The organism is Rossellomorea sp. NRS-1567 (assembly GCF_050467885.1).
Taxonomy (GTDB): domain Bacteria; phylum Bacillota; class Bacilli; order Bacillales; family Bacillaceae_B; genus Rossellomorea; species Rossellomorea aquimaris_C.
In genome coordinates, this window is sequence record NZ_JBITPL010000005.1 from 57,406 (window position 1) to 115,076 (window position 57,671).

Here is a 57,671-nt window from a genome sequence, read left to right on the forward strand (position 1 = left end):
ATGAAGGGCGCAAAGTTTGATATTGCTCTCCAAACGCGCGGCTTGATTCACCTTCCCACATACCTTCCAATTCTGAAATCATATTATCGAGTCGTGAGATTTGTTCTCCAACCTGGCTGCTTTCACTTGTGTAACGGTTAGACATACTAATCAATTCAGCTGGGGTAACACGAATAATTCCTGACATGTAATTCCTCTCCCTTAAATGAAATTGTTGGTGGTAATCATCTATATCAAATCAGAGTACCCAAATATGAAACATGAAACCTACTAAACTATGTAACCCGTTTTCTTTCATCAAAATCCTTTTTATTACAATTGTTTCCACACTTCCAATATCATACTATTATAAACATACATATAAACACAATTTTTACAGGTAAAAGGAAACTTTGTAACTACAGGAATAATTGTTTTCAGGTCATTTGATATAAAATTCATAGTTATTTATTAGGTAAAAAGTATGAAAACAGATACTATAGACTCCCTGTAAGGACGCAAAAGGTGCATACAGATTGTAAAAACATATAATTTAGTTACAAGTACTTACTATATATCCTTATTTTTACTTTTATAAACCGTTTTTTTAAAAAATTACTTATTCATTAATTTTATAATAAGGTGGATTTATTAACATAAAGGAACTGACTCCACTTATTCAGGAGTCAGTTCCTTTATGTAGTAAACGATAGTAAAAGAATTTATTATTTCTTATAATTCTTCTACATTTTGTTTCGGTTCATTCAGGTCATACGTCACACCATACTCTTCTGCAAGAACTTTCATGTCCGAATGGTAAGCCTCCACCAGTTTGTAGTACTCCTCGATTTTGGCGTTGGATTGATTAATCAAGTCTTCATCCTGATCTTCAATCGCCTTTTTTTCGAGAATGAGTGCATCGTAAAAGGTCTGAGTCGCTGTCACGATCCGGTCCGTCATTACCTCAAGCTCAGGAATCTCCGCCTCAATGTCCTTCGCTTCTTTCAGGGCTTTCTCGTAGGCTGGAATGGTGTTTCGGGTCAGCTCCTTGTAGACGGTTGGATCATCTGTAAAGTTGACGCCAGAAACCGAAGCCAGTGACTGGAAGGCGACGACTTCATATTCTGCCACCTTATAAATATCCTCGTTGATGAATTGAAGGATTGCCTTTTGCTTATCGGCATCCGTCATCTCTTCACTTTCCACCCCATCATTCAACAGTTCCACTTTCTCATTATCTTTCTTATTGCTGCCAGTCTCACCGGACTTCACTTCCTGGTCCTTATTAATTGAAATCTGCACTTCGCCACATCCACTTAACAAAACCGCTGTTATCACTGATAACCCTAGAAGTTTCTTCATGGTTTAATTCCTTTCCTATGCAATTTGGTGAATTGCTTTTAGGAGTTAAATACCCATATTTTATCAAAATAACCTAAATACTTCTAAATAAAACAGTTCCATTCTTCAGTCATATGGCAAACCAATACAATTTCCTATACAATTTATGTAAACAGAAAAATTGTGTGGTGACTAAATTGAAATTATTACTAATCGAAGATGACACAACCCTATTTAATGAAATCAAGGAGCGGCTTTCCCAGTGGTCCTATGATGTATATGGAATCACTGATTTCAATCACGTGATGCAGGAGTTTTCAGAGGTGAAACCGGACCTTGTGATCATTGATATTCAACTCCCTAAGTTCGATGGCTTCCACTGGTGCCGGATGATCCGCACACACTCCAATGTGCCGATCCTGTTCCTGTCCTCCCGTGATCATCCGACTGATATGGTCATGTCCATGCAGCTTGGGGCAGATGACTTCATCCAGAAGCCCTTTCATTTTGATGTCCTGATCGCAAAGGTACAGGCCACACTTCGGAGGGTGTATAACTATAACACGGAGCAGGTAAGCATCAAGACCTGGTGCGGGGCAACCGTCGATTTCGAGCGTAACACAGTATCCAATGAACGAGGTTCCATCGAATTGACAAAGAATGAAATGTACATTTTAAAGCTTCTAATTGATCAAAAAAATAAGATCGTCAGCAGGGATAACTTAATAAACAGCCTGTGGGATGATAAACGATTCATCAGCGATAACACGTTGACCGTCAATGTAAACCGTCTCAGGAAGCGGCTTTACGAAATTGAATTGGGCCGCTTCATTGAAACCAAAGTCGGCCAGGGGTATCTGGCCAATGAAGAGGATTCGCCATGATCCGTACATATTTATGGGAACGAAAAAGCTGGATATTGTTCTTTATCGTTTCTCACCTGTTAATGATCTTTATCGCCTATATCGATACGGCCATACCCTTACAACCGATCCTTTATATGGTGTTTGTATCGCTGCTCTTTTTCATCGTCTTCGTTTTCATTCGATACCAGAAGGAAACACGTTTCTTTAAACGACTGAAAGAATGGGATCATAATCTCAACATCACCGGGGTGGATGCTCCCGATACTCCATTTGAAGAGATTATTTCAGAAAGTTTATCAGAGCAAGCAAACCTTCTAAGGAAGGCAGCATCTGAAAATCGGATGGTACTCGAACAGGAAAAGGATGAACTCCTGTCCTGGATTCATGAAGTGAAAACCCCACTGACTGCCATGCATTTGATGATTGAGCGTTTAGAGAACGAACCATTAAAGGCTCCAATGAAGTACGAATGGCTACGGATCCACCTTCTGTTGGATCAACAGCTTCATCAGAAACGGATGGCGTTCATGGAGAATGATTTATACATTGAGAACACGGATCTCGAGAGCCTTATTTTTCAGGAAATAAAAACACTGCAATCCTGGTGCATTCAAAAAGGTATCGGATTTGACATTCAACTGGATGTTACTGAAGTGCTGAGCGATGCAAAATGGCTGGCTTTTATGATCAGGCAGCTTTTAACCAATGCCGTAAAATACAGTACGTCATCCGATATAATTATTAAAAGTGAAGAGCATGGAGGGAAAGCGGTCCTCACCATCCAGGATTTCGGGAGGGGCATAGATCCCAGGGACCTGCCGAGGATCTTTGACAAAGGCTTCACCTCGACCATTGACCACAATGATCACGCTTCTACCGGAATGGGATTATATTTAACCAAGAGAGTTTCAGAACCTTTACTGATTTCTATAAAGGTTACGTCTAAACGAGGCGAAGGGACCCGGGTCACCCTCACCTTTCCCCAGAAGAATGATTTCGTCCAACTTACAGGCGTGTGACAAAAATGTCACATGCTTTTATGTTTTGTTCGAACAATAAAAGGAAAAGAAACTTCCTGCTTTTTATAATAAGGGTATCAAATCAAAGGAGTTTTCACGATGACGATATTAGAAGCAACAAAACTTCATAAAAGCTACGGCAATAAATTCAATAAGCAGGAAGTCTTAAAGGGAATCGACCTGTCGATCCAAAAAGGAGAATTCGTCAGTATCATGGGGGCATCGGGTTCCGGTAAAACCACTCTCTTAAATGTCCTTTCCTCCATCGACAAAGTGAGTGAGGGTTCGATAAAGATCGAGAGCAATGAAATGACGATGATGAAAGAAAAGCAGCTCGCAGAGTTCCGAAAGAATCACCTCGGCTTTATCTTTCAAGATTACAATCTGCTGGACACATTGACGGTGAAAGAGAACATTCTTCTGCCATTGTCCATCACAAAGACACCCAAAAAGGAAGCCGATCAGAAATTCAACGACCTTGCTTCGGAGCTTGGGATTCTTGAATTAAAAGATAAGTACCCGAACGAAATTTCAGGCGGACAAAAACAACGTACATCAGCCGCCCGGGCATTCATCCATGAACCAAGCATCATTTTCGCCGACGAGCCAACAGGTGCTCTCGACTCAAAGTCGGCCTCTGATCTCTTAAATAAGCTTAGTGAGTTAAATCAAAAGCTGAAAGCGACGATCGTCATGGTGACTCATGATCCCGTGGCAGCAAGCTACTGCAGTCGGGTGATTTTCATCAAGGACGGGCAAATTTATACTCAATTAAATAAAGGCGAACAGGAAAGACAGCACTTCTTCAAGGACATCATGAAAACCCAAGGGGTGCTCGGCGGGGTGCAGAATGAACATTAATACCCTTATTTTCAGAAATCTCAAGAAAAACCTCAAGAATTATTACCTTTATGTATTTGCTCTGGTCTTTAGTGTCGCGCTTTACTTCGCCTTTGTGACCCTGCAGTATGATCCATCCATGGACGCAACAAAGGGATCCATCAAAGGCGGCGCAGCGGTTCGTGCGGCTTCCGTTTTACTTGTCGCAATCGTCTCTATTTTTCTTTTATATGCGAATACGCTCTTTATTAAAAGAAGAAGTAAAGAAATCGGGTTATTTCAGTTAATCGGCATGACAAAAAATAAAATCTTTCGTATTTTGACCGTGGAGAATTTCATCCTTTATTTCGGGTCATTGATACTCGGCATCTTGATCGGATTCTCTTTCTCAAAATTGATCATCATGATCTTATTCAAAATAACCGGAGTCGAGGCAATCGCCACACTCCACTTCTCAACCCATGCTCTTATCCAGACCATCCTTGTTTTCTGCGCGATCTACCTGCTGATCATGCTAATGAATTTTGTATTTATTAAAAGGCAAAGTATATTATCACTGTTCAGGGTCCGTTCATCGACGGAAACCAAAGTGAAAAAAATGTCCAGGTTTGAGATCATCATCGGCATCTTCGGGATGATCTTGATTGCCTCGGGGTACTACGTTTCTTCTAAATTGTTTGGCGGGGACTTCACGACCATGCCACAGCTGTATGGGGCTATGCTTTTTATCCTTGGCTCGGTGATTCTTGGTACCTATCTGTTTTATAAGGGATCCGTGAGCTTCATTTTTAATGTCATTCGCAAGAAGAAAGATGGCTATCTGAATATTAACGAAGTCCTATCCCTTTCATCCATCATGTTCCGGATGAAATCGAACGCTTTATTGCTGACGATCATCACGACGGTATCAGCACTGGCGATAGCGTTATTGTCCCTGAGCTATATAGGCTATTACTCTGCTGAAAAAACAGCTCAAAATAATGTTCCGACCGATTTTTCATTTACAAATACACAAGACTTCCAACACTTTAAAGATGCCCTACTGGACAATGGCATTGAATACAAGAAGGAAGAGATCGAAGTCATTGAAGTGTTAGTCAACCTAAAAGGCATTACGGACTCTGATTTTGCCGAACTGAACGGCTCAATGGATGCCATGCCGAACTCGGTCATCAGCGAGAAAAACGTTGAAGGCGTCGATGTAAAAGAAGACGAAACGGTCTTTACAGGCTATAGCGACTTACTTCAAAAGGTCATTCCGTTACATGATTCAGGGGTGACGGAACTGAAAGGGAAAACGGAGGTCACCAAGCTCAAGTACTTGGGAATGCGGGATGAATACCCGATTTCATGGTATTTTACAGCAGGGGGATCACCTGTTGTGATCGTGGATGACAATGTATTCAAACGCCTGAAGAATGACTTGGATCCTGCTATACAGAAGGAATCTTCTCTCTACATCGGGGTCACGATTGAACAAGAAAGAGATATCTTGAAAGCAAACGACCTCTTTCATGAGTTAAGCCTGGACGAAGGATGGGCAAACGATTCCCAGTACGATATGAAGGCAGAACAGAAACAAAATATCGGACTCATCATGTTCATCGTCGGGTTCCTGGGTCTCACTTTCCTGATCACATCCGGATGCATCCTGTACTTCAAGCAAATGGACGAAAGTGAAGATGAGAAACCGAACTATACGATTTTAAGAAAACTGGGCTTCACTCAGGGTGACTTGTTGAGAGGCATTCAAGCCAAGCAGCTTTTCAGCTTCGGGATCCCTCTCCTCATCGGTCTGCTGCACAGTTACTTCGCCGTTCAATCAGGATGGTTCCTGTTCGGTGCCGAGGTTTGGACGCCGATGATCATTGTAATGGGGTTATATACGATTCTGTATTCAATCTTTGGTGTATTATCGGTACTTTATTATAAAAAAGTGATCAAAGTATCGCTCTAATGGAAAGAGCCATCCCGTCAATATCCGGGATGGCTCTTTTATGTAGACCGATTTTACTTCCTTTTTTGGCTTTTCATCTTGTTCATTTCAAGCTCGGCCGCGTATTTGGTTATTATGGACATGTCTTTGTTATTTATTCTTTTTGACAGAATTTTAGAGGTGTCTCTATGCACTTTCACTATTACTAAAAGCAGAATTTATTCTTAAACCCTGGGACGTAAACAGGCAATGAATGATAGGATCATCAGAAGTGCTTCCAACTGGATACCAAATACCCAAACATAACTATCCCCATCCTTAGCCCAACTGTTTTTATTCAATAAGAATAAAAGAATAGAAAAGAGAAGGAAAACATTACTCTTCCAGTAAAAAATGAAGCCACGTTTAAATGAGAAGAATTTCTCATCCTTCTTTTCGACTTTTTTATCCACTTTTGATGTCAGATAGTCCACTACACTTAGTTGAACCACTTCAAAGAACTTTTTGAAAGGACTGCTGGTGGCAATGATTTGATTATTATTTACATTTCTATAATTAATCGACCATATATATTCTTCTGCAGGAATGAACAGGAATGCATCCTCCATTTTGTCAGTCTTCCCATTCGAATAAGTGATCTGATCGATTTTTTGATCGTTCGCTTTAAAAGCTTTTAAGAATAAGCTTATTTGAAAGGGCTCATTATCAATCATTCTATCGAGTTCGTTTTCATTAATAGCAAGGATCTTATCATATGTTTCCGGGTTCATGTCCAGATTGATCTTAGCGGGATCTTCATCAACTTGTATATCCAAACCATAAAATTCACCGAGTCTATTCGAAAAATCCACCTGTAATGGTAGATAATGAAATGTGTGTTCAGATTGATGTATCTTTTCAAATAGAGCTGTTTGAGTATCTATAGAATGTATCCTCAACTCTTCTCCCCTAAATTTAAAGAGGACATAGTGTGAAGACGTTCCGATATCATGAATGATTCTGTTAAGTTCTTTAGAGTTAGTCTCCCTTAAACTTTTCTCCAGTTCCCTACTTATATCAATGATTCTCTTTTTCAGCAGTTTCGCTTTTTTGCTATATCCCGCTTCCTTCAAACTTTCAACGAGTTCCTCTGTTGAAAGTTGAGCAATTTCTTCCTCTGTCATGCTATATCCCCCTAGCCATCACTTAATATACATTAATCAAAGATTCCAACAATCCCAAAACCAATCCAAACAAGAGATAGGAAAAAACATAAGGCAAGAAGCTTATTTACTAGAAATGGGAGGCGGATTAATACGTTTTGAATATAGTAATTAATACCCGATGTAAAGATAGCTGTGTACTTATTGAAATATCCGATTAAACTATCATTTTCTTCATAAACATTCACTTCGTATAAAACAACAACCAATCGCTGAGCAAAAATAGAACAAAAAGCAAACACTCCATTTGCAGCAATCATTAATGGGATATAGGAACTAGGTAAAGGTATATTAATCGCGTACAAAGAACAAGCAATCAAGGTAAACACCACGAACATTAGTATGAAACCCGCTATTTTCTTTTTTGACATGTGCCTCCCCCCGAATTATTCCCTTTAAATTTCCCCTCTCCCTTTTAGGTAAACCAAACTGAGGATATATCTTTTTAACTGTCTCTTCATGTTTCCGTATAAAATAGTATCGGTGGACAGACGTGATAAAAAGAGATTCCGTCATGAAGGAAGAAAGCAGAATATGAGCAATGACATACCCAATACTTGATGCGGTCAAAACAGGTGATAACTTGAACTTATGATTATACCTCTGCAGCCTTACATACGCTCCGGAATACAACAATCTGTGATTAAATAGCTGGAAGAACACCAATAACCCAATTAGTAACAATACCCCTATAGTAAATGGGAAATTTCCAGCCAATCCGGCATGTACATACAAAAATTTTTGTATCACCCAAAAATACAAATATGTATTCACGATGCCGTATATGCCGAAAAACAAGTAGTACGATTTTTCAAATGTATACGGGGCCGCCAAATAAAGGATTGCCCATATATGTAATCATGCCACCGGTACAACAGCTGGCCAGAAATAAGCATAGGAGAAAGGCTCTCCCAAAATGGGAAGGAGGCCAATGATGTCTAAAAAAATGATAAAAACAGGTAATGATATTTCTTCTATTCTCTTCCGGTGTTTGCAAATTTAAATAGGATCATGTGATTGGGTCTTTATCCCGATGCTGTTTCATACCTTCCCCCTAATCTCTAATGCCTCAATCAGGTCCTTAATTTCTTCGGTAACCCAAATTGAGGATATACCTGCTTCACCTTTTCGATGTTTCTTCTAATATAAAAATATTTATGGATGCTAGTAGAAAAGTAGGCTGTCGCCACAGAGAGTATAGAGAACACCCCTATGATAATAAGAATTTTCACTGACTCTACAAAGAAGGATGAAAGGATCAACTGTGCCAATAAGTAGCCAATGCCTGAGGCTGAAGCAATAGGAGAAAGGTTTACAGTCTTTTCTCCTTTTTGAAGCCGTGAGTACGTGCCGGAATATAAGAAGCGGATGTGCATCCAATTCATGATGAGAAGGAGGGAGGCAAATAGAACCGATCCTAAAACCAAAGGGACTACTCCGATTATTTGAAAATGAGAATATATCAATTTTTGTATTACTAAAAAGTACACGAAGGTATTAATAACCCCATACACTCCGAAAAACAGATAATATGATCTTTCGAACGTATATGGGGCAATCACATACTGAATCGCCCATAGATGTATAAACACCAGAGGAATTATACCAGACCAATAAAACAAAGGGACCATTGGCTCTCCTAAAAGAAAAAGAACACCAATGGTATCCAGAAAAATCAAAAAGAACACGAGTATATTTCCCCTGTTCTCCCGGGGGGATTGAAACCTTAAATAAGACAGAGTAATGTCATCTAACCTATCTTTCTTCAACTAATCATCCCCCTTTTGCAATGCCATTCAACTTATTTTTTTTTGATTTTCCAGAAAGGTAACTACTTCCTGAGCGTCCTTAGTAAAAAGAAGGGCATATTGAAAATCAAACATGGTTTTAGTTTCAACAATAAGATATTCATCATTAGGGATTGAATTAAAAATCTTTTTCCACTTATATTTTTGCTCCATTTTCTTTGTTTCTTCTTTGATCCGATCCATATCCAACTTAAGTACTGCAAAGCCAGGAGAAGAAATATCTGTTTCTGGGAATCTTTTTGAGAGAATCTCTCTATTTTTTTCTGACAGATTCACCTCAGAAACCACCTCAATGTGCCCAGCCTCTTCAAACCTTTCGCTATACTCGTCTAGCTCTTCAAACGTTAATTCTTTTTCTGAGAAAACAGCTATACAAAAGATATCCTTTTTATCCTTCTTTTTAAAAAACATGGTGATCCACCCTTCTAATTCACTCCTAGTTTCCCTTTTACTCTTTCAAAAACTCCTGCTATTTCTTGCACTAATAATCCTCCTGTTGTCTGACGGGCATTCAACCATTCAATACCATCTTCACTGACCATTTTTAAAGTCCAATTATACGATGGTGATGAAAGGACATGTATACCTTCAATATTCCAATCATGTTCACCTTTGTAAAACAACATTAATCGTGTGTTATGAATTTTCCTTTGTATTGATCTATTAAACTGTTTAATTATTAAACTATCTTGGTCTACTCCGTTATTTAAAGATAATTCATCAAGATTCGATATTGCTTGTTTTTTACAGTAGAGAAGATAGTCACTTGGAAGTATGTATAAGGGATCTTTTAAACGTCTAGATCGATTTTCAACACCAATAAGCATTCTAGGAAAAATAACTTCGTTCAAGGTCCATTCGGGAGCCGGGTGTGTATAGATTTTATAACTTGTTTCAGTCTCCTTCATGCACTCGACGACCTGATCGTCACTGAAATAGAAAATACTTTGTTCCAACTGATCTGTTACAATTTCTGCAACCAAATTGCTTTTTGAAATAACCCACATGGCTCTAATGAACAGATCCTCGAATTTAAGTTCACCCTCAATATAATGAACCAGTTCAAACTTATGCAGTTTTTTAAACATCATTTCCCATTCTTTTTCTAATTCATCATCCCCGTAATCTTGAAAAGGGTTAGATATACCTATCAGAACTTTTCCACCTAACATTTTTACAAGTAAATATAAATCTTTGTTAGTCAATGTCCAATTAACCATTATAATCTCCCTTAACCAAATTTTCTCATTGACTTAGGTTTCCCAAAATCAGGATACATTTTTAACACCATTTCATCATTTTTTTGTATGTATATATATCTATGGATAAAAGTTGCTAAATAAGCAGTTACTATAGATACAATCGAGTATGCGATAATTAAAGCAATCATAAAAACTGAGTCCGTTACCAGATAGGACATAAGAAATTGTGCAACCACGTACCCAAAACTTGAAGATGCGATTATAGGTGTAATATTAAACTTAGAGTTTCCATTTAGAAGCTTGGCATAGGTCCCCGAATACAGCATTTTTACATTGAAAACCTGGAAGAAAATCAATAATAATAACATTAGAAGTAACCCTATATAGAAGGAGCTGCTTCCTTCTACTCCAATATGTTTATACAAAAACTTCTGAATGACAAGGAAATAAACATACGTATTCACTACACCAAAAACACCAATGAATAAATAGTAAGACCTTTCAAATTTATAGGGTGCAAATATATATAGAATAGCCCATAGATGGACTCCGATGATGGGAATCAGAGCGGCCCAGAAAAAGGGAGCAAAAAATGGGATGCTCAGTAACGGCAGGAGCCCAATAAAGTCCAAGAGTATTAATAAAAACCCTATGACATTTCTTCTGTTTTCTTTAGGAAATTGCATATTATTTAAATAAGATACTGTAATATCATCAATATCTCTGTGTCTTTTCAAATTCTTTCACCTCTGTAATTGGAATCTGTAAGATTAACTAAACCAAGACCCAACCTTATTGATAATACCAGTAGTACCTTTTTTTATTGCGTCCCCGATAGAGTCTCCTTTACCATCACTATCTACATCCATGAATTTAAGATCACTTAGTAATGATGTTGTAATCATACCAACAGCAGCACCTGCCACAGCCCCAACAGCTAACCCGATCGGACCTCCGATAGCTCCACCTGCAAGTGCACCGACATATGCGGATGAGGCGATAGATGCACCAGCTACGGCAACATCTCCTGTAACGTTCCCCGCAATCTCACTTGCTGATTGATCATGCTGAACGCCGTGTACAATATCACCGGCCACTGTAGTTCCAATTCCAATATAACCAATTTTATTTCCAGCCCATTTAAAGGACTCTTTTACCCCTGTTATAGGGTCAACCAATTTATTAAGTTTAGGGTAATTCGTAGCGTTGGTTCCGCTATATCTATTTTTCTTGAAGTCCATTAGTTCAGGTTTAGTTAATGTAACACGGACACGTCTCTTTCCTTGACCAGTTGTATACATACTTTTAGTTACCCCTGCTCCTTTTCGGGCTTTGTTCACGTTTTTTGCTGCTCCATAACCCGTAGCTGCCGTAATCCCCAAATTTGTCGCAGCATTAATCGGCTGATCTCGCCACTGATCAAAATTGATCCCCAGTGTCGGTGTGGGGTCCCATTCCGGTTGCAATCCATTCACAGTATCAGCCGCTTCGACCCCATTCTCGACAAATCGGGGATTGTTGGTCAGCTCGAAATAAGGGTTTGTCGAGCCGCTATCGGACTCATATTGAGGGTGGTAACAGCTATTGGGCTGATACGTATCAATTGAGATTTTCCCGTTGGAGAAGAGACCCTGGATTTGGTGAATGTATTGGTTCATGGTGTGGACGTCCTGTTGAATCGGCTCCAGGTTGGCGGATTGACTTTGATCAAACTGGTGAAGTTTTTCGACGGTTTGATCTTTTTGCTGCCTCGCAACGTGCACCTGCTGAAGGAAAGAACCGTCTTGTAATCTTGGTAATGAGACGATATCTTGAACGCTTTGAATTGTTTCATTGGACTCACTTGTTAAGTCCATCACCACATCTCTTCCCCTATTTAATCCATTTTCCAAGTCATTCTGCAAAAAGCTTTCCTGAATATATCCATTCTGGGCCGGCTCCAACCCCTGTAATTCATTTTTAATGGCTTTCAGGGTAGATTCATATGTTGTTACCATTTGCTGATAGAATTCCAGAAAGGATTGATGTGAATCCTGGTAAAAAGACCGTATCGATTGACCTCCTTTTCCTTTAAAAGAGGCATCTTGAGAAATAAAGGAATTTATGGCTGATTCAATTTCGATCATCTGTTCTTTTTGCTTGTTTAACTTTCCAAGTACTTGTTCTAATCCTGACTCAAGAGACATGACATCCAGTGTTTTCATCCCTATTTCTCTCCTTACCTGGCTTTGATATGTGACGACAGTTCCTTATCGGCATCCGACATATCCTGGACCGCCAGTCGTGTCAATTCTTCATTTCTGATAAGCAGTTCTTTATAACTCTGGAGCATCTGTACCATGCTTTGATTCAATTCGTTCAATTTTGTTACCACTTCCAGGCGATTTTCCTGACCAATGTTTTGAGGTACATCCGGTTGAAGAGATTCTGCAGAGGATTTCATTTTGGAAAGATCATGATCTATTTCTCCTTGTACTACTCTGATTTCATTGCCCATAACAGCTACCCCCCACTAGTGTAAATACATTTCTTTCTACTCAGCTATTGTTTCAGCTTCAGATTCCAACCTGTGAATAGTCTGTTCTATTGCCTGGATTTCACTGCTTATGGTTTGCATCTTGCTGCTCAGCATAGAGAACACTTCACTGAACTGGTTATTTTCAATATCTGTAAAGTAATGAAGCATTCCTTCATACCTTATTTCATCAAATTTATTTGCAAGCGTCCCTTGCCAGGTGAATCCAGATAATTCAGGATTTGTAATGGATTCCCGATAACTTGAAAATTCCTGTTTGTTTCCTTGAAGTTTGCTCTGACATGTCTGAAGCCTTTGAAGTTGCTCACGTTTTTCACTTAACAACCCGTAGTAAAAATATAAAGACAAGAACCTTCACCTCAATTGATTACTCTAATTCATAAAATTTTCCAATCTTTTTAACTATAACATGGATGAAATTTTGTCAGAATGATAGAATCTGTTTATTTTTAGTATGTGCAAGTAATCCTTTTTACCTATTCGATATATTATTTATCAATGAATAATACGAACTATTAATTAAGTATCACAATTTTTGTAAAATGAAACCCTTTTTACACCATTATTTTCCAGTATCTGAAACTTTTATTATATTAAACACGTATTTTAAGTCAGAGGTGAAAAAATGTACATAAACATACCTGAACCAACACAAACCATATCAATAAAAGCCACTAAAGTCTGGCGAATATCCAACACGATCGGACATACAACAGCACTGCTCATCATAGGAGCCCTAATGATATGCAGTGACCGATTCGATTGGTACGACTGGATCGGGATCGTTCTTTACATTCTGGGAGGGTTGTTCATTGTCTCTTCCATTTTCTCTATCTTCATAGAACCGATTTACCTGCAAAGAACCTGGCGATATCAGGTCGATCAGGAATTCGTTCAGTTGAAATTCGGGAAGTTTCAGCAGCAGCATATCCTGATACCGATGGAGAAAGTGGAATACGTCCGCACAGAGCAGGGACCCATCATGCGTAGCTATGACCTTTATGACCTTGAAATCGGGACAACGACCTCCAGTCACAAAATACCTGCCATACCGGCAAATGTAGCGAAGACATTGAAAGCAGAAATTGCTACCTTCGCAAAGATTCGGGATAAAGATTCAAAAGAAGGAGAAATGGGAGCATGACCCAAACTGCCAAACGATATCACCTAGCCTATATCATCGTGGAATTAGTATCGACCGCGAAAGGCCTATTTGGGTTCTATATCCTCCTGTTCCTACTGAAGGCGAATTCAACAGCCGGATGGGTGATATGGAGCCGCTACGCCCTGTTGGTTGCCACAGTGGGGGCAATACTGTCCATCTTTGCTAAGTGGGCTTATAACCGCTATGAATTAGGAAATAAAACCATCCTCTTCAGAGAAGGGATGTTCGTTAAAAAGCAAAAAACGGTCTCCTGGGATCGGATCCACAGCCACAGGTCCAATACGACGTTCATTCATCGCTGGTTTGGATTAACTTCTTTAACCATGGAAACAGGGACGAGTGGAGAAAATGCCCAATTTCAATTTCCCGTCATCACACAAGGAGAGAAGGATCGCATTTTATCTTATCTCGAACAGAAGCAAAACAGAGATGAATCGGAAGAAGATATAAAGCCGGAACGCAAAGTACACTTTCAAGCGACCAGGAAAGATCTGATTAAAGCATCCTTCACGTCACTCAGTTTCCTGGCCATCTTCCCATTAGTAAGCGCCATCTATTTCAATCTGGCCGATTTCTTTGCCATCGAAGAATCAGCAGAAAGTGCCTGGCACTACTTGTTGAATCATGTGTGGATCCTGATCATTCTTTTCCTCATTGCCATGATCCTGTCCATCTCCATTGGTTTTGTAAAAACGTATATGAAGTATGGAAATTATGTCATTAGCGATGACCAGGAACGGATTTATATTGAAAAAGGGATTGGGAATGAGGTCAGCTACTCGATTCCAAAGAATAAAGTACAAGCTGTCAGAGTGGAACAATCCATTGTGAAAAGGATACTCGGGCTTGTTTCGATCAAATTGATCAGTGCCGGCTCCTCTGAAGGCGAAAAAGAGGAAATAAGTTCTTTATATCCCTTTATGCCAAAACGTGAAGCTTATGATATGCTGCACACCATCCTTCCCCACTACCCGGTCAAAGAGGAGATGGAACGCTTCCCACTGAAGGTCCTTTGGCTGAAGCTTTTCCAACCTTATTATTTAACGATTGCTGCTGTAGTGGGCCTATGGATCTTTAAGCTGGAATGGATTTGGATCGCAGGGATTGTCTTTGGAGTATCCATCCTTCTGCGAATCCTTGATTACTGGTTTACAAGGTACACTCGTCACGATCAAACCGTCCAAATTCGAAAGGGAGGCTGGTTGAACGAAACCTTCGTCACCCATCGGGACCGGATCCAGCAGGTGACTGTGAAGCACTCATGGCTTGATCGTAAGTTCCGAGTGGCTACCATCATGTTCTCCAATCGAGCGAATCCGAGTCATGAGAGTTTGTTGTTTGGGGTTTCGAAAGAGGAAGCTGGTATTTTTTATGAATGGTATCATAAGAAATCCGTCTCTGGGTGAGACGGATTTCTTTTATACAGACCTGGGCACAGTCGTATCACCTAGACTATCAAGAATTTAATAATCCACCCCGAGATGAGGTGAAGCTTTACACATAGTTTATATGCATTCGTTCCATAAAGGATTCATCACTCACCAATAAAAAATCAGTATGAATATAATCCGTTCCAAACAAATTTTTCAGGTCCATGTAGTTGTAATGTGCAGCTTTTACCAGACTATGGTCTTCCTTATATACGTAAATCGTAAAGTACGTTTGTAGAAACAGGAGAAACTCATCTACACTGATACCCAGCTTTTCAAGGTATTCACTATTGAATTCAATGAATCCAAGGATTGACTTACTTGTTTTGAAAAGGTTAGTCATCCCTTTTAAGACAAACGCTTCATATCCCTCAACATCCACTTTAAAAAGGACTGTTTCATAGGTTTGATCATGACAAAGGGTATCGATGGTGATGGACTGGACAGGTACCTTATCTATTAACTTATGAGAAGGTTCATAAGTGGCTGAAGAGGTACCAGACCAATGCCTATCAACAAAGAAAACCGTTTCTTCATTGTCTTTATCCGAGGCGATCGCATTGTAGATTGCTATTTGTGACCGGTTAGGATGTGCTTCTTTAGATTGTTCAATAAAAGGTACTAAACGGCTGTTCGCCTCCACGCCTATTACCCTGGTCTCGGGTGAATACTGAGTAGAGAAGATACACTCCCCGTAATTCACGCCTACATCGATGACCAGGTCGGGATTCATTTTCTTCACAGCCATGGACCAGAATCGATCGAGCCTTTTTTGGGTAACCCCATTGCTAATCAGTAGTGCCCTTCCCCGATTTTCCTCAGAATCTATATAGAGAACCGTGGCACTGGGCAATGTTAATGTTTTAGGCAGCTTTTTTATATTCAATGTTTTGTACTTTACCAAAATGCCTACATCGATCATAAATTTCCAAGTCTTCGGATAGTTCTCCCAGACTCTCATTAGAAAAGGCTTTCGAATAGCAGCATTCCACTTCATGTTTGACCCCCCTTTAAAGAAACCTGTTTAGAGGTATACATTCTTAGATGCCACCGGAAAATCCTCTATAACAGGGCTTTCTTCATGAAACCTTTACAAAAGAAGAAAGAAAATTTTTTCACTTTGTGTGATAATCTCTTTATCATAAAACTATATTGTGTTGAGGGTTGTATGTTTTTCATCGGGTTATTCGTAGATTTGCAGGGAAAGCATAACTTCAATACCGGACCATTCAATTCAAAAATGAATGGAGGATTCGTATGGTAAATTTCATGTCTTTTTATGGTACCATCACCATGATCAGTGGTTTTATGACAGGACAAAACGGGGAAGGGGAAGGGTGTTATAAATTAATATCTGTAGAAGACGGATCAGGTGGCTCGGTGAATTTCGTCGTGTCGCCAACCACATACTTTGTGGACCATAGAATGGTGGCAGTCGGGGATAGGATAACCGGATATTATGATGGGAACGCACCTGTTCCCCTTATTTATCCACCACAATATCGTGCACTTGTCATGGTAAAAGAAAGTTCATCTCAAAATGTAAAAGTAGACTATTTCAACTCACAGTTGGAGAGCAGCGATGGCACGCTAAGATTAAATCTCTCCCCCTATACTCAGATGGTATTAACCAACGGACAATCCTTTTCAAAGTACCCTGTCAATCGGAATCTGATTGTGATCTATGGACCCGCCACAATGAGTATACCTGCTCAAACCACACCTTATAGAATCATTGTTTGGTGTTAGACTTTTCGCACTTTGTTCATATACAGGACTTTCTCTCTCCAGTAACCTTGTGTAGATACACCAGAATAGAATTCTGATAGATTAAATAAATAAACCCAAGCTTAAGCTTGGGTTTATTTCGACCATAATTGCAGGACATTAACTGTAAGCTAACTCTTTCCCATTTAGACCAAGCGTCTTTGCTGTTGAAGTATGGATTTCTTTAAACATCTCCGGGTTTTCCACTAGTGACAAACCATAAGAAGGAATCATTTCTCTAAGTTTCGGTTCCCACTCATTCATATGCTGCGGGAAACATTTTTCAAATAACTCAAGCATAACGTGAACGGCAGTAGAAGCTCCTGGGGAAGCACCCAGTAATGCAGCTACCGAACCATCAGCGGCACTAACCACTTCCGTACCGAATTGAAGTGTTCCTTTCCCGCCTGCCTCAGTATCTTTGATTACCTGCACACGTTGGCCGGCCACTACGATATCCCAATCCTCGAGTTTAGCATTAGGGATAAACTCCCGTAGTTCTTCCATACGCTTTTCGTTCGACAATAACACTTGCTGGATCAGGTACTTGGTCAATGACATCTCTTTGACACCTGCAGCGAGCATCGTGAGGACATTATTCGGTTTGACGGAACTGATCAGATCCAAATTCGAACCCGTTTTTAAGAACTTGGGTGAAAATCCGGCAAACGGTCCAAACAGTAACGATTTCTTGTTGTCGATAAATCTTGTATCAAGATGGGGAACGGACATTGGAGGAGCCCCCACCTTGGCTTTACCATATACTTTGGCATGATGCTGTGCTACTACTTCCGGATTGTTACATACCATAAATAGTCCGCTTACCGGGAATCCTCCAATATGTTTTGATTCTGGTATACCTGTCTTTTGCAGTAAAGGCAGACTTCCGCCCCCACCGCCGATAAAGACAAACTTTGCCGTGTGATGTTCGATCTTACCGCTGTCGATATTATGCACCTTGACTTCCCACGAACCGTCGCTGGTACGTTTAATATCCTTCACACTATGTTTGTAGTTCATCTCGACATTTTGCCTTTTTAAATGGTCAAACATCATACGTGTTAAAGCCCCGAAGTTGACGTCCGTCCCAGAGTCGATTTTGGTTGCCGCTATCGGTTCATTCGATGTACGGCCTTCCATGATGAGCGGAATCCACTCCTTCAGTTTTTCAGGGTCATCGGAAAATTCCATCCCTTGAAACAAAGGGTTGTTTGTTAGCGCTTCCAATCGTTTTTTCAAAAACGCTACATTTTTTTCCCCTTGTACCATACTCATATGAGGTAAAGGCATGATAAAGTCTTTCGGATCACCAATTAAATCACGTCTTACTAGATACGACCAAAACTGTCTTGAAAGCTGGAACTGTTCATTGATTTTAATTGCTTTACTTATATCTACCGATCCGTCAGATTTCTCTGAAGTATAGTTAAGTTCGCACAATGCCGCATGCCCCGTACCCGCATTATTCCATTCGTTCGAACTTTCTTCTCCTGCATCTGCCAGTTTCTCAAACACTTTTATTTCCCAATCCGGTGCTAACTCTTTCAGTAATGATCCCAAAGTCGCGCTCATGACCCCGGCACCAATTAAGATAACGTCTGTTTTTTTCTGTATGCTGCTCATGAAAACCTTCCTTACTCTTTATATTTTCAGAAAAGAGTAAGCGCTCATGCTCAGGTCTCACTTAAAGCAAGGCGCCACCCTGGAACTCACCTGTTCTGTTATAAACATACCACTATCTATTATAATGATTTAGGAATCAAAATATCTACCGTTATCTGATAATTATATACTATTTAGAGCATTTAAAAAAGTGAAAAGTCCGTTTTCACAGACTTGGTAACCTATTAAACAAAAAATAAGGACATAGGAATCTCTTCCCACGCAAATGCACCCTCTTTAACATTAAAGGGCAATACTGTCATCAGTACTGCCCGCATCATTAATCTCTTTCTCTAGCTTGCTGTGTATCCCGGATATTTTTCTGAATGGTAATTGAAGCAAATAGACTGAGAACAAATGACATACCATAAAATCCTTTTTCACTTAAGATAATACTACCGGCATTATAAAGTCCTATCGCCATCAAGGAAATGGCTACAATCACTGCAAACCAACTGAGCCCGTAATAGATGCCCGAAACGGGGATATCCTCTTCCTTGTCCCGTACCGCTTTTTGCAGTGATACAGCTGCATACAATCCGAATATCAATACAGCAAAGTAATACCCTTTCTCATTCAGTTCCATTCCTGCATTGAACAGGCCAATCAGATAAGCGGAAACACCTAGTACCAATGCTGCCCAGCTCGCCCCTTTAAAAGCGGCAGTCGGTTCCCCTTCTTTTCTTTCCACCTTGATCTTTGGTTTCTTTTCATCGCTTTTCATTAACGGGTTTTCATTCAACTCAGACATTAACCGCTCCCCTTTACTGTCATTCTATAGGCAGGTTTCACCCTGCTACCCTAAGAATCATTATAGCAATTTTTTACAGATTTTGTTTACTATTATGGAGTGAAAATTTCATTTTTAGGTATGGTTTTTTAAGCGAAAGGGCCCATTCCCCTGTGTTCATAGCGTTGGTTTACTGGCGGACCGATCATTTTCACTTTATCTTGTATCGTTTTTCTTTTATTGAAGAGGAAACAAGGCGACTCGCCCCCTTGCACTTTTTGTTTATTACTATTAAAGTATATACTGGTTGAAATCCTGCCTAACTGGGAATGGATAAGACTAATTCAATTTACTTTTTAATTTTGGGAACAGGTTTCCCTAAAGGAAAGGGTTTAAATATACTATGAAAAATAATTTTTGGCATGAGTTGCCACGGCCGTTTTTTGTTCTGGCACCGATGGAAGCCGTGACCGATGTCGTTTTTCGTCATGTCGTGAGTGAAGCGGCGCGTCCTGACGTGTTCTTTACAGAGTTTACGAATACGGAAAGCTACTGTCATCCGAAAGGAAAAGACAGCGTCCGCGGGCGTCTGACGTTCACGGAAGATGAACAGCCGATCGTCGCTCATATTTGGGGGGATAAGCCCGAATACTTCCGTGAAACAAGTATAGGTGTAGCTAAAATGGGCTTTCGCGGAATCGATATCAATATGGGCTGCCCTGTGCACAATGTCGCAGCGAACGGGAAAGGATCGGGCCTGATCCGCCGACCGGATGTCGCGGCGGAAATCATCGAGGCAGCCAAAGCTGGAGGACTTCCCGTCAGTGTGAAGACCCGTCTAGGTTATACCAAGGTGGAGGAGTGGCACGACTGGCTGAAGCATTTATTAGAACAGGACATTGTCAATCTTTCCATCCATCTCCGTACGAAAAAGGAAATGAGCGACGTCGATGCTCACTGGGAGCTGATCCCTGAGATTATGAAACTGCGTGACGAAATAGCTCCTCATACGCTTCTGACCATCAACGGAGACATTCCTGACCGCGAGAAGGGACTCGAACTTGCGGAGAAATACGGCGTGGACGGCATTATGATCGGACGGGGGATCTTCCACAATCCTTTCGCTTTCGAAACAGAGAAGAAAGAGCATACCAGTCAAGAACTGCTCGATCTCCTACGACTGCAGCTAGAACTTCATGATAAGTACTCAGAAGAACTTGAGCCGCGCCAATTCAAACCGCTTCGCCGCTTCTTTAAGATTTACGTCCGCGGATTCCGGGGAGCAAGTGAGCTGAGAAATCGTCTGATGGAATCAGAATCCACCGATGAAGTTCGTGCTCTGCTTGATGAGTACGCTGATAGAGTGAAAGAGGAGGAAGGCTTTTCTGTGTCTAAGTAAAGCACATTTCATTTTTGAATAGAGTAAAAAAGGGTCAGACCCCCAGTGAGCGTTAGCTTACTTGGGGGTCTGACCCTTTTTTTGCCTCTACTTATGATACGGTTCACCCCGATTAATCCGAAACGCACGATAAATCTGCTCCACCAGGATCAGCCGCATCAACTGATGGGGGAAAGTCATCTTCGAAAACGAAAGGGTCTCATTGGATCTCTTGATCACATCATCACTCAATCCAAGTGATCCACCGATAACAAACGCGACTTTGCTTTTCCCGTACGTAGCAAGCTTGTCCAGATTATCGGCAAGTTCTTCCGATGAACGCATTTTCCCTTGGATGGCCAGGGCAATGACATGATGATCAGGAGAGATCTTAGCTAAGATCCGTTCTCCTTCTTTATTTTTCACTTGCTCCATTTCAGATTCACTCAACACTTCCGGTGCTTTTTCGTCGGCAAGCTCGACGATTTCTATTTTTGCATAAGCACCTAAGCGCTTTACATATTCACCTATTCCTTGCTTTAAATATTTCTCTTTTAATTTACCAACCGTTACAATGGTGATATTCACTATCCACACTCACTTTACAAACAATTTACAAACACGTTATCCACAGACTTTATCCACATATCCACAGAGTCAATCCACATATCGTATGGGAATATTAGTTCGCCACTATATATATTGCGTTATTCCCACAATATTCACAAGTTGTGGATAACTTATTTTCTTCAGAAAGCTCTGTCAGTTGAGGCGCTACCTCATGCTCATCCACGACAATATCCATGGCTAATTCTACATGTTCCAAGCAGCAGTAAATCATGTCGTTTCCTCCTAATCTGTAGTCTAATTTTAGAGTATATACTTATCCACAGTTATCATATCATGTAAAGAAAAAGCAGGAAAGGGCGCTTGGCCTTCCTGCTTTTCGCTTATCCACATTCTATAATCGGGATTCGTCAGTTAGTTTCATGGTTACTTCTTTCTTTTCCCCGTTTCGATAAAATGTAACCTTCATTTGGTCGTTTACATCTTTTTTGTTATAAAGATGCTTTCTTAACTCAATGACATTTTCAATTTTCTCTCCGTCCAGCTCCGTAATCACATCCAGCTCTTGTAAGCCTGCCTGGGCAGCTGGAGAATTGGGAACGGTTTGTCTGATCATGACACCATAATTGATTTCTTTCGGAAGCTTCAATGTTTCCTGCTGATGATAGGCAGAAATTTTATTCACATCCTCCAGTGTCACACCCATTGCCGGACGTTTGACCTCACCGTACTGCTCAAGGTCTTCAATAATCGGCTGAGCATAGTTGATCGGGATGGCAAGTCCAATCCCTTCTACTGCACTCTGGGCGATTTTCATGGAGTTGATCCCGATCAGCTGACCGGAAATATTAATGAGGGCTCCACCACTGTTCCCCGGGTTGATGGCTGCATCGGTTTGCAGAACTTCTGCATTCCAATCTTCCATTCCATCCTGGTTAATATCGACCGGAATCGTTCTCTCTACACCCGAGACAACCCCCTGTGTAACGGAACCGGAAAATTGTAGTCCAAGTGGGTTACCAATCGCAATAACAGGCTCTCCCGCTTTTAGCTTGTCTGAATTTCCAAACTCGGCAATGTCATCTTTCTTGATTTTGCTGCCATCAATTTCGATTACAGCCAGGTCTGTCCAAATATCCGCACCACGCATTTCGGCAGGCACCTTTGTCCCGTCTGCAAGCGTCACTTCCAGCTGATCTGCTCCTTCAATCACGTGATTATTGGTCACAATATAGACTTTATTGCCTTCTTTCTTATACATAACCCCGGATCCTGTACCCGCCTGTTGATCCTGAGTTTGTCCCTCACCCTGTCCCCAGAAGCTTTGAGACTGGATATTCGTGATTCCTACAACAGAGTCTCCAGCTTTCTCTACGGCTTTCGTCACATCCGTTGTCACATCGACAGAAACATTTTGAGTGGCCCCATTATGATACGCATCATCCGTTTCTTTCAGGTCCTCGTCGGGTTGAATTGAATACGGTAAGATGTCAAAATTGGTTAACTGAGGAATCGCTACAATGACCAAGATAGCTCCAAGTACCACTCCCAATAACCCGGCAAGGAACATTCCTCCCCGGTTGCCCTTTTGCCTGCTCCGGCTTTCAGAATTATGATCCGAATCATAATAACCCATATAACTTCATCCTTTCTACGTTCTATTCCTTTTGTTATTTTATCTTTACAAGCATGATTATAGTCAGGTTAAATGAAAAAATGATAAAAAAAAGGGTAAGAAATTCAAATTCTTACTGGATATGTAAATACCAAAGAAGACAAAAAAAGGTGAAGACCTAAAGCCCTCACCTTTTTCATACCTTCAAAAGAAAAATCGCAAACATTTGAATCGGTTTAAATCGCAACTAAAGGTGTTGGTACTTTAGGGTCCGTATCAAATAAATCAATTTGTTCTCCTACTGCTATTCCTTTTGACTCGAGTGTTTGCGAAACACTCATTCTTGCTAGATCTTTCATATTATTATCGAGGCTGAGATGGGCTAAATAGATTCCTTTCGTCTTATCGCCCATCACTTCACTCATGGCAATGGCCGCGTCTTCATTGGATACGTGTCCATAATCACCAAGAATCCGACGTTTTATATTCCAAGGATACCGGCACATTCGGAGCATCCCCACATCATGATTACTCTCAAATACATACGCATCGGCATTGGAAATGATCCCTTTCATCCGATCACTTACATATCCTGTGTCCGTTACCAGGACAAGCTTTTTCTCTCCCTGGTGAAAAATATAGAACATGGGCTCTGCCGCATCATGAGAAACCCCAAAGGACTCAATGCTCATTCCTCCAAAGTGCTTCGCTGTTTCCATATCAAACGAAAACTTTTGTTCCGTATCTATTTTCCCTACTAAACCGTCCATGGCATTCCAGGTCTTATCGTTGGCATAGATCGGAAGCTTGTACTTTCTCGCAAGTACACCGATCCCCTTAATATGATCACTATGCTCATGAGTGACCAGAATACCCGATAAATCTTCTATCTTCCGGTCGATCCGACTGAACAACCCTTCCATCTGTTTCCCGCTCAATCCTGCGTCGACAAGAAAGGAATGCTCTTCCGTCTCCACAAATATCGCATTTCCTGTACTGCCACTGGCAAGCACACTAAAATGCATGGCCATAACGCTCACTCCAATGTTTCTTTTTCTGGTTTGGTGACTTCGAAAATCTGTCCTTCCACTGCATTAATAAATAGATCTTCCTTTTTATCACCTGATTCAACGACAAAGTGCCAGGTTGGTGCCAGGACTTGGGATTCTTCACGTGATAAAAAAGTATAGTATCCCAGTTCAGGTGTTTTGATCGTGCTGCCCGTGCTGATCTTATGATTGGTCCACAAAACCTGAAGAGCTTGAAGAGAAGTGAGCAGGCTTTTCTTTTCCCCACTTAATTCCTCTAAATCCTCAAGCAGTGTTTGTTTGTAAGAGACGATCTCACTCTCTTTATTTAGAATAAGAATCACTTTACCATTTGAATTGTTAAAAATCTGTCTGTCCTTATACGTCTGATAGTAAATAATCGTTTGTTCATCTTTATTATAATTCCAGAAGCTGTACTTTTCACCGCTCACGACCTGATTTTTCATAAAATCGGTTAATTCATCAGGTGAAAACTTTTCACTGATGGAGTATGGCTCTTCTAATGTTGAATGAATCGTATTATCCGTGACGACACTGACATCTTGATTTTTCAACTTTTCAATTTCCTTCTCCGTGAACATTTTCGTTTTTGCACTAATATAGGCTTCTTTTATTGATTCTTTTGAAAGATTTTTCGGGTAATCAATTTTATCTGTCTTTAGTTGCTCTTCAAAGGAAACTTGACTTAACGTTTCTGGATTGCTTTCAGAAACTTTGTTAATGAACAACGACATCAAAAAGATGTCTAAAATAAGAAAGACAATAATAAAGATGCTCTTCGTTTTACTCCAGTCCAATTCCAAGCCCCTCCTGTTCTTCCAAGGGTAGGCGTAACCAATTACCATCGTATTTATAGTACCAGGAAGGTTCAAATACAAGGAATTTTCTATTTGATTCATTCGAATCTCTTGTCATTTTATATCCGACAATGACATCTTCTACGTACTTAAGGTCGATTGTATCGTCCTTTGCCAAAAGATATAAAACGGTTGCTCCGGATGGCAATTGGACCTCATCTACACTTTCAAACGATAAATCATAATCCAATTTAAAGTACGGACGATTGTATTCGTTGATTGATTCCTCACCCAGAATTTGAGAAATTTCAGCCATCCCATTGTCATTAAAAACAGGATAGTTTTGCATAAACAGCCGGTATACAATTTTATTCTCAAGAGGACTGATCGAGAAAAATTGATATTGATCGGTCCAGCCACCATGATCATTCACAAACTCCATGCTTTTTTGAAGCAGCTCTGTGGCAGATGATCCTCCATTTTTTTCTTCTGATGGATCCACGTAAGACAAAGTGTTATGTTCTTTATTCGTTTTTAATAAACTATACACATTAGTATATTTTTCGCCCTGCTCAGTAAATCCCTTATCTACACTATTGGGATCACTAAACAGTGCTTGAACATATTCTTCGGGGGAATCAAGATCCGAATAATATCTATAGCTGATATAATCCTCAGCATTTTTAGGCAGAAAGATCGTTTTTTTATTATTTAATGGCTGCTCTATATATTCATCAAAATTATAAACGGCTTTCTGAACAAAACTTTTTTCAAAAGCTTCTAAACTAGCACGGTTTACCCGGCTTTCATATAATTTCTTTTCTCCTTCTTCATATAAAACAAAATATACGGAACCTGTATCTGAACCGTTATTATTCAGATCGATAATGATTCGGTTAAATGAACCGTTCAGGGTGTTTTTCTCCTCTAATTTTAACACTTGACTATAAATAGAAATGGGAACATTGTCCGGGAAAACAATTTCTACCTTTTGCTCACCGTTTATAACAGATTTGATTTCTGACATATTATACTCTCGTGAAAGATCTTTCATATCAAATAATGTCCAGGTTCTTAATTGTTCAATAACCTTATTGATTTCGAATTCATCTGAAGTTCCGACTGTCTTATTTCCTGAATGATAAAAAAGTTTAAACGGTTTGATTACAATGCTGTTCAGTTCATTCTCTGGTATCTTGTCACCCACAGACACATCGTAAGCTTCATCGCTATTAATCGTATCGTACCCTGGTTGATACGTCCAAAGATTGAAGGTAAGAAATATGCTGATGCATACGAGCAGCGTTAGAATTATCGATTTTATTTTTTCGTAATTCATGACCAATCATCCTCTTGTGTGGAATCATATGGGAGAGTGAATGTGATGGTGGTTCCTCTTCCTTCAGTACTTGTCGCCCATACGTCACCACCGTGTGCTGAAATCATCTCTTTTGCTATGGCAAGGCCAAGTCCTGTGCCACCCATTTGTCTTGTTCTGGCTTTATCGACACGATAAAAACGCTCAAAGATTTTCTCCAGATTTTCTTTCGGAATCCCTAATCCTTGATCTGATACACTGATTTCAATATATCCGTTCTTTTCTATGGCTTTGAACGTAATGGTTCCGCCCTCTGGTGAATATTTCAATGCGTTTGAAATAATGTTATCCAATACCTGTGTGATCTTATCCTGATTCACTTCCACAAACATTGCATTGTCTGGTAAGAACCGGTTAAAGGTCACATTTACATTCTTGGTCATTTCAAATCGATCAATGATTTTATGGAAAAAGAGAATGAAATCAACCCAATCTTTATTAAAACGATAGTCTTTACTATCCATTTTCGATAATTGAAGAAGATCATTGACTAACCGAATCATTCTCTCTGTCTCATTTTGAGTAACATCAAGGAATTGAGGTGCGATGTTTTCATCTTGCCATGCCCCTTCAGCCAATGCCTCCAAGTAGCTCCTCATCGTTGTTAGCGGCGTGCGAAGTTCGTGGGATACGTTCGCCACAAATTCCCGTCTCTCTAAATCAATTTTTTCTTGCTCCGTAATATCATGTAACACCGTTATAAGACCGTTCACAAACCCGGTCTCTTTTTGAATAATGGAGAAATTCGCCCGTAAGATATAAGGTTTTTCTTTTGTACTGTAATCTAAAATGATCGAATCCTGTTCATTGGATAGATCATCAAACGTGTATTCCTCATCCAATCCCAGTAAGGTTACAATGGGTTGAGAAACGACTGTTTCACGTGAAACATTCAGCATATCCGCTGCAGGATCATTAATCAGAATGACCCTTCCTTTTCTATCTGTGGCTATGACACCATCTGTCATATAAGAAAGCACGGAAGAAAGCTTTCTTCGCTCGCCCTCCGTCGTGGCTTGGGCTTCTTGAAGACGTTTCGTCAAATTATTGAATGTAATTGCAAGCTGACCTATTTCATCGTACCCGTAGACCTTTACTTTCCTGGAAAAGTTTCCTTTTGCCATGGCAAGTGCTTGTTTTCTCATATCAGATATCGGTCTTGTCACGGTTTGAGCCAATAACACACCCAATATTGCTGTAATGACCAGGGCAATTAGGGTACCATTCGTAAAAATCTTGTTGATTTCACTCATTTGGTCATAAACCGATTCAATTTCACCGACAAGATAAATAGCACCAATGACTTCTTCATTTGAAGTGATTGGTGCTGTATACACCCAGATTCGATCTTTTGTTTTATCATCAAGATAGATATCCTCATGACCTAAACCTACAGCGAGAGCTCTTTTAACCTCTTTCTCCCCACTAACCTGACCAACCAAACTCTGATTATTGGGATCTGAAGTACCAATAATTTTGCTCCTATTATTAATCACTCGAATCTCGGAAATATCAGATGTTTTACTATCATCTAACACCCTCCCGATATCCTCTTCAAGCGTGGGGTCATCTTCACTGCGATTCTTTACTATTTCTTCACGAATTGTATACTCTAATAATTCCACTCTATTTTTAATAGACGTCTGGAAGTTATCGACAAGCTTCTCTTCTAAGGCCCTCACAAAATAAACCCCAATAATCTGCATGGCGAGAAGAATAAGCAGAACATAAATCAAAACGAATTTCAGATGGATGGAACGGGTTAAACCAACTTTCTTCATTACAAATTACTCCTGTTCAGGATTTCGTAAGTAATAACCGACTCCTCTACGTGTTACGATCCAGGTAGGGTGACTTGGGTTGTCCTCAATTTTCTCGCGAAGACGTCTGACGGTCACATCGACCGTACGTACATCTCCGTAGTAATCATAACCCCAAACAGTCTGAAGCAAGTGTTCACGGGTCATCACTTGTCCAATATGCTTCGCTAAATAATGAAGAAGCTCAAACTCACGATGTGTCAGTTCAATCGTTTCCCCTCTTTTCGAAACAACGTACGCATCAGGATGGATGGTTAAAGAACCAACCGTGATTTCATTGTTCTCATCTTCAGCATTTTGCTGTGCCCCTTGCTGATGTCTTCTTAAATTGGCTTTTACCCGGGCAATAAGTTCACGCGTACTGAACGGTTTCGTCACATAATCATCGGCTCCAAGTTCTAACCCCAATACCTTATCAATTTCAGAGTCTTTCGCTGTCAGCATAATGATAGGCATTTCATACTTCTTCCTGATTTCACGGCAAACTTCCATTCCATCACGATTCGGAAGCATAATATCAAGAAGGACAAGATCAGGCTTGATTTCCTCCGCCATCTTGACGGCTTCGTCTCCATCATACGCACAATGTACTTCATAGCCCTCTTTTTTCAAATTAAACTGTAGTATATCTGCAATTGGTTTCTCATCGTCGACGACTAATATTTTCTTTTCCATGTCAATTGATCTCCTTTAGAAAAAAGTAATGTATCATATAAAGTTGTGATTAGTATAGGATTCTTCCTTTAAATTTATCACTATCTCCATATTAATTCATCTTTAACTCTATCATAACCTTTATTTCATTTCTTTTTGACTATAATCTAAATATAACAAAGGGGACTGACAAATAAAATGATTGTGTCAGTCCCATGCTTGATTACCTATATACAATTACAATACATCCAATGGATTGATAAGAGATCCATTTTTGTAAACTTCGATATGCAGATGGACACCGGTCGATTCACCAGTTGTACCCATGATACCGATTTTTTGGCCTCTTTCCACCGTTTGACCGGCAGAAACTGAAATGGAATCTAAATGAGCATAAATCGTTTTATATCCATTTCCATGATCGATGACCACTTTATTTCCGTAACCGCCATCGTCCCAACCGGCAGAAACGATTCTTCCGTTATCAACGGATTTGATTGTACGATCATCTGGTCGCGCAATGTCGATCCCTTTATGAACTTTACCCCATCTTGGTCCTTGTTTAGAAGAGATGTAGCCGCCATTTGTCGGCCATGCAAAGTTTCCTGAACCCCTGGATGGAGTTGCTTTTGTTCCTTTGATTACAATGTATTTCACTGGATCTTTTAGTTTCTTTTCTTCTTTTACATTTTTCTCGATTTGAGAGCCGTTCACTTCTGTCGTTTCAAACGTAACGGATTTTTCACCATCTTGACCTTCCTGCTTCACTTTCGTATCGCCTTTATTCATAGAAGAGTCTTCCACTACTTCTTTCTCATAGGCAATCTTTTCGATCTTGTTTGCTTCTTTCTTAACAAGAACATGAACAAGTGGCTCATATACAGTTACGTTTAGCTCTGAACCAACTTTCAGGGCATCGTCTTCTTTTAACTCTGAGTTTAACTCCAGCAATTTCCCGGTAGTTAACTGATGCTCTTCTGCAATCGTACCAAGGGCATCACCCTCTTGAACTTTATATTTCTTTTCTTCTAATGTGCCCTTCTTAAGAAGATCTGCTGCTTCCTCAGAAGACATCATTTCTTCAGGCTTTACCTGTATTTTTTTCATCTCTACCTTTTCTTTAAAAGAAACTTCTAATAAACGTGTTTCATTTTCCTTTAAAGCGGGTAAAGAAGTCGATGAAGAATCATTTTTTCGCGTATTCAACTCGTTTAGCTCATCTTCAGAAACATAGTTGAGCTTAAAAGACTTTAACGCTTCTTCAGCAGCCTTTTCGTCTTTTACATAAGCAACCGGTTTATTGTTCACAACTAAAGCAAAAGCATTTGCTTCAACTGATACAGATTCATTTAGACTTTCAATAACCTTTTGATTGTTTGTTTTCGCAGCAGTAAACACATTCTCAGGTATGTACGTTACATCATGATTAAAATCAACCTGATAACCCGAGTACTCCTTCTCGGCCTCAGACAATTTCTTATCTAAAACCGTTTCAACTTCTTCTTGATTCGTAACAGCTCCTACATACTCACTATCCATGTATACATGATAGATGGTTTTCAGATTTTCATCTGTTCCTGTACTCGCTGCGGCTGATGAAAATGTCAAAGTTGTAAGAGCGAGGGTTGTAATCCCTACTCTTTTGACAAATTGGTTTGATCTATGTCGAATATTAAGTTTTTTATATTTTTCTAAAATGGGTGTTAATTTCTCTCCGAAACTCATTGAGTTGCCTCCTATAAACTAAAGCAAAAATCCCAGTTACGCTAGTTCATTAAGCCTAATTTAGTAAAATTCTATTAAATTCGTACTTTACTAATTTACCATAATTCGACGAAATCCGGGACGCAGAATTAAGATTGTAATAAAACTGTATAATTGGTTAGACATCAAAGAAAGCGCTTCAATGGTGTTTTTAGCGTCATAGTGGGAATTGCGTGGGTCTAAAGGTGGATGGGCCGTTGAAACAATGATGGTAAAAATTAGAGGGAATTGATTGTTTTTGTTACATTGGTGTTACAAAAACAAATAAAAAAGTACTACGAGAGTCAAAGTCGTCGCAGTACTTTTTGTAAGATGGCTCAGGACGGAATCGAACCGCCGACACATGGATTTTCAGTCCATTGCTCTACCAACTGAGCTACTGAGCCATATATTTTTAAAAATCAAATATGTAAATGGCGGTCCGGACGGGACTCGAACCCGCGACCTCCTGCGTGACAGGCAGGCATTCTAACCAACTGAACTACCGGACCAAAAATTTTTGCGATAGCAAAATATTTTTCCTTGAATTGCTTTAGCAAAAGTAACTTTCAATAATTGCGATAGCATAATATTTTCACTTAAACTCTCTCTTTTAAAAAATAAAAATGACCCATACGGGATTCGAACCCGTGTTACCGCCGTGAAAGGGCGGTGTCTTAACCGCTTGACCAATGGGCCATGTAGAGAGAAAAAAATGGTGAGCCATGAAGGATTCGAACCTTCGACCCTCTGATTAAAAGTCAGATGCTCTACCAACTGAGCTAATGGCTCTAAGTATATATATAAACACGGATAGCAAGCTTGATCAAAGCCGCTTTCGTGACAACGAAATTAATATTATCACAGGTTGAATGTCGAGGGCAATAGTTTTTTTGGATATATTGTCGAAAATTATTTCTTGGGGAATAATGATGGGGAAATGCACCTGGTTGGCGGTGCATTTCCCCTAATCCGTTTAGGTTAGATTGAAATCCAGTTTATAGATCCTTCCTTTATTAGTACCAATTGATTGTACATAAGGATGTGCACTTTTTATTAATCTAGTTGCGAGGGAAGGCGAAGATATTAATAGAAATTCTCTTAATTGACAGCTGGTTATCTCATTTCCGAATAATAAGTAGTAGTCTTTTAAAGCTTCTATATGACCATTTTTTGACCTTTTCCTACAATTTGGACAGCGCCAATATCCAAACTCTCTTATTAGTGGGAGATGGTCACATTCCTTACAAATGACTCCGGGTAAAATATCATTTTTACTTATTTTATAGGTATCTAGTATAGAAGTGTTTAGTGGGGTATTTCCTTTATTAATTAACCTGATAGTTTTTCTAAGTTCTTTATCTGAAATTATTTGATTATGGAAGTGATTGTGGAGTTGAGTGATTTTATTGGGGAGTGCGGCTGCATGAATTACCGTTTTGCTTAACGCTTCATTATTTGTACTTATAACCGTTTGAGGATTACTTATAACTACCAACCCATGTATGGGAATGAGAAGAAGGTGATTCTTTTTGATCCATTCTTTAAATTGATATTGTTGCCTGTTTATCTGAAGAATGGGATCAGGTAAAGCAATTTCTATACCGTTTTTTGTTTGAATGAATTGATTGAATATAGTATCGAACCTTACCGCCCCGGCTATATTTTTCACTTCCAATAATAATATATAACGATTGGTCAAAATGAGTGTGTCAATCTGGAAGTAGCGACCATTCAATTTAAGGCGGATATCATGGAAAATGAAGTAGTCTTTAGGAGGCAGGTAACCCAATTGGTAGTCATTTGATTTTTCACCATTATAGCCAGCTTGAATTTTTGCGAGGTTTTCCTTTATAAAGGGGATTTTAGGATAGTCTTTTTGTAAACGTCCTAATATTGCTTCTAATTTTAACAGTTTGAGTGGAACTTTTCGCTCGTTAACATTCATTTCATCACTCCAATCTTAGATTTATCCCTAAATACTTCTTCTTTTATTACAAAAATCCTGCTTAATAGGTAAATTTCACCTCCGTTTATTATGTAGATCAATTATATTATCGACTTTCATCTATATATTATCGACTTTTCAAGTATATTATCGACTTTGGTGATATATTATCGACTTTCACACTTTTATTATCGACTTCAATTTCTCCCGCGATTTGAGGCTGAATTCGCACTAAGTTCCAAGAACATTCTACATGGTAGCTAGCACCTTGCAAACCATCCACACTACCATAAAAAAACCCGCCACCAGAGCACCAACACAACGCTCCAACAGCAGATCTCCATCAAAACCAATATTAATAAGTCAAACTAGCAGCTACAACCAATCCCACTACAATCGCAGCTGAGAAAAGGCTGAATCCAACGGCAATATTGCCTTCTTCCACTTTCTTCGCTAAATTCGTCTTAGGTGTTAATACGTACTCAATGATCCAGTAGGCGATGACTTGAGTCGCGATACCGATGAGTCCCCAGATAAAGGCGTCAAGCAAATTCAGGCTGTTAGCCCAGACGGTGTAGATGACGATGGCGAGTCCGATGGCTTTTCCCCATAGTTTGAGGGCTACGGCAATGTTTCCTTCCCTGATTAAGGTAGCTTCTGAGAATTTGGTGGTAAAGGCGAAAACGGTGATTCCGAGGATCATCAGTCCAAGGCCCGTTCCGACGTGAGCCAGAAAGCTGAGTAGTGCTTCACTTGTTATGATTTGCATGAGTTTCTCTCCTTTTTATTTCTCCTGTAACCCTACAGGCAGAAAATATGATTCGTTATCGGTGATGGCGTTACCAGCCCGTATTCCGATTGCACCGGCCGTACCATTAATAATAAAACTGCCGACCATCAAGCTTGCATCCTTTATACCTTCATCCGTCTTAATCGCCGCAACAGGCAGAGGGATGAACTGTTGGTATACAGGAAGGGTCTGCTTATAGGTTTCTTTTTTATCTTCTAAAAGGATCTTGCCTGTCGCTTCCATGATCTTGACCGTATCTCCTTCACGGCCAAATGCAGGCTTTTGAACGTAGGTGATCCCATTCTTCTCGAAATGATCAGAATCTAAGTAGGTTGGAAGAAAGTATTGTTCGATCCATTGATGTTCCTCATCTGTATAGAAGGAACTGCATGCTTCATGAAGACCCCATATAAGTGCTTGAACTCCTTTAGACTGGAGTAAAAAAGCGGAGGGGGTATTCAAGATGGCAACCTTTTTTTCCAATACCATTTGCATCAGATCTAAGCCTACATATTCTTCTGTGAGAGGGTCCCTATCATCAATGAGATGTTCGATAGGATACGTCGGTCGGTACAATACATCGATCCGCTCCCCTTGAGGAGTATAAAGACCACTTTCTCGAATCTGCAGCTGATCCAGGCACACATATTCAGACGGCACACCTGAAAGCTTTTGTAGATATTTTGTTGTCAGGTGATCCTCTTCGTGATCCTGGTGAGAGGTGAAGACGATCTTAGGTTCGCCTTCCCGTTGCAAAGACTTCCAGGAAGATAAGAGTGCCCGTTTTAGCTCTTTCGCTAATCCCGTCTCGAATCCCTCATTAGGATTTGAACACCCAAAATACTGACAAACCTTTTCATTCACATGATAAAGCTCTTTGATAAAGGTTGGGGTGTCGCTATTGAACTCTAATAGCTTGATTTCACCACCACTTACAACGAAATCAAAGCGACCCACAATACATTCTTGAGGAATGGACTTAAATCTTATATAGGCAAGGGATTCCTTTGGAAATCCAAGCTCCAGAAGGGTTTCATCCTCCAGCTCACGAAGCAGATCCGCACTTTTTTGATAAATAGTGTACACTCTTCTGGATGCTTCATGAATCGCTGAAATCGTGTCACGTGATTCCATCTTAATATCCAATAACGAGTACTCCATGTCATACAAATCATGCCAAAATTCCGGAATGCTCTGATAGAAAGAGTTTCTCTTTTCGCGGTGAGAGGCTGTCATATTAACCTCCGAATCCACCTTTGGAGCCGCTTCCGATTCCTGATTTGTAGCTCTTAGAGTACGATTTATAGCTTGAATAATTTTTTAGACTGGATTTATTTTTGAACATTCTACCAGCAAACCAAAAGTAGCCAAAGTGGGGGGAACGGTCGTCATCACAATAATACGTGCCGCTTTCGTCATCCCAATCCCAGTCGTCACAGTCAACATCGGTCGGTTCAGGTGGAAGCTCCTGATTTCCACAGCCGGTCACCGATATCGCCATAACGGATGCGACTACCCCGGCCATCATTTTCTTCGTTTTGTTCATTGGCTTTCCTCCTCTAGCTTATAGCCCGTTGCTTTTACATATAATATATACACATAGCGATCCTCATCGATTTCAGCAGAATCACGTTCCCATTCCACCCCGTCAATATAATAATAAACAGAACCGATGACGCTTAGAATATCGAGATGATAATCATGGTGTTCTATTTTTAAAATCGGGTGGTTGCTTCTTGGATTCAGTTCGCGAATCTCCAGTACCAATCCTTCAGGTGGAAACAGGGGATCCGTAACAGGTTCTTCTTCATATATTTCTACATATAGTATAAATCGATTCCCTTCAATCGCTGAAGAAAGCTGACGATACGTCACACCTTCTTTCACAAAAAATTCGCATTCCCTTCTTGCCAGGATTTGTTCTAATTCGATATCAGGGTAATGAAAGATCGCTTCATACGTTTCGTTGCCTTTTCGTAAACGGTATTCCAGTAAAGGTTGATTCATTTTTTGACTCCAGCCTCCTGTTTTGAAGGATATGATTTCTTTAAATATACGAACCAATGAGGAAAAGGTTTCATTCCTCAGGGATTCATTGGTATTATTGAACTATGATTTTTTCGTAAGGAGGGTATGTATGATTATTTTCCAAAGGCTTTGGAAACAGATTACGAAGATGGACTTCGGTTTCATTCTTCTATTATCCCTGATTATTATCCTGTTGGGAACCTTTGGCAGCCATTTTTTGGAGCCTGAGACATTTCCATCGCTTTTTGATGGGTTTTGGTGGACGATGACGACCTTGACCACTGTCGGATACGGAGATTATTTTCCCGTTTCGGTGGGAGGAAGGTTACTGGGAATCTTCCTATTCATCTTTGGGATCGGTATTATTGGGGTGTTAATCAGTAAAACCGTTGATTCCATTACCACATTTCAGAAATTCAAGAGGGAGGGAAAGTTAGTGTATACATATGAAGATCATTATATCTACATCAATTGGTCAAAGAAAACGGAGAGAGCCATTGAAGAAATTCTTGCTCATGTGCCAGATGCTGAAATCGTGCTCATTGATATGCTTCCCATCACACCCATTGAACATGAGCAGATTCATTTCATCCAAGGAGATCCTTCCGATGAAAATGTTTTACTGAAGGCCAATATCTTTGAGGCAAAACGAGTGGCGATTTTCTCCGATTCAAAAATTGAAGATCCTTCCCTTGTTGATGGGAAAACCTTATTGATTGCGTCTGCCGTTGAGGGATTATCGAAGACTCATGAGAAAGCCGTCCATACGATCGTGGAAGTGTCTGAAGATCGTCATATTCCAAAGTTCCAGCATATTGCTGTAGAGGATTTTATTTTATCGAATGATTCTGTTTCCCTACTGATGGCAAAAGCGACCCTTCATCCTGGAACGACTAATTTATTCAGACAGTTACTCAGTAAACGATACGGCAATAATATTCACGAATTCAAGGTGAAAGAGAATTGGAAGACCATTAAGCAGGCTTCTGAGGAGCTGCTGGAGAAGGGAGCTATCCTGCTCGCTGTGAATGATAATATGGATTTCACCGATGCCATGAATAGGGAGCTGTATGCGGATGATATTCTCTATGTCGTTTGTCATGACAGGGTGTTCGAACAATTAAATCAATAAAAAACTCTCAGCCTATAAATGAGGCTGAGAGTTTTTTTGAATTAAATCGGGCTCCACACACTTCGTACAACATTTGTTTGAGAGCGGTCCGGACCGACTGAAAAGATGGAAAGAGGGATATTAGTTAATTGAGAAACGCGCTCTAAGTAGTGACGAGCGTTCTCTGGCAGATCCGTCAACGTTTTACATCCAGTAATGTCTTCTGTCCAGCCTGGAAGCTCTTCATACACGGGTTCACATTCAGCTAGAATGTTCAGGTTAGCAGGGAATTCTTCCATGACTTCACCTTTGTATTTGTATGCTACACAGATTTTCAAGTTTTCGATTCCAGTCAATACATCGATCGAGTTCAATGAAAGATCCGTTAAGCCACTAACACGACGGGCATGACGTACAACCACGCTGTCAAACCAGCCGACACGACGAGGGCGTCCGGTCGTCGTTCCGTACTCACGGCCTACTTCACGGATTTTGTCTCCTATTTCGTTCGTCAGTTCAGTAGGGAAAGGTCCGTCCCCAACGCGGGTTGTGTATGCTTTTGATACTCCAACTACGTGGTTGATTTTTGTTGGGCCTACTCCAGAACCGATTGTCACTCCACCAGCTACCGGGTTAGAAGAAGTAACAAATGGATATGTACCTTGATCGATATCAAGCATTACCCCTTGAGCTCCTTCAAATAAAACGCGGCGACCGTTATCGATGGCATCGTTCAATACAACGGATGTGTCCACAACGTAGTGCTTAATTTGTTGACCGTACTCATAGTACTCATCCAGGATATCTTCAATATTGAAGCCTTCTGTTTCATAGAATTTTTCAAAAAGGCGGTTTTTCTCTTCCAGGTTACGAGCAAGCTTTTCTTCAAAAGATTGACGATCCAGAAGATCTGCGATACGGATTCCGACACGTGCTGCTTTATCCATATAAGCAGGACCGATTCCTTTTTTCGTTGTACCGATTTTATTGGCACCTTTGCGTTCTTCATCAATTTCATCAAGCTTTAAGTGATATGGAAGAATCACATGTGCACGGTTGCTGATTCGCAGGTTGTCTGTTTTCACATCGCGATCGTGAAGATACTTTAACTCTTTCACAAGAGCTTTAGGATCGACAACCATCCCATTTCCGATAACGGATGTTTTTTCGTTATAGAAAATACCTGATGGAATTAAGTGTAATTTATATGTTTCTCCGTCAAACTTAATGGTATGACCCGCGTTGTTCCCACCTTGGTAACGCGCGATAACTTCTGAATGTTCAGAAAGGAAGTCAGTGATCTTTCCTTTTCCTTCGTCTCCCCATTGCGTACCTACTACTACTACTGAAGACATATTAAGCACCTCCGACGGGAATTAGTATTCCCTCTTTTATCAAACAAACTCATTTTATCAACACTAAAAAGGAAAGTCAATGAAAACACGAACGTTTATATAGGTAATTATATTTATGTTCGTATAAATATATACTTTTTCCTAATAAAACAACTACTTTATGAATTTTATGACAAATAAATACTACTAAACGGTGTGGCTCCAGTGTGGGTGTTATAGCTTTGTTCAATTAACGTATCCATTTCTTACTTTGGTGTTTTTGAAAAAGGGGTAGCGGTTGGTTGATTTCCGCTCCAGGTGCTCGCTTTCCGCGGGGCGTGAGTTGAGCCTCCTCGGGCTTTTGCCCTGCGGGGTCTCAACTTTCCCGCTATTCCCGCAGGAGTCGAGCACCTTCCGCTCCAATCAACTTTCGTAGCATGAGTTTCTTAATTAAGACAAATAAATTCCATACACATTTTAAAACAGCATTTTTCAAAGTGAACATTGCTGATTTTACTATGATTAATGTAACTAAAAATCGATTTATTAGCATCTTCATATAAAAACTATATTTTAAAGAAGCAGTGGTCATGTCCTGTCAGAATATATATAGCGTAATGTTAAAACTTTTGCTAATCTAAAATAAGCATTTTGAATTTTATATACAATTGAATATTGAGGTGACTTTTTGATGATTAAACGTTTTTTTAGCTATTACCGGCCTCATCGTCGGCTTTTTTACCTTGATTTTGCCTGTGCCGTGTTGGTTGGACTTTTAGAGTTAGGATTTCCCATGGCGGTATCGTGGTTTATTGACTCCCTTTTGCCTGATGGGAACTGGAGTACCATTTTGGCTGTATCTGCCGGTCTTCTTGTCCTGTATTTACTCAGTTCGAGTATGCAGTTTGTTGTAAACTATTGGGGGCATAAGCTCGGGATCAATATCGAAACGGATATGCGACGGGAATTGTTTCACCATGTTCAAAGACAATCCTTCCGTTTCTTTGATAATACGAAAACGGGTCATATTATGAGTCGTGTGACAAACGATCTCATGGACATAGGGGAGCTTGCCCATCACGGACCCGAAGATCTGTTCATCGCGGTCATGACCTTCATCGGTGCGTTTTGGATCATGCTCACAATTAATATGGAGCTTGCTCTGGTCGCTATTATTATTGTTCCGTTTCTTGTTTGGCTTATATCGTATTCGAATATTAAAATGAATACAGCCTGGACAAAAATGTACGGAAATATCGCCGATGTAAACAGTCGCGTCGAGGACAGTGTTTCAGGGGCGCGGGTGGTTCAGTCATTCACAAACGAGTCCTATGAAATGGAACGATTCAATGAAAATAATCAATTCTTCCGCAAATCCAAATTGAAAGCCTATAATGTGATGAGCGTGAATTTATCCGGAATCTACATTACGACTCGATTGATGACCTTGATCATTCTCGTTTATGGAGCCTGGTTAAGCTTTTCCGGAGTGCTCTCTTATGGGGAACTCGTTGCCTTTATTCTTTATATCAATGTCCTGTTTAAACCGATCGACAAGATATCAGCCCTCCTTGAGTTATATCCGAAGGGAATGGCGGGTTTTAAACGGTTCACCGAGCTCATGGATATGGAGCCTGATATTGAAAACCGTCCACATGCCATAGAAGTTCCCACTCTACGTGGAGATATTGCTTTTGACGACGTTACATTTGGTTATGAGCCAAACCGTCCGATTCTAAGGGATTTATCCTTTACCATTCAATCAGGACAGACCGTGGCGTTTGTCGGACCTTCAGGTGCAGGGAAAACAACGATCTGTTCATTGATTCCACGCTTCTATGATATAGAAGAAGGAGCCATCACCATTGATGGCATCGATATCAGGGAGATGACGAAGGAATCCCTGCGTGCTCAAATTGGCATCGTTCAGCAGGATGTATTCTTATTCACCGGGACTCTTCGGGAAAATATTTCCTATGGAAAACTTGATGCAACACAGGAAGAAATTGAAGAAGCAACGAGACGTGCCCATCTGACCGATCTCATTGCATCCCTTCCAGACGGATATGATACCCAAATCGGGGAAAGAGGACTGAAGCTGTCAGGTGGTCAAAAACAGCGCTTATCCATCGCCCGTATGTTCCTGAAGAATCCACGAATCTTGATTCTGGATGAAGCCACTTCCGCTCTGGATACGGAAACGGAAGCGATCATCCAGGAGGCTTTGAATGAACTGGCTAAAGACCGGACCACCCTGGTCATCGCCCATCGATTGGCGACAATCCGCAAGGCTGACCGCATTCTGGTCGTGACTGAAAACGGCATTGCTGAAGATGGTACTCATGAAGAACTGCTCTCGAGAGAGGACGGGATCTTCACAAGACTTCATGCTCATCAGCATGCAACCATTCTATAAAAATAAAAAAAAATCCAAGCATCTGCATCTGCAGAACTTGGATTTTTTCTATTAAGCCGGAGCGTCGTCAAATCGCCGCTCGAGATTCACGAATTTATTGTATTCCTTCACAAACGCAAGGGACACATTTCCAACCGGGCCGTTACGTTGCTTGGCAATGATGATTTCGATAATGTTTTTATTTTCCGCTTCTTTGTCATAGTAATCTTCTCGGTATAAGAAGGCTACGATATCAGCATCCTGCTCGATACTTCCTGATTCACGAATATCAGACATCATCGGACGCTTATCTTGACGCTGCTCCACACCACGGGAGAGTTGGGATAAGGCGATGACCGGTACTTCAAGCTCACGGGCCAGTCCTTTTAGGGAACGGGAGATTTCAGAAACCTCCTGTTGACGGTTCTCTCCGGAACGACCGTTTCCCTGGATCAGCTGCAAGTAGTCAATGAGGATCATTCCAAGCCCGTGCTCTTGGGCGAGACGTCGACATTTTGAACGGATTTCACCCACTTTTATACCTGGAGTATCATCTATGAAGATTCCTGCATTGGAGAGACTTCCCATCGCCATCGTAAGTTTTCTCCAATCTTCATCTGTTAAATCCCCTGTTCTAAGATTCTGAGCATTAATGTTCCCCTCTGCGCACAGCATACGCATAACGAGCTGTTCTGCTCCCATCTCCAAGGAAAAGATGGCTACATTTTCTTTCGCCTTAATAGCGACATTCTGAGCGATATTCAGAGCGAATGCCGTCTTACCCATGGAAGGTCTGGCCCCGACGATAATGAGATCATTTCTTTGGAATCCCGCTGTTAAATGGTCCAAATCAGCGAAACCAGTGGAGATTCCTGTTACGTCACCTTTTCGATTTGTAAGGGTTTCGATATTATCATATGTTCTTACAAGAACATCTTTAATATTATGAAAGGCACCTCCATTTTTCCTTTGTGCCACTTCCATAATATTTTTTTCGGCTTCTCCCAATAAAGCATCCACTTCATCTTCCCGGGCATAGCCGTCTGAAGCAATGTCGGTCGCTGTACGGATCAATCGTCTCAGTAAAGATTTTTCTTCCACGATCTTTGCGTAATATTCAATATTCGCTGCCGTCGGAACTGAGGCTGCAAGCTCACTTAAATAAGCGACTCCGCCAACATCTTCAAGCTCTTTCGCTGCTGCAAGCTCCTCTGTCACCGTAATTAAGTCGACGGCTTTTCCCCCGTCGCCCAAATTCAGCATGACATTGTATATTTTTTGATGAGAATGACGATAAAAATCCTCTGGAATCAATATTTCTGATGTGGTCGTTAACGCGCTGGGCTCTAGGAAAATAGCACCTAATACCGCTTGTTCTGCCTCAATATTCTGAGGTGGAATCCGATCCTGGAACACTTCATTCATCTATGCATAACCTCCAATTCAAACTGCGAAGGGGCTTCGCCACGTCTATAGGCATCTGCTGCCTGCGTCAAAATTAACACTTAATCTATATAAAAATAAGAAGTTAGTCCTACCGAAAAAATGTGATCGGGATAATATCCAGATCACATTTTTTATCAAGCTATATTCATTTTAACATGTTTTTCTCAAAATGAAGTTACCAAATTTCGTATATTTTCTCTAAAAAAATCTTACTCTTCTGTTACATGTACCTTTAAGGATGCTGAAACGTCCGTATGAAGCTTCACAGGGACATTCGTATAACCAAGGGCACGAATGGCATCGTTCATTTCAATTTTACGTTTATCTATTTTTAGATCATGTGCCTTTTTTAGCGCATCGGCAATTTGCTTGCTTGTGATGGAACCGAATAAACGACCGCCTTCACCCGATTTTGCTTTCATTTCAACCGTGATATCTTCTAAAGTCGCTTTTAATCTTTTTGCTTCTTCCAATTCTTCCTGAGCCAGTTGCTCTTCTTTCTTCTTTTGACCCTCAAGCTGACCCATGTTTGCATTAGTTGCTTCAACGGCCAAGCCTTTCTTCAATAAGAAGTTATGTGCATAGCCATCTGCTACGTTTTTTACTTCCCCTTTTTTTCCTTTACCTTTAACGTCTTTTAAGAAAATTACTTTCATATCTCTTTTCTCCCTTCAAAATAATCATTTAATGCTTCCTTCAGCTGTTCTTCAGCTTCTGATACAGATGCTTGCTTTATTTGAGTAGCGGCATTGGTTAAATGACCTCCACCGTTCAAGTTTTCCATAATGATTTGTACGTTCACGTCACCTAAAGAACGGGCACTGATCCCGATTGTTTCCGGATCCCGCTTAGAGATGACGAAGGAGGCAATCACTTCATCCATGGTCAATAACGTATCCGCTGCCTGTGCAATAAGAACAGGATCATAAATGACATCATCCTCTGCTTTCGCAATCGCAACGCCTTCACGGAAAAATTTAACCGATTCGATTAACCTTGAACGTTTTATATAGGTATCGACATCCTCTTTCAGAAACTTTTGGACTAATACGGTATCTGCCCCTTGTGCCCTTAAATAGGAAGCAGCATCAAAGGTTCTCGATCCTGTACGAAGTGTGAAGCTCTTCGTATCCACAATGATTCCCGCCAGCAGGGAAGTGGCTTCAAGCATCGTGATTTTTTCATGTTTAGGCTGATATTCCAATAGCTCCGTCACAAGTTCGGCTGTAGATGAAGCATATGGCTCCATATAAACTAGTAACGGGTTTTTAATAAAGTCTTCTCCGCGTCGATGATGATCGATGACGACAACTTTATCCACTTTATTTAGAAGTTTTTCATCAATGACCAAGGAGGGCTTATGGGTATCGACTACGACGAGCACAGTGTCCTCCGTCGCCATCTCAAGTGCTTCCTCAGGGGTGATGAAGCGTTGGTGAAGATCGGAATTTACTTTGATCTCCTTCATCAATCGTTTCACACCATTATCGATTTCATTAAAGTTTAAGACAACGTATCCTTCACGCTGATTCATTTGAGCCACTTTTCGAATGCCGATGGCGGCTCCAATCGCATCCATGTCGGGATGTTTATGTCCCATAATGATGACCTTGTCACTTTCGATCATGATTTCCTTTAGAGCATGGGAAATGACTCTGGCACGTACCCGGGTACGTTTTTCCATTGGATTGGTTTTTCCACCATAGAATTTAACCTTTCCATTGGTTTGCTTAATGGCCACCTGATCTCCTCCACGACCTAAGGCGAGATCCAGGCTTGATTGAGCCAAGGTACCCAGTTCAGGCAGGGAAGATACGCCAGTCCCTACTCCAATACTTAAGGTCAGGGGAACATTTTGCTTGGAAGTGGTATCCCGGACATCATCCAATATACCGAACTTCTCCTTCTCCAATACTTGAAGGATCTTCTCATTAATGACGGCTATGAACCTCTCAGAAGAGACCCGCTTCAAGAACACGCCATACTCTTTTGCCCATTTATTCAGAATGGACGTCACTAAACTATTTAAGCTGCTTCTTGTCTGGTCGTCCATCCCTTGCGTTAATTCATCATAGTTATCTAGAAAGATGATGCCAATATTCGTGCGTTCATCATGATATTGTTTTTCTATTTCTTTTTGTTCCGTGACGTCAAAGAAATAGAGAAGTTTTTCTTTGAGCTTCAATACGACATGATACTTTCTCTCATTAATCGTCACAATTTCTGAATCTACTTCCTGCTTGATTAATGGAACTAGAGATTCTGCCACATCGTAAAGGGATCTTCCAACGACTGTATCTTCATTAAAACAAGAGGCCAGAAAAGGATTCGTCCATTCTATGTAATATTCATCATTGATCAGCATGATCCCAATGGGCATCTCCATTAACGCCTCTTCCCCTACACGCTTTACACGATAGGATAGAGTGGAGATATACTCCTCTGTTTCTTCGTGTGATCTTCTCTCAAAATAGAAAGCGAGAAAATACACGATTCCAAAGACAATCAACCCTATTAACGAAATGATCCATTGGTAAAAGGAAACCGATACTAACAATAGAGCTGTTAATATAGCAAGACCGTACAATGGGTAGCGGATCATTCGCTTATTAAAATAAGATGGCATGATTTCAGCTCCTGGACCTTAAATTTCTATGACTTGTGTTGTAGGCGTTGTCTTAGATCAAATCCTAAGTCAATTATACCTAAAATTCGCACGAGATAAAGAAGAGGAATCGAAATGATTGTAATTAATACCAAAATTCCTTTTGACCATCCTTTTATATGAGCAAAGAAATAGAGGAAAGACAAGCCCTGTACCGCCATCAATGTTTGCAATACATACAGAACATTAAGAAGGGCCGTATAGGCATACGTTCCTTTCTCCGGCTGCAGAATCATGGATAGGACCAAGGTAAGTAAATAATACCAAAGGATACTCTTAGGAAGCTTCCATTCTCTGAATGGTTTAAATACGGGTACATCTCTCCCTAAACGCTTCATGATGGGAAAGTTGATCAGCATAAACAACAAGGCCATTACGACAGCAATTCCCAGGAACAAAGTAGGCATCAAGGTCTGAATGAGATCAATGGAGCTCTCCAGACTTTCCACCAGTCTCTTATCCGGTTCTTGACCAAGCTTCTCAAGTAAAGAATAATAAGCGGCCTTCGATTCAGCTAAGCTATCTTCTATAATATTAACATTGAAAAGTAAGATAGAAAAAACAAAACCAATCACAATATTGATGACAAGTGTGAGACTTGATGCCATAAACAGCCTCATTTTATCTACTTTCGCTTTCACACACCACCCAATCACGACCCCGGTCGTCGCAACCATGAAGGCAACAGGCAGCGCAATCAGCCCTCCAAACAAGAAGGATAACCCTAACGATCCGATCAATACGTAAAAAGAATTCAGTAACGAATACTTAGAACTAAACAGAATAAGAGGGAGGGGCAATACGAAAAAAGCAAGAGTCCCAATAAGTGGAACATATAAAGCCAATAACAATAAAACAGTAAAGATGGCGAGCATAAGCGCACCTTCCGTTAACACACGGGGATTTTTCAATTGAAACGCTCCTTACGATATATTCATGCAATAGCACTATCATATCAATTTTGAAGATAGATTTCATCTTAAGTACTCAAACATAAAGCGGAGGCTGCTTCCCACATAAAAAGAAGGAGGTCCTTCAACACGCTTCTCTTCTTCATCTACTCTAGTATGCACTCACTTTAAAAAGGAGTATACGCAGTAGATGAAGAATGGCAATGTTTCAGGACCACCCTCTAGAGAAAATTAAGAAATTTTAAAACGTTCTATTGAAGTCTGAAGCTCTTGACTTAAGTCTGTTAAGCGTTCAGCTGCTTCTGTAACCGATTGGACGGCCCTTACTTGTTCTTCTGTAGAGGCACTCATTTCCTCGCAGGAAGCAGCCGTTTGTTCTGCTGTAGCGGCCATCATTTGTATCACATTGACCACTTCATCTTTTTCAAGATTGATTTGACCAACTTCCTCATACATTCTTTCTATTTCATCCTGCATGGATTTCATTAACTGTGAGGTTTGGTCAAAAACATGATTGGTTCTTTCGATCACTTCATTTTGGACCTCGAAGGTCTCTTTCGTTTTCACCATTTCGTCAACTGCTTGATGAGAGCCTTGTTGAATTTCTATAATGGTACGTTTAACTTCTTCGGTTGCCTTCACTGACTGATCGGCAAGCTTTCTCACTTCTTCCGCCACGACTGCAAAGCCTTTGCCGTGTTCACCTGCTCTAGCCGCCTCAATGCTCGCATTTAAAGCAAGGAGGTTCGTTTGAGAAGAAATATCCGTGATTGTACCCATGACCGACTCAATCGTCTTCACCTTTGCTTCCAAACTTAAGATGACTTTCTCCATGGAGGAGATGTATTCACTGGAAGAATGGTAGGCATTTTCTAATTCTTTTACCTGGTTTAACCCGGACTGGTTCATGACATCTGCTTGTCCTGCCATCTCAGACATAGCTTTCGACTTTTCATAGACTCCATTAATTCTTGTGCCTAATTGCTCTGTTTGATGATGAGCCCGATCAGAGTCAGCCGCTGATTGAGAAGCCCCTGTCGCAATTTCTGTAACAGCCTTTGCCATCTCTTCACTTGAGGCATTTGTCTCCTCAGAAACCGCACTTAATCCTTCAGCCGAATCCCGGACATTATAGATCGATTGTTGGACGACTTGAATCGTATCTTTCATATTTACGATCATTTTATTTAAATCGGACGCCAATAATCCTGTCTCATCTTTGGAATTAATTTCTGACTGAATGGATAAATCTCCAGTAGAGACATCGGTTACCGTTTTTTGAAGCTGCTTGATTGGTTTAGTGATCTTATTCGAAATGAGCACAATTAACACCAACATGACAGCCAGGGTAATGAGGGCTGTCACGATCAGTAACCGCTCAATTTCTTTGGATGACTGAATCAGATCCTTCATGTTATAGGCAGATCCCACTTTCCAATTCGTCTTAGGTACCGTACTGTACACTAACACTTTTTCATCTCCGTCCAGTTCATACCGGATCGTGTCGGAATCTTTTTCAGAAGTGAGCATTTTGCTGATGAAAGGTAGTTTGGAGAGATCTTCACCTCGCTTAGTCGGGTGGACGATGGCTGTACCATCAAGCCCGATTAAGAACGGATAACCATTATATCCAATGTCCATTTCTGAAACGCGGTCAGTAAGTTTCGTCAAATTAATGTCCACACCGAGAACGCCTACTACTTTATTATCTGATACAATCGCTCTGGAGGCTGTAATGATATATTCCTCCGTTGCAGTATCTACGTAAGGCTCGCTCCAAACCACGCCAGCCCTTACTTCCTCAGCGTTTTTATACCAATCCCTGCTTGTCGGATCAAAGTCATTGGGCAGAGAGACGGATGGAACGATTTTTAATTTCTTATTTGGTGATGCGAAGTAAATAGAAGTAGCTTCCTGATAAAGGCTTAAGTAATTATCAAAATCAGATTGAATATTGGCAAACAGTTCTGTATTTTCACCACCAGATTCTGTTTGCAACTGTGCTTTTGCATAATCTTTTAACGAGTTGGAGATTGAATATTGATCAATACTCTTTTCGTATTGTCCAAGAAAGAGTTGCACTGAATTATTTAGTTCTCCTACGATCCCTTGAGTTTGATCAATAACCTCTTTCTCTGTTTTCATTCTCGTCTGTAAGCTTGTAATCGCAATAATAACGGCTAACGATACCATAAATAAAATGGATATGATTACAATAAGCTTCATTCTAATGGATGATAGAAGAAAACCCTTCTTTCGTTCCACCTGTTTCCTTGTGTTTTTCTTTTTCACATAAATTCCCCCTCTTACTACCAAAAAACTATCTATATATACACTTATTCATCGACATTTTTCGCCATTTCTTTATAGGTACATGGGAATTTACAAGAACAAATGATGCTGGATAGGATAATCGAAGGGTGCTTTGCAGAGGAGGAAGATTCTTATACTCACCCGTTATAAAATGGCATTAAAAAAAAGCAGCAGAGACAAGTCTCTGCTGCTTTTTAATCGATGATATTATTCACCAGTAACGTATGGAAGTAATGCCATTGTACGAGCGCGTTTGATCGCACGAGTCAACTTACGTTGGTACTTAGCGTTTGTTCCAGTTACACGACGTGGAAGAATTTTCCCACGTTCAGATACGAATTTCTTAAGAAGATCTACATCTTTGAAATCGATATGTGTAATTCCGTTTGCTGTGAAGTAGCACACCTTACGACGTCTACGTCCACCTCTACGTCCTCCTGCCATTTGTTTCGCCTCCTATCTTATTAAGATTTTATTATCGTTCTTTTAGAATGGCAGATCATCATCGGAAATGTCGATCGGCTGACCGTCATTTGCAAATGGATCCTCATCTACACGTGTATAGTTGTTGTTATTATTGTTATTGCGTTGTTGATTCTGATTCTGACTATACGGATTTCCTTGGTCGCGTTGACCTCCACCCGAATAGCCCGGACTTCCTCCACGATCGCCTTGATTCGCACTACGCGGCTCTAAGAACTGAACGCTTTCTGCTACAACTTCCGTCATAAACACCCGGCGTCCATCTTGCCCTTCGAAATTACGTGTTTGAATACGACCGTCAACGCCAGCTAAGCTGCCTTTTTTAAGAAAGTTTGCTACATTCTCTGCAGGGCGACGCCATACAACGCAGTTAATAAAATCTGCTTCCCGTTCTCCTGATTGATTCGTAAAACTACGATTGACAGCCAGTGTAAACGAAGCAACAGCCACTCCACTTGGAGTATATTTTAATTCAGGGTCTTTGGTTAAACGCCCTACTAATACAACTCGGTTCATCATCAGAATCAACCCCTTCCTTCTAGTTTACTGTTTCACGTGAAACAGGTGATAGAAGTGTATATCTTAAAAGCGTACGGATTATTCTTCTTCTTTAACAACGATATGACGGATAATATCATCGCTGATTTTAGCTAAACGATCAAATTCGTTAACTGCATCAGAAGTAGCGCTCATCTTAACTAGTTGATAGAAACCATCGCGAAAATCGTTGATTTCATACGCTAAACGACGTTTACCCCAATCTTTTGACTCGATGATTTCCGCGCCGTTAGTTGTTAAAACGTTATCGAAACGCTCAACTACTGCTTTCTTTGACTCGTCGTCAATGTTTGGGCGGACAATGTACATAAGTTCATACTTTCTCATCTGAATGTCACCTCCTCGTGGTCTATGCGGTCCTTTCTTTGTGAAAGAACAAGGAGCAATGCGTTCATTACTCACGAAATAAAATTATAGCATAGGTTATCTATTATTGCAATATGACGTAAAAAAAAGACTAGAATCGGGACTCTAGTCTTTCAATAATGCTTTTTTCGTAAACTTTGTTGCTTTTTAAGAAGCGAGTGCTGGTTGATTTCCGCTCCAATCAACTCTCAGAGAATTTAGTTCTGATGAAATTTCAAAGAAAAATGCATAGTCTCGCCTATTTTTTTCTCAAAACCTACACATTAAAACGGAAGTGAATGATGTCTCCGTCTTTTACGAGGTATTCTTTGCCTTCTAAACGTACTTTTCCGGCTTCACGGGCTGCTCCCATTGTTCCTGCTGCGACTAAATCGTCGTAGAAAACTGTTTCGGCACGGATGAAGCCTCTTTCGAAGTCGGTATGGATGACTCCGGCACATTGGGGAGCTTTCATCCCTTCACGGAATGTCCAGGCGCGGACCTCTTGAACGCCGGCTGTGAAGTACGTCGCCAGTCCTAATAAAGAATAAGTAGCGCGGATCAGCTGATCTAAACCGGACTCTTCAATCCCCAGCTCTTCCAGGAACATCGCTTTTTCTTCATCATCAAGCTCAGCAATTTCAGATTCGATTTTCGCACAGACAACAATTACTTCAGCATTGTCTTCTTTAGCAAATTCACGTACTTTCTGAACATATTCGTTGTCTGAAGGATCGGCAATTTCATCTTCACTTACGTTTGCTACATATAATACAGGCTTTGAAGTCAGAAGGTGAAGCTGTTTCACAAGCTTCATTTGTTCATCAGAGAACTCAACCGTACGAGCCGGCTGCTCTGCTTCAAGAGCTTCTTTGATTTTCACAAGGATATCATGCTCAAATACCGCTTCTTTATCTTTTTGCTTGGCCATTTTCTGAACTCTGGCAAGACGCTTATCCACTGTCTCAAGGTCAGCTAAGATCAATTCCAGGTTGATGACTTCAATATCCGCAATCGGATCTACTTTACCTGAAACGTGTGTGATATTATCATCCGCGAAACAACGGACAACCTGACAGATCGCATCCACTTGGCGAATATGAGATAAGAATTTATTCCCTAATCCTTCTCCTTTACTCGCTCCTTTTACAATCCCGGCGATATCCGTGAATTCAAAGGCAGTGGGAACCGTTTTCTTCGGTTCTACAAGCTCTGTTAATTTATCTAAACGGTGATCGGGAACTTCTACAATTCCTACGTTCGGATCAATTGTACAGAAAGGATAGTTGGCAGATTCTGCACCTGCTTTTGTAATTGCATTAAATAAAGTGGACTTCCCTACGTTTGGTAATCCAACAATACCAGCTGTTAAAGCCATTATAGTCACTCCTCATCTAAATTCTTATCTATTAAAAAATCATGTAAGATCGAAAATAAGTAAACGGTCGAACCTTTCACAATTATAGAGATAATAGAGGGAAAAGACAAGTGGGCACGGCTTACTAAAAAGAGCATCCAATCGACTGAAACCGATTGAATGCTCTTAACCTTGGCAAATTAACCATAGACTGGATTAGGCCAAAAGAAATATGGGTAAAAAAAGAATACTCATTCTTCTTCGCCGCTACTGATGACTTTTTTCATTTTTTTCGCAAAATCTTTTCTGGGAATCATGACGCTGTGGCCGCACCCGACACATTTGATGCGAATATCCATTCCCATACGGATCACTTTCCAGCGGTTCGTTCCACATGGATGGGGCTTTTTCATTTCTACAATATCATTTAAAGTGAATGTCTTGGGCTCCACTGGATTTCTCCTCCTTATTCGCTTTCAAGTTTTCTTTGTTTTTCTTCACGAGGTTGGAGATCTTCCTGATCCTGACGTGAATACATCACCATACGAGGGAATGGAATTTCAATACCATGCTCATCCAGGCATAGTTTAACCTCTTTACGGATCATTCTTGCCATATACCAATGTCTCATCGGAACCGTTTCAGCCACGATTCGAATGACCACATCTGATGCTCCCAGGGTTTGAACACCCAACAGTTCAGGTGGATTCACGAGATCTTCATATTTTTGCGGTAACGCAAGGAGAAGCTCCTGCATCACTTTCTCTGCTTCTTCTATATTTTCTTCATAGGCAATACTGACATCTACGACCGCAATGCTGTTGTGAATGGAGAAGTTCGTTACTTCCGTAATATTACCATTGGGGAAAATATGTAATTCGCCGGTCCAGCTTTTGATCTTTGTCGTACGAAGGCCGATTTCTTCAACAGTACCTTCAGCAGAGCCGATTCGAACATAGTCACCGACTGAAAACTGGTCCTCGAATATAATAAAGAAACCCGTGATGATATCCCGAACAAGGTTTTGTGCTCCGAAACCTACCGCCAGACCGACGATCCCGGCACCGGCAATCAGTCCTTTCACATCAATATCAAGAGTCGATAGAATCGTCATTAAACTAATGAAATAAATCACATAGGTCAATACATTCTCTAATAGCTTTGATAAAGTGGTTTCCCGACGCTCCGTAAATTTAAGAGGTGAGCGGGACCGGACCCTGAACACATTTCGAATGGCTGACCTCCCCAACCTTAGAGCGATATAGGTAATGACCATGATCGCCACTATTTTTATCGCGCCTGATCCCAAGGCAATCCATAATTCATTATCTATAAGTTTTTGGGCTGCTTCACTATCTTTTATTTTGTCTACGGTGTCTTCAACTTTTTTAGTACTCGACATATATACCGAACCTCCACTTATCATTCAATAAGAAGTATTCCTTATTTTATCAACTTTCCCTCTCCTTGTGTAGATATAACCTCATATTACTATAGTTTATAGAAAATTTTTATTTTATGAAAAATCCAACCATATTATGTATGAAAAAAAGAAATCGTCCGTATACTGATAATACTTAGAAAATATGATTATGGCAGTCAAGTCCGATAAAGTATGTTCACTATAGAATTCCCCTTAAACATATCCAAAGGAGTGGAAGCGATGAATCTAAAAAAAGGACTATTTGAACGAAGACCTGAACCCTTTAGAGTCCTTCATCAGGAAGAGCGTGCGGCACAGGATCTTTCCGTTCAATTGTCGTCGATGCTTCCCACTTACTATCGTACAAGACCCATTGTCTTCGTATGTATTGGCACAGACCGTTCAACAGGGGATTCATTAGGCCCGTTAGTTGGAACCTTAATAGAAGAACAAGATATCAAACCATTCCATGTATATGGAACGTTGGATGATCCGATCCATGCAGTAAACCTGGAAGAGAAGCTCAGTCAAATTGCCACTAAACATATCAATCCATTTATTATCGGTGTAGATGCCTGTCTCGGTCGATTAAAAAGTGTAGGCGCCATTCAATTAAGTGAGGGACCATTAAAACCTGGTGCCGGCGTAAATAAAGAGTTACCAGAAGTTGGTGAGATTCACCTGACCGGAATCGTGAATGTCAGTGGATTTATGGAGTTCTTTGTTTTACAAAATACACGTTTGAATCTTGTGATGAAAATGGCAAAGACGATCGCTCAAGCCATTGTGCTGGCAGGCGATTCAGTGGAACGCCGCAACGCCGTCAGTATTGAAAAATGGCGGGAAGAATTGCAGCAATAAAAGGGAGATGATCCAGATACGTTCTGGGTCATCTCCCTTTTCACTAATTACATATACAGCTGGTATGCGTGTATGATTCCTACGACCAATCCCACTACGATGATCCCGGGAAGTAAATTGGCTACTCTGATCTTCGTTACACCGATGAGGTTGAGTCCAATCGCAAAAATCATGATTCCTCCCGTTGAGGTCATCTCTACGATATAGGCATCCATCAGAACTTCTGGTACCCACTGATGAATTTGAGTCGCAAACAGGGCAATGAATCCTTGATAAAGAACGACAGGGACCGCCGAAAACATGACACCAATTCCTAAAGTCGTCGTTAGGATCAGTGATGTAAAGCCATCAATGATCGACTTCGTCAGCAGAACATCATGATCGCCCCTGATGCCGCTATCCAATGCACCTATTACAGCCATTGCTCCAATAACAAAAATTAAGGTAGCTGTGACAAACCCTTGAGATATGGAGGTTTCTTTATTACTGCCCAGCTTCTTTTCCAACCAGTTACCCAAGGAGTTAAGCTTGTCCTCCAGGTTCATCCACTCTCCCCATCCAGCACCGAGTGCCAGGCTGATGATGACAATGAGAAAGTTTTCACTTTTCAATCCCATCTGCAACCCAAGGACGATGACGGCTAAACCAATCGCTTTCATGACAGTTCCCTTCATATCTTCCGGGATGCGATGAAGGACCTTCCCCAGGAGAGTTCCGATGATAATACATACTCCATTTACCAGCGTTCCTAATAGTACCATGACCTTCTCCTTATCTGTCTGAAAAATTCTGATTCCTGCTTTTCAAATGATTATTTCCCAAAGAATAGTGTATCTTCTATGTACCATATGGAAGAGGACTGGCTTAAGTGGTATAAGTATACCTTTTAAGCCAGTCCTTTCCCAAATGGTTACTGCAATAATTCCAAAATGCGATCGAGATCTTCCTTCGAGAAAAATTCGAGCTCAATTTTCCCTTTTTTCTTTGATTGTTTAATCGTAACCGTTGTCCCGAAGCGTTCGCGCAGAAGGGATTCCTGTTCCTGAATAAAGACATCTTTACGCTCTGTCTTTTTTGTTTCACGTGGAACATTCTCATTCAGCTCTTGAATGATTTTTTCTAATTGGCGAACGTTTAATGATTCTTTAAGGATACGATTGACAACCGTTGATAGATTCTTCTTATTTTTCAACCCAAGAAGTGCACGTCCATGTCCCATGGTTAACTTACCTTCTGAAATAAGTTCCTGAATAGGAGCAGGGAGGGATAGTAAGCGAATATGATTGGCAATATGAGGTCTGCTCTTACCCAACCTCTTCGCTAATTCCTCCTGAGTGAGCTTTAGCTTGTCCATCAGCATTTGGTAAGCCGCGCCTTCTTCAATCGGTGTCAGGTCTTCACGTTGAAGGTTTTCTAAAACGGCAAGCTCCATCATTTGTTGCTCATTTAACTCCCGAACCACGACAGGAGCGGATTCTAATTTAGCGGCTTTGGCTGCACGATAACGGCGTTCCCCAACGACAATTTCATACCCTTTGATCGTTTTACGGACAATGATCGGCTGCAGGATACCGTGTTCTAAGATCGAATCTTTTAATTCTTCAATGGCTTGCGGCTCAAAGATCTTTCGTGGTTGATATGGATTCGGCCGTATTTCTTTCAGGCTCACTTCTTGCACGGACTCTTCATTTTGAGTTGTTTGGATATTGGTAAAAAGAGCATTGATGCCCTTTCCTAAACCTTTAGCCATTCGCCGCCACTTCCTTTGCTAGTTCTAAATAAACTTCTGCTCCCCTGGACTTCGCATCATAGATGATAATCGGTTCACCATGACTGGGCGCTTCACTTAAACGAACGTTACGAGGAATAATTGTGCGATACACTTTATCTTGAAAATATTTTTTAACCTCTTCAATGACCTGAATACCCAGATTGGTTCTCGCATCAAGCATCGTAAGCAGCACACCATCGATCATCAGATCATGATTCAGATGCTTCTGAACTAAACGAACGGTACTCAATAACTGACTTAATCCTTCCAGTGCATAATATTCGCATTGGACCGGTATGACGACAGCATCTGAAGCTGTTAACGCATTGATTGTCAATAACCCTAAAGACGGCGGACAATCAATGATAATATAATCAAAATCGTCTTTCACTTTCTCCAACGCTTTCTTTAAACGCACTTCACGGGAAATGGTTGGAACAAGTTCAATTTCTGCCCCCGCCAATGAAATCGTTGCAGGTACAATGGATAAATTCTCAACTTTTGATTGTTTAATGGTTTCTCTGACATCCACATCATCTACCAGCACATCATATATGCACTGCTGGACATCCCCTTTTTCCACACCTACACCACTGGTGGCGTTTCCTTGAGGATCAATGTCTACCAGTAAAACCTTTTTCCCTATATAAGCTAAGCAAGCCCCCAAATTGACGGATGTTGTGGTCTTTCCCACTCCACCTTTTTGGTTAGTAACGGCTACTATTCTGCCCAAGGTTGTCACCTACCTTTTGACTTCCTAAGATTCACTAAATTTTTTACAGTATTCTTCTATTCTATCAAAATTCTTCGATAATTGTCTGTCAATTTTTCAAAAAGTGCAGTGTTTCTAAAAATAGGAAATGACGAACTGTTTACTCGTCATGAATCGATCGTAAACCCTCTGATTCGACAACAAAAAAAGTGAGAAACCAATCCGATATGTTTCTCACTTTTAGACTACGAATCTATTTTTTTTTAGGAATACGGATGGTGAACTGATAGAATTCCTCATGCTCTTCTTCTTCAGAGTCCAGATTGATTCCGCTGTCTGATACCATGGAAAGCGATTGACGAATCGTATTCACAGCTATTCTCATATCCTTACTGAAGGCTTTTCGTTTCGGTTTTGGCTTTTGAGTCGTTCCTTCTTGCATTTTCACAACCCGGTCTTCGGTTTGTTTGACATTCAAACTTTTTTCAATGATTTCCTGAAGGAGCTGGATCTGCTTTTCAGCATTCTTCAGAGGAATCAAAGCCCTGGCATGACGTTCTGTTATTAGTTTATCCAATAAGGCTGATTGAATTTCTTCTGGAAGCTTAAGGAGACGAAGCTTGTTCGCCACAGTCGATTGTCCTTTTCCTAAGCGTTGAGCAAGGGCTTCTTGAGTTAAATCATGTAACTCCAACAGTTTTCCATACGCAATGGCTTCTTCTATAGGAGAGAGTTCTTCCCTTTGTAAGTTTTCAATTAATGCAACAGATGCTGTTTCTGTATCATTAAGATTCTTTACAATGGCCGGTACGGTGTCCCAGCCAAGCTTCTGAACAGCTCTGTATCGACGTTCACCTGCAATGATTTCAAACTGCTCATCATCATATTGTCTAACCACAATCGGTTGGATAATACCATGGGTATGAATCGTTCTGGATAACTCTTCTATCTTTTCATCATTGAACACTGTTCTTGGTTGAAAGCGATTAGGGATGATTTGTGAGACGGGTATCTTTTTCACTTCATCTCGATCTTCTTCCACTACATTTGATTCTTCAGATTCAACATCTTGCTCCTTTTCACCTAGGCCAAAAAAACGAGAGAAAGGATGCTTCATCTTCCTACACCACCTTTAAGAAACTCCCTTTATTAATATTCTCTAAAATATGACCAGTTCCTGCCTATGCTGAGATTTTCAAAGCTTGATCATTGACATCACGGCAGGAGAACCATTCATATTATTATAACGGTAATTTATTGGGTGTCCCAGGTTTTCTGGGATATTTGTTAGGTGTTTCTTTCACTTTGTCGATCTTCACGATATTTCTTTCACTTTCCTCTTCCGGTAAGACGAATGAATACATTTTATCCGTTTGTCCACCCAGCATGCCAATTGCTTTCTTCGCATTGGATAGCTCCTCTTTCACGTTTGAAGCCTTCATCGCTACAAATAAGCCGCCCTTTTTAACAAGTGGCAAACATAATTCACTTAAAACAGACATTCTGGCAACGGCTCTTGCTGTAACCATATCATACTTTTCACGATGAGCCTTGTTTTTACCAAAAGTCTCAGCACGATCATGATAGAAATTCGTGTGATCAAGCCCTAACTCATCTGATAAATGGTTTAAGAACGTAATCCGCTTGTTCAAGGAATCAACAATTGAGATATGTAAGTGTGGGAAGCATATTTTAAGAGGGATACTCGGAAAACCGGCTCCTGCCCCAACATCACAAAGAGTTGTCACCTCGGTGAAATCAACATAAAAAGCTGCACTGATCGAATCGTAAAAATGCTTTAAATAAACATCTTCCTTTTCAGTGATGGCCGTCAGGTTCATTTTTTCATTCCATTCAACCAGCAATTCATAATAGCGCTCAAACTGATTTAATTGCTCAGGAGAAAGGGAGATCCCCTTCTCCTCAAGCATTGATTGAAATTCATTTACATTCATGAAATTATCCTTCCTTTACCTCTATTGATCACCTGATACTTTTGCGATTTTCCCTTGCTCGATATAGACGAGTAAAATAGAGATGTCTGCAGGATTCACTCCTGAAATCCGGGAAGCCTGTGCAAGAGAAAGGGGCTGGACCTCGATTAATTTCTGTCTTGCTTCAGATGCTATACCGCTAATGGCACTGTAATCAATGTTTTCAGGAATTCTTTTGTTTTCCATCTTCTTCATTTTATCGACCTGTTGAAGAGATTTTTCAATATAGCCTTCATATTTCACTTGGATTTCAACCTGTTCCTCTACATCGGGATCAAGCTCGATTTCATTTGGAACGAGTGATTTAATGTGACTATAGTTCATTTCAGGGCGCTTCAGAAGATCCGCTGCTAATATGCCGTCTTTCAGCTCACTGCCGCCCGCTTCACGGATAACGGCCTGTGTTTCGTCAGTAGGCTTGATGCGGATTCCTTCCAGGCGTTTTTTCTCTGAAAAGATCGCTTCTTTTTTAGCTGTAAACCGTTCGTATCGATCATCGGAGATTAATCCTATTTTATGACCGATATCAGTCAGGCGAAGATCGGCATTGTCATGACGAAGCAACAGGCGATATTCAGCACGGGAAGTCAATAGACGATACGGTTCGTTCGTCCCTTTTGTCACAAGATCATCGATTAAGACCCCGATATACGCATCAGAGCGGCTTAAGATAACCTCTTCTTTATCCAGGGCACGGCACGCAGCATTGATCCCCGCCATCAGACCTTGTCCAGCTGCTTCT

57 protein-coding genes and 4 tRNA genes (2 of these 61 only partly in view) are annotated in these 57,671 nt (G+C 40.5%); 11 read left to right on the forward strand and 50 right to left on the reverse strand.

All coding sequences use genetic code 11. The features are described 5' to 3' along the window. On the reverse strand, positions 1–187 hold the 5' portion of the coding sequence (locus ACIFOD_RS03530) for a WXG100 family type VII secretion target (RefSeq protein ID WP_034764875.1). 107 nt of this gene lie to the left of the window's left edge; the window shows 187 of its 294 coding nt (coding positions 1–187); the start codon lies at positions 185–187; its stop codon lies off the left edge, out of view. A gap of 524 nt (positions 188–711) precedes the next feature. Further along, entirely contained in the window at positions 712–1,341 is a 630-nt protein-coding gene (locus tag ACIFOD_RS03535) for a hypothetical protein (protein ID WP_430313480.1), read from the reverse strand. A gap of 113 nt (positions 1,342–1,454) precedes the next feature. On the opposite strand from ACIFOD_RS03535, the gene ACIFOD_RS03540 reads away from it, so the two are divergent. From ACIFOD_RS03540 to ACIFOD_RS03555, 4 genes are all read left to right on the forward strand, one after another. Continuing rightward, entirely contained in the window at positions 1,455–2,204 is a 750-nt protein-coding gene (locus tag ACIFOD_RS03540; protein WP_430313481.1) for a response regulator, read from the forward strand. Continuing rightward, on the forward strand, positions 2,201–3,205 hold the full coding sequence (locus ACIFOD_RS03545) for a sensor histidine kinase (protein WP_430313482.1): 1,005 nt from the start codon (positions 2,201–2,203) through the stop codon (positions 3,203–3,205). Before ACIFOD_RS03540 ends, ACIFOD_RS03545 begins: the two co-directional genes overlap by 4 nt. 99 nt (positions 3,206–3,304) lie before the next feature. Beyond that, the gene (locus tag ACIFOD_RS03550) at positions 3,305–4,066 is read left to right on the forward strand and encodes an ABC transporter ATP-binding protein (protein ID WP_148970594.1); all 762 of its coding nucleotides are present in this window, start codon (positions 3,305–3,307) and stop codon (positions 4,064–4,066) included. Then, on the forward strand, positions 4,056–6,002 hold the full coding sequence (locus tag ACIFOD_RS03555; RefSeq protein WP_430313483.1) for an FtsX-like permease family protein: 1,947 nt from the start codon (positions 4,056–4,058) through the stop codon (positions 6,000–6,002). Before ACIFOD_RS03550 ends, ACIFOD_RS03555 begins: the two co-directional genes overlap by 11 nt. A gap of 203 nt (positions 6,003–6,205) precedes the next feature. Here the strand turns inward: ACIFOD_RS03555 and ACIFOD_RS03560 are convergent, their stop codons facing one another. From ACIFOD_RS03560 to ACIFOD_RS03600, 9 genes are all read right to left on the reverse strand, one after another. Further along, entirely contained in the window at positions 6,206–7,144 is a 939-nt protein-coding gene (locus ACIFOD_RS03560; protein WP_430313484.1) for a hypothetical protein, read from the reverse strand. A 32-nt stretch (positions 7,145–7,176) separates the two neighbouring features. After that, positions 7,177–7,554 (reverse strand): hypothetical protein, encoded by a 378-nt coding sequence (locus ACIFOD_RS03565; protein WP_430313485.1) that lies wholly within the window; start codon positions 7,552–7,554, stop codon positions 7,177–7,179. 702 nt (positions 7,555–8,256) lie between these two features. After that, positions 8,257–8,610 carry a hypothetical protein gene (locus ACIFOD_RS03570; RefSeq protein WP_430313486.1) on the reverse strand — a complete coding sequence of 118 codons (354 nt, stop codon included), beginning with the start codon at positions 8,608–8,610 and terminating at the stop codon, positions 8,257–8,259. A gap of 369 nt (positions 8,611–8,979) precedes the next feature. Beyond that, on the reverse strand, positions 8,980–9,402 hold the full coding sequence (locus tag ACIFOD_RS03575; protein ID WP_430313487.1) for a hypothetical protein: 423 nt from the start codon (positions 9,400–9,402) through the stop codon (positions 8,980–8,982). 14 nt (positions 9,403–9,416) lie between these two features. Then, on the reverse strand, positions 9,417–10,196 hold the full coding sequence (locus ACIFOD_RS03580; RefSeq protein WP_430313488.1) for a hypothetical protein: 780 nt from the start codon (positions 10,194–10,196) through the stop codon (positions 9,417–9,419). Positions 10,197–10,222: 26 nt separating this feature from the next. Further along, positions 10,223–10,930, reverse strand: coding sequence for a hypothetical protein (locus tag ACIFOD_RS03585; RefSeq protein ID WP_430313489.1), 708 nt, complete (start codon positions 10,928–10,930; stop codon positions 10,223–10,225). Positions 10,931–10,963: 33 nt separating this feature from the next. Further along, the gene (locus ACIFOD_RS03590; protein WP_430313490.1) at positions 10,964–12,397 is read right to left on the reverse strand and encodes a ribonuclease YeeF family protein; all 1,434 of its coding nucleotides are present in this window, start codon (positions 12,395–12,397) and stop codon (positions 10,964–10,966) included. Positions 12,398–12,411: 14 nt separating this feature from the next. Then, on the reverse strand, positions 12,412–12,690 hold the full coding sequence (locus tag ACIFOD_RS03595) for a YwqI/YxiC family protein (protein ID WP_430313491.1): 279 nt from the start codon (positions 12,688–12,690) through the stop codon (positions 12,412–12,414). Between the two features lie 36 nt (positions 12,691–12,726). Further along, positions 12,727–13,077, reverse strand: coding sequence for a YwqH-like family protein (locus tag ACIFOD_RS03600; protein WP_430313492.1), 351 nt, complete (start codon positions 13,075–13,077; stop codon positions 12,727–12,729). A gap of 277 nt (positions 13,078–13,354) precedes the next feature. Between ACIFOD_RS03600 and ACIFOD_RS03605 the strand changes: the two genes are divergently transcribed. Both ACIFOD_RS03605 and ACIFOD_RS03610 read left to right on the forward strand, forming a co-directional pair. After that, a complete protein-coding gene (locus tag ACIFOD_RS03605; protein ID WP_430313493.1) occupies positions 13,355–13,873 on the forward strand; it encodes a PH domain-containing protein in 519 nt (172 codons plus the stop codon). Further along, positions 13,870–15,300, forward strand: a complete 1,431-nt coding sequence (locus ACIFOD_RS03610) for a PH domain-containing protein (RefSeq protein ID WP_430313494.1) — start codon at positions 13,870–13,872, stop codon at positions 15,298–15,300. Before ACIFOD_RS03605 ends, ACIFOD_RS03610 begins: the two co-directional genes overlap by 4 nt. 88 nt (positions 15,301–15,388) lie before the next feature. On the opposite strand, the gene ACIFOD_RS03615 is transcribed toward ACIFOD_RS03610, so the two are convergent. Further along, complete coding sequence (locus ACIFOD_RS03615) at positions 15,389–16,321, reverse strand: FkbM family methyltransferase (protein WP_430313495.1); 933 nt, start codon at positions 16,319–16,321, stop codon at positions 15,389–15,391. Between the two features lie 260 nt (positions 16,322–16,581). Here ACIFOD_RS03615 and ACIFOD_RS03620 point away from each other — a divergent pair, with 260 nt between their 5' ends. Continuing rightward, positions 16,582–17,073 (forward strand): hypothetical protein, encoded by a 492-nt coding sequence (locus ACIFOD_RS03620; protein WP_430313496.1) that lies wholly within the window; start codon positions 16,582–16,584, stop codon positions 17,071–17,073. 138 nt (positions 17,074–17,211) lie between these two features. Here the strand turns inward: ACIFOD_RS03620 and ACIFOD_RS03625 are convergent, their stop codons facing one another. After that, positions 17,212–18,714 (reverse strand): malate:quinone oxidoreductase, encoded by a 1,503-nt coding sequence (locus ACIFOD_RS03625; protein ID WP_430313497.1) that lies wholly within the window; start codon positions 18,712–18,714, stop codon positions 17,212–17,214. Between the two features lie 319 nt (positions 18,715–19,033). Beyond that, the gene (gene yiaA, locus ACIFOD_RS03630) at positions 19,034–19,504 is read right to left on the reverse strand and encodes an inner membrane protein YiaA (RefSeq protein WP_113969365.1); all 471 of its coding nucleotides are present in this window, start codon (positions 19,502–19,504) and stop codon (positions 19,034–19,036) included. 382 nt (positions 19,505–19,886) lie between these two features. Between yiaA and ACIFOD_RS03635 the strand changes: the two genes are divergently transcribed. Continuing rightward, positions 19,887–20,882 carry a tRNA dihydrouridine synthase gene (locus ACIFOD_RS03635; RefSeq protein ID WP_430313498.1) on the forward strand — a complete coding sequence of 332 codons (996 nt, stop codon included), beginning with the start codon at positions 19,887–19,889 and terminating at the stop codon, positions 20,880–20,882. A gap of 87 nt (positions 20,883–20,969) precedes the next feature. Here the strand turns inward: ACIFOD_RS03635 and rlmH are convergent, their stop codons facing one another. The 18 genes from rlmH to ACIFOD_RS03725 all read right to left on the reverse strand — a co-directional run bounded on the left by rlmH (position 20,970) and on the right by ACIFOD_RS03725 (position 35,229). Next, the gene (gene rlmH, locus ACIFOD_RS03640; RefSeq protein ID WP_374055327.1) at positions 20,970–21,449 is read right to left on the reverse strand and encodes a 23S rRNA (pseudouridine(1915)-N(3))-methyltransferase RlmH; all 480 of its coding nucleotides are present in this window, start codon (positions 21,447–21,449) and stop codon (positions 20,970–20,972) included. A 94-nt stretch (positions 21,450–21,543) separates the two neighbouring features. Next, positions 21,544–21,702 (reverse strand): CxxH/CxxC protein, encoded by a 159-nt coding sequence (locus ACIFOD_RS03645; protein ID WP_430313499.1) that lies wholly within the window; start codon positions 21,700–21,702, stop codon positions 21,544–21,546. 120 nt (positions 21,703–21,822) lie between these two features. Further along, entirely contained in the window at positions 21,823–23,064 is a 1,242-nt protein-coding gene (locus tag ACIFOD_RS03650) for a S1C family serine protease (protein ID WP_397553611.1), read from the reverse strand. 215 nt (positions 23,065–23,279) lie between these two features. Beyond that, positions 23,280–24,074 (reverse strand): MBL fold metallo-hydrolase, encoded by a 795-nt coding sequence (locus ACIFOD_RS03655; protein ID WP_430313500.1) that lies wholly within the window; start codon positions 24,072–24,074, stop codon positions 23,280–23,282. A gap of 5 nt (positions 24,075–24,079) precedes the next feature. Then, positions 24,080–24,889 carry a two-component system regulatory protein YycI gene (locus ACIFOD_RS03660; protein ID WP_181778102.1) on the reverse strand — a complete coding sequence of 270 codons (810 nt, stop codon included), beginning with the start codon at positions 24,887–24,889 and terminating at the stop codon, positions 24,080–24,082. Further along, positions 24,876–26,228, reverse strand: coding sequence for a YycH family regulatory protein (locus ACIFOD_RS03665; protein ID WP_430313501.1), 1,353 nt, complete (start codon positions 26,226–26,228; stop codon positions 24,876–24,878). The genes ACIFOD_RS03660 and ACIFOD_RS03665 overlap by 14 nt, the downstream gene beginning before the upstream one ends. Further along, a complete protein-coding gene (walK, locus tag ACIFOD_RS03670) occupies positions 26,225–28,048 on the reverse strand; it encodes a cell wall metabolism sensor histidine kinase WalK (protein ID WP_430313502.1) in 1,824 nt (607 codons plus the stop codon). The genes ACIFOD_RS03665 and walK overlap by 4 nt, the downstream gene beginning before the upstream one ends. Positions 28,049–28,054: 6 nt before the next feature. Next, the gene (gene yycF, locus ACIFOD_RS03675) at positions 28,055–28,762 is read right to left on the reverse strand and encodes a response regulator YycF (RefSeq protein WP_113969391.1); all 708 of its coding nucleotides are present in this window, start codon (positions 28,760–28,762) and stop codon (positions 28,055–28,057) included. A 216-nt stretch (positions 28,763–28,978) separates the two neighbouring features. Beyond that, entirely contained in the window at positions 28,979–30,466 is a 1,488-nt protein-coding gene (locus ACIFOD_RS03680) for a peptidoglycan DD-metalloendopeptidase family protein (protein ID WP_430313503.1), read from the reverse strand. A 352-nt stretch (positions 30,467–30,818) separates the two neighbouring features. Continuing rightward, positions 30,819–30,891, reverse strand: a tRNA-Phe gene (locus ACIFOD_RS03685). 28 nt (positions 30,892–30,919) lie between these two features. Further along, positions 30,920–30,996: transfer RNA gene (locus ACIFOD_RS03690), tRNA-Asp, on the reverse strand. Between the two features lie 115 nt (positions 30,997–31,111). Beyond that, positions 31,112–31,183: transfer RNA gene (locus ACIFOD_RS03695), tRNA-Glu, on the reverse strand. Between the two features lie 17 nt (positions 31,184–31,200). Next, positions 31,201–31,276, reverse strand: a tRNA-Lys gene (locus ACIFOD_RS03700). Positions 31,277–31,460: 184 nt separating this feature from the next. After that, positions 31,461–32,432, reverse strand: coding sequence for a nuclease-related domain-containing protein (locus ACIFOD_RS03705; protein ID WP_430313504.1), 972 nt, complete (start codon positions 32,430–32,432; stop codon positions 31,461–31,463). Between the two features lie 355 nt (positions 32,433–32,787). After that, the gene (locus ACIFOD_RS03710) at positions 32,788–33,201 is read right to left on the reverse strand and encodes a DUF350 domain-containing protein (RefSeq protein ID WP_430313505.1); all 414 of its coding nucleotides are present in this window, start codon (positions 33,199–33,201) and stop codon (positions 32,788–32,790) included. A gap of 15 nt (positions 33,202–33,216) precedes the next feature. Next, positions 33,217–34,458 carry a glutathionylspermidine synthase family protein gene (locus tag ACIFOD_RS03715; protein ID WP_430313506.1) on the reverse strand — a complete coding sequence of 414 codons (1,242 nt, stop codon included), beginning with the start codon at positions 34,456–34,458 and terminating at the stop codon, positions 33,217–33,219. 1 nt (position 34,459) lies between these two features. Next, positions 34,460–34,768 (reverse strand): hypothetical protein, encoded by a 309-nt coding sequence (locus tag ACIFOD_RS03720; RefSeq protein ID WP_113969395.1) that lies wholly within the window; start codon positions 34,766–34,768, stop codon positions 34,460–34,462. Next, positions 34,765–35,229: a hypothetical protein gene (locus ACIFOD_RS03725; RefSeq protein WP_430313507.1), complete on the reverse strand. Its 465-nt coding sequence runs from the start codon at positions 35,227–35,229 to the stop codon at positions 34,765–34,767. The genes ACIFOD_RS03720 and ACIFOD_RS03725 overlap by 4 nt, the downstream gene beginning before the upstream one ends. Before the next feature lie 130 nt (positions 35,230–35,359). Between ACIFOD_RS03725 and ACIFOD_RS03730 the strand changes: the two genes are divergently transcribed. Further along, on the forward strand, positions 35,360–36,382 hold the full coding sequence (locus tag ACIFOD_RS03730; RefSeq protein WP_397553604.1) for a potassium channel family protein: 1,023 nt from the start codon (positions 35,360–35,362) through the stop codon (positions 36,380–36,382). Positions 36,383–36,423: 41 nt separating this feature from the next. Here ACIFOD_RS03730 and ACIFOD_RS03735 read toward each other — a convergent pair whose 3' ends face one another. Beyond that, positions 36,424–37,716, reverse strand: coding sequence for an adenylosuccinate synthase (locus ACIFOD_RS03735; RefSeq protein ID WP_430313508.1), 1,293 nt, complete (start codon positions 37,714–37,716; stop codon positions 36,424–36,426). Between the two features lie 670 nt (positions 37,717–38,386). On the opposite strand from ACIFOD_RS03735, the gene ACIFOD_RS03740 reads away from it, so the two are divergent. Further along, complete coding sequence (locus ACIFOD_RS03740) at positions 38,387–40,111, forward strand: ABC transporter ATP-binding protein (protein ID WP_430313509.1); 1,725 nt, start codon at positions 38,387–38,389, stop codon at positions 40,109–40,111. Between the two features lie 51 nt (positions 40,112–40,162). Here the strand turns inward: ACIFOD_RS03740 and dnaB are convergent, their stop codons facing one another. The 11 genes from dnaB to ACIFOD_RS03795 all read right to left on the reverse strand — a co-directional run bounded on the left by dnaB (position 40,163) and on the right by ACIFOD_RS03795 (position 51,570). After that, on the reverse strand, positions 40,163–41,515 hold the full coding sequence (gene dnaB / locus ACIFOD_RS03745) for a replicative DNA helicase (protein WP_397553602.1): 1,353 nt from the start codon (positions 41,513–41,515) through the stop codon (positions 40,163–40,165). A gap of 230 nt (positions 41,516–41,745) precedes the next feature. Continuing rightward, the gene (rplI, locus tag ACIFOD_RS03750; RefSeq protein ID WP_397553601.1) at positions 41,746–42,192 is read right to left on the reverse strand and encodes a 50S ribosomal protein L9; all 447 of its coding nucleotides are present in this window, start codon (positions 42,190–42,192) and stop codon (positions 41,746–41,748) included. After that, positions 42,189–44,162 (reverse strand): DHH family phosphoesterase, encoded by a 1,974-nt coding sequence (locus tag ACIFOD_RS03755; protein WP_430313510.1) that lies wholly within the window; start codon positions 44,160–44,162, stop codon positions 42,189–42,191. Before ACIFOD_RS03755 ends, rplI begins: the two co-directional genes overlap by 4 nt. A gap of 26 nt (positions 44,163–44,188) precedes the next feature. Continuing rightward, positions 44,189–45,112 (reverse strand): YybS family protein, encoded by a 924-nt coding sequence (locus tag ACIFOD_RS03760; RefSeq protein WP_430313511.1) that lies wholly within the window; start codon positions 45,110–45,112, stop codon positions 44,189–44,191. 231 nt (positions 45,113–45,343) lie between these two features. After that, positions 45,344–47,404, reverse strand: a complete 2,061-nt coding sequence (locus ACIFOD_RS03765) for a methyl-accepting chemotaxis protein (RefSeq protein WP_430313512.1) — start codon at positions 47,402–47,404, stop codon at positions 45,344–45,346. Between the two features lie 228 nt (positions 47,405–47,632). Beyond that, complete coding sequence (gene rpsR, locus ACIFOD_RS03770; RefSeq protein WP_034764780.1) at positions 47,633–47,869, reverse strand: 30S ribosomal protein S18; 237 nt, start codon at positions 47,867–47,869, stop codon at positions 47,633–47,635. Positions 47,870–47,911: 42 nt separating this feature from the next. Continuing rightward, positions 47,912–48,427, reverse strand: coding sequence for a single-stranded DNA-binding protein (gene ssb, locus ACIFOD_RS03775; RefSeq protein WP_034764778.1), 516 nt, complete (start codon positions 48,425–48,427; stop codon positions 47,912–47,914). Between the two features lie 78 nt (positions 48,428–48,505). Then, complete coding sequence (gene rpsF, locus ACIFOD_RS03780) at positions 48,506–48,793, reverse strand: 30S ribosomal protein S6 (RefSeq protein ID WP_113969404.1); 288 nt, start codon at positions 48,791–48,793, stop codon at positions 48,506–48,508. Positions 48,794–49,088: 295 nt separating this feature from the next. Next, positions 49,089–50,189 carry a redox-regulated ATPase YchF gene (gene ychF / locus ACIFOD_RS03785; protein WP_397553597.1) on the reverse strand — a complete coding sequence of 367 codons (1,101 nt, stop codon included), beginning with the start codon at positions 50,187–50,189 and terminating at the stop codon, positions 49,089–49,091. Positions 50,190–50,419: 230 nt separating this feature from the next. Beyond that, on the reverse strand, positions 50,420–50,620 hold the full coding sequence (locus tag ACIFOD_RS03790) for a DUF951 domain-containing protein (protein WP_034764770.1): 201 nt from the start codon (positions 50,618–50,620) through the stop codon (positions 50,420–50,422). Positions 50,621–50,634: 14 nt separating this feature from the next. Continuing rightward, complete coding sequence (locus ACIFOD_RS03795; protein WP_430313513.1) at positions 50,635–51,570, reverse strand: mechanosensitive ion channel family protein; 936 nt, start codon at positions 51,568–51,570, stop codon at positions 50,635–50,637. Positions 51,571–51,831: 261 nt separating this feature from the next. Between ACIFOD_RS03795 and yyaC the strand changes: the two genes are divergently transcribed. Beyond that, entirely contained in the window at positions 51,832–52,452 is a 621-nt protein-coding gene (gene yyaC, locus ACIFOD_RS03800) for a spore protease YyaC (protein WP_430313514.1), read from the forward strand. 47 nt (positions 52,453–52,499) lie between these two features. Here yyaC and ACIFOD_RS03805 read toward each other — a convergent pair whose 3' ends face one another. The 6 genes from ACIFOD_RS03805 to mnmG all read right to left on the reverse strand — a co-directional run. Next, a complete protein-coding gene (locus ACIFOD_RS03805; protein ID WP_430313515.1) occupies positions 52,500–53,213 on the reverse strand; it encodes a DUF554 domain-containing protein in 714 nt (237 codons plus the stop codon). Positions 53,214–53,362: 149 nt separating this feature from the next. Continuing rightward, on the reverse strand, positions 53,363–54,202 hold the full coding sequence (locus tag ACIFOD_RS03810) for a ParB/RepB/Spo0J family partition protein (RefSeq protein ID WP_397553593.1): 840 nt from the start codon (positions 54,200–54,202) through the stop codon (positions 53,363–53,365). Continuing rightward, a complete protein-coding gene (locus ACIFOD_RS03815) occupies positions 54,195–54,956 on the reverse strand; it encodes a ParA family protein (RefSeq protein ID WP_113969412.1) in 762 nt (253 codons plus the stop codon). The genes ACIFOD_RS03810 and ACIFOD_RS03815 overlap by 8 nt, the downstream gene beginning before the upstream one ends. Before the next feature lie 232 nt (positions 54,957–55,188). Then, on the reverse strand, positions 55,189–56,052 hold the full coding sequence (gene noc / locus ACIFOD_RS03820) for a nucleoid occlusion protein (protein WP_149154947.1): 864 nt from the start codon (positions 56,050–56,052) through the stop codon (positions 55,189–55,191). Between the two features lie 124 nt (positions 56,053–56,176). Continuing rightward, a complete protein-coding gene (gene rsmG, locus ACIFOD_RS03825; RefSeq protein ID WP_428976310.1) occupies positions 56,177–56,890 on the reverse strand; it encodes a 16S rRNA (guanine(527)-N(7))-methyltransferase RsmG in 714 nt (237 codons plus the stop codon). A gap of 21 nt (positions 56,891–56,911) precedes the next feature. Further along, positions 56,912–57,671: the 3' end of a tRNA uridine-5-carboxymethylaminomethyl(34) synthesis enzyme MnmG gene (mnmG, locus tag ACIFOD_RS03830; protein ID WP_430313516.1), read on the reverse strand. It continues 1,133 nt past the right edge of the window; 760 of the gene's 1,893 nt are visible here — the last part of the coding sequence; its start codon lies off the right edge, out of view; it ends in the stop codon at positions 56,912–56,914.

Coding starts and splice junctions, on each gene's coding strand:
- rplI (WP_397553601.1), bottom strand. CDS start 42,192: ATGAAAGTAATTTTCTTAAAAGACGTTAAAGGTAAAGGAAAAAAAGGG.
- ACIFOD_RS03595 (WP_430313491.1), bottom strand. CDS start 12,690: ATGGGCAATGAAATCAGAGTAGTACAAGGAGAAATAGATCATGATCTT.
- noc (WP_149154947.1), bottom strand. CDS start 56,052: ATGAAGCATCCTTTCTCTCGTTTTTTTGGCCTAGGTGAAAAGGAGCAA.
- ACIFOD_RS03665 (WP_430313501.1), bottom strand. CDS start 26,228: ATGAATTACGAAAAAATAAAATCGATAATTCTAACGCTGCTCGTATGC.
- rpsR (WP_034764780.1), bottom strand. CDS start 47,869: ATGGCAGGAGGACGTAGAGGTGGACGTAGACGTCGTAAGGTGTGCTAC.
- ACIFOD_RS03710 (WP_430313505.1), bottom strand. CDS start 33,201: ATGCAAATCATAACAAGTGAAGCACTACTCAGCTTTCTGGCTCACGTC.
- ACIFOD_RS03795 (WP_430313513.1), bottom strand. CDS start 51,570: ATGTCGAGTACTAAAAAAGTTGAAGACACCGTAGACAAAATAAAAGAT.
- ACIFOD_RS03725 (WP_430313507.1), bottom strand. CDS start 35,229: ATGAATCAACCTTTACTGGAATACCGTTTACGAAAAGGCAACGAAACG.
- ACIFOD_RS03740 (WP_430313509.1), top strand. CDS start 38,387: ATGATTAAACGTTTTTTTAGCTATTACCGGCCTCATCGTCGGCTTTTT.
- ACIFOD_RS03555 (WP_430313483.1), top strand. CDS start 4,056: ATGAACATTAATACCCTTATTTTCAGAAATCTCAAGAAAAACCTCAAG.
- ACIFOD_RS03755 (WP_430313510.1), bottom strand. CDS start 44,162: ATGCCATCTTATTTTAATAAGCGAATGATCCGCTACCCATTGTACGGT.
- walK (WP_430313502.1), bottom strand. CDS start 28,048: ATGAAGAAAGTTGGTTTAACCCGTTCCATCCATCTGAAATTCGTTTTG.
- ACIFOD_RS03620 (WP_430313496.1), top strand. CDS start 16,582: ATGGTAAATTTCATGTCTTTTTATGGTACCATCACCATGATCAGTGGT.
- rpsF (WP_113969404.1), bottom strand. CDS start 48,793: ATGAGAAAGTATGAACTTATGTACATTGTCCGCCCAAACATTGACGAC.
- ACIFOD_RS03655 (WP_430313500.1), bottom strand. CDS start 24,074: ATGGCCATGCATTTTAGTGTGCTTGCCAGTGGCAGTACAGGAAATGCG.
- ACIFOD_RS03730 (WP_397553604.1), top strand. CDS start 35,360: ATGATTATTTTCCAAAGGCTTTGGAAACAGATTACGAAGATGGACTTC.
- ACIFOD_RS03590 (WP_430313490.1), bottom strand. CDS start 12,397: ATGAAAACACTGGATGTCATGTCTCTTGAGTCAGGATTAGAACAAGTA.
- ACIFOD_RS03615 (WP_430313495.1), bottom strand. CDS start 16,321: ATGAAGTGGAATGCTGCTATTCGAAAGCCTTTTCTAATGAGAGTCTGG.
- ychF (WP_397553597.1), bottom strand. CDS start 50,189: ATGGCTTTAACAGCTGGTATTGTTGGATTACCAAACGTAGGGAAGTCC.
- ACIFOD_RS03540 (WP_430313481.1), top strand. CDS start 1,455: ATGGCAAACCAATACAATTTCCTATACAATTTATGTAAACAGAAAAAT.
- ACIFOD_RS03650 (WP_397553611.1), bottom strand. CDS start 23,064: ATGGGTTATTATGATTCGGATCATAATTCTGAAAGCCGGAGCAGGCAA.
- ACIFOD_RS03545 (WP_430313482.1), top strand. CDS start 2,201: ATGATCCGTACATATTTATGGGAACGAAAAAGCTGGATATTGTTCTTT.
- dnaB (WP_397553602.1), bottom strand. CDS start 41,515: ATGAATGAAGTGTTCCAGGATCGGATTCCACCTCAGAATATTGAGGCA.
- ACIFOD_RS03715 (WP_430313506.1), bottom strand. CDS start 34,458: ATGACAGCCTCTCACCGCGAAAAGAGAAACTCTTTCTATCAGAGCATT.
- ACIFOD_RS03720 (WP_113969395.1), bottom strand. CDS start 34,768: ATGAACAAAACGAAGAAAATGATGGCCGGGGTAGTCGCATCCGTTATG.
- ACIFOD_RS03565 (WP_430313485.1), bottom strand. CDS start 7,554: ATGTCAAAAAAGAAAATAGCGGGTTTCATACTAATGTTCGTGGTGTTT.
- rsmG (WP_428976310.1), bottom strand. CDS start 56,890: ATGAATGTAAATGAATTTCAATCAATGCTTGAGGAGAAGGGGATCTCC.
- yiaA (WP_113969365.1), bottom strand. CDS start 19,504: ATGTCTGAGTTGAATGAAAACCCGTTAATGAAAAGCGATGAAAAGAAA.
- ACIFOD_RS03805 (WP_430313515.1), bottom strand. CDS start 53,213: ATGGTACTATTAGGAACGCTGGTAAATGGAGTATGTATTATCATCGGA.
- ACIFOD_RS03610 (WP_430313494.1), top strand. CDS start 13,870: ATGACCCAAACTGCCAAACGATATCACCTAGCCTATATCATCGTGGAA.
- ACIFOD_RS03605 (WP_430313493.1), top strand. CDS start 13,355: ATGTACATAAACATACCTGAACCAACACAAACCATATCAATAAAAGCC.
- ACIFOD_RS03635 (WP_430313498.1), top strand. CDS start 19,887: ATGAAAAATAATTTTTGGCATGAGTTGCCACGGCCGTTTTTTGTTCTG.
- ACIFOD_RS03575 (WP_430313487.1), bottom strand. CDS start 9,402: ATGTTTTTTAAAAAGAAGGATAAAAAGGATATCTTTTGTATAGCTGTT.
- ACIFOD_RS03810 (WP_397553593.1), bottom strand. CDS start 54,202: ATGGCTAAAGGTTTAGGAAAGGGCATCAATGCTCTTTTTACCAATATC.
- ACIFOD_RS03535 (WP_430313480.1), bottom strand. CDS start 1,341: ATGAAGAAACTTCTAGGGTTATCAGTGATAACAGCGGTTTTGTTAAGT.
- yyaC (WP_430313514.1), top strand. CDS start 51,832: ATGAATCTAAAAAAAGGACTATTTGAACGAAGACCTGAACCCTTTAGA.
- ACIFOD_RS03625 (WP_430313497.1), bottom strand. CDS start 18,714: ATGAGCAGCATACAGAAAAAAACAGACGTTATCTTAATTGGTGCCGGG.
- ACIFOD_RS03550 (WP_148970594.1), top strand. CDS start 3,305: ATGACGATATTAGAAGCAACAAAACTTCATAAAAGCTACGGCAATAAA.
- ACIFOD_RS03680 (WP_430313503.1), bottom strand. CDS start 30,466: ATGAGTTTCGGAGAGAAATTAACACCCATTTTAGAAAAATATAAAAAA.
- ACIFOD_RS03735 (WP_430313508.1), bottom strand. CDS start 37,716: ATGTCTTCAGTAGTAGTAGTAGGTACGCAATGGGGAGACGAAGGAAAA.
- ACIFOD_RS03705 (WP_430313504.1), bottom strand. CDS start 32,432: ATGAATGTTAACGAGCGAAAAGTTCCACTCAAACTGTTAAAATTAGAA.
- ssb (WP_034764778.1), bottom strand. CDS start 48,427: ATGATGAACCGAGTTGTATTAGTAGGGCGTTTAACCAAAGACCCTGAA.
- ACIFOD_RS03645 (WP_430313499.1), bottom strand. CDS start 21,702: ATGATTTACTGCTGCTTGGAACATGTAGAATTAGCCATGGATATTGTC.
- ACIFOD_RS03560 (WP_430313484.1), bottom strand. CDS start 7,144: ATGACAGAGGAAGAAATTGCTCAACTTTCAACAGAGGAACTCGTTGAA.
- yycF (WP_113969391.1), bottom strand. CDS start 28,762: ATGGAAAAGAAAATATTAGTCGTCGACGATGAGAAACCAATTGCAGAT.